General features: G+C 60.2%; 56 protein-coding genes (2 of these 56 only partly in view). 21 read left to right on the top strand and 35 right to left on the bottom strand.

The features are described 5' to 3' along the window. The 5 genes from ACP8IT_RS03405 to ACP8IT_RS03385 all read right to left on the bottom strand — a co-directional run. Positions 1-368 carry the start of an ATP-dependent helicase gene (locus tag ACP8IT_RS03405; protein WP_490290401.1) on the bottom strand. Its footprint begins 2812 nt before the window's first position, so the window shows 368 of its 3180 coding nt (coding positions 1-368); it begins with the start codon at positions 366-368; its stop codon lies off the left edge, out of view. Further along, positions 361-3468: an ATP-dependent helicase gene (locus ACP8IT_RS03400; protein WP_490290587.1), complete on the bottom strand. Its 3108-nt coding sequence runs from the start codon at positions 3466-3468 to the stop codon at positions 361-363. The genes ACP8IT_RS03405 and ACP8IT_RS03400 overlap by 8 nt, the downstream gene beginning before the upstream one ends. 32 nt (positions 3469-3500) lie before the next feature. Then, positions 3501-4289 carry a hypothetical protein gene (locus ACP8IT_RS03395; protein WP_005277551.1) on the bottom strand — a complete coding sequence of 263 codons (789 nt, stop codon included), beginning with the start codon at positions 4287-4289 and terminating at the stop codon, positions 3501-3503. A 10-nt stretch (positions 4290-4299) separates the two neighbouring features. After that, positions 4300-5253, bottom strand: coding sequence for a DUF3152 domain-containing protein (locus tag ACP8IT_RS03390; RefSeq protein ID WP_490290400.1), 954 nt, complete (start codon positions 5251-5253; stop codon positions 4300-4302). A 66-nt stretch (positions 5254-5319) separates the two neighbouring features. Further along, complete coding sequence (locus tag ACP8IT_RS03385; protein ID WP_239269424.1) at positions 5320-5544, bottom strand: DUF3107 domain-containing protein; 225 nt, start codon at positions 5542-5544, stop codon at positions 5320-5322. Positions 5545-5618: 74 nt separating this feature from the next. On the opposite strand from ACP8IT_RS03385, the gene ACP8IT_RS03380 reads away from it, so the two are divergent. Together ACP8IT_RS03380 and ACP8IT_RS03375 are read left to right on the top strand one after the other, a co-directional pair. Next, positions 5619-6983 carry a DEAD/DEAH box helicase gene (locus tag ACP8IT_RS03380; protein WP_490290399.1) on the top strand — a complete coding sequence of 455 codons (1365 nt, stop codon included), beginning with the start codon at positions 5619-5621 and terminating at the stop codon, positions 6981-6983. Further along, positions 6980-8218 carry an Rv3212 family protein gene (locus ACP8IT_RS03375; protein WP_490290398.1) on the top strand — a complete coding sequence of 413 codons (1239 nt, stop codon included), beginning with the start codon at positions 6980-6982 and terminating at the stop codon, positions 8216-8218. Before ACP8IT_RS03380 ends, ACP8IT_RS03375 begins: the two co-directional genes overlap by 4 nt. 50 nt (positions 8219-8268) lie before the next feature. Here the strand turns inward: ACP8IT_RS03375 and ACP8IT_RS03370 are convergent, their stop codons facing one another. Continuing rightward, positions 8269-8748 carry a hypothetical protein gene (locus ACP8IT_RS03370; protein WP_039885480.1) on the bottom strand — a complete coding sequence of 160 codons (480 nt, stop codon included), beginning with the start codon at positions 8746-8748 and terminating at the stop codon, positions 8269-8271. Positions 8749-9265: 517 nt separating this feature from the next. Between ACP8IT_RS03370 and ACP8IT_RS03365 the strand changes: the two genes are divergently transcribed. After that, entirely contained in the window at positions 9266-9526 is a 261-nt protein-coding gene (locus ACP8IT_RS03365) for a WhiB family transcriptional regulator (protein ID WP_005277545.1), read from the top strand. Positions 9527-9630: 104 nt separating this feature from the next. Then, positions 9631-9705 carry a 50S ribosomal protein bL37 gene (locus ACP8IT_RS03360; protein WP_369707509.1) on the top strand — a complete coding sequence of 25 codons (75 nt, stop codon included), beginning with the start codon at positions 9631-9633 and terminating at the stop codon, positions 9703-9705. Positions 9706-9862: 157 nt separating this feature from the next. Here ACP8IT_RS03360 and ACP8IT_RS03355 read toward each other — a convergent pair whose 3' ends face one another. Continuing rightward, positions 9863-10135, bottom strand: coding sequence for an anti-sigma factor (locus tag ACP8IT_RS03355; RefSeq protein ID WP_005281801.1), 273 nt, complete (start codon positions 10133-10135; stop codon positions 9863-9865). Beyond that, entirely contained in the window at positions 10135-10737 is a 603-nt protein-coding gene (locus ACP8IT_RS03350) for a sigma-70 family RNA polymerase sigma factor (protein ID WP_005277540.1), read from the bottom strand. Before ACP8IT_RS03350 ends, ACP8IT_RS03355 begins: the two co-directional genes overlap by 1 nt. A gap of 36 nt (positions 10738-10773) precedes the next feature. On the opposite strand from ACP8IT_RS03350, the gene ybaK reads away from it, so the two are divergent. Beyond that, entirely contained in the window at positions 10774-11280 is a 507-nt protein-coding gene (gene ybaK, locus ACP8IT_RS03345; protein WP_005281799.1) for a Cys-tRNA(Pro) deacylase, read from the top strand. Here the strand turns inward: ybaK and ACP8IT_RS03340 are convergent. Then, a complete protein-coding gene (locus ACP8IT_RS03340; RefSeq protein ID WP_039885477.1) occupies positions 11263-11913 on the bottom strand; it encodes an SOS response-associated peptidase in 651 nt (216 codons plus the stop codon). The two genes, ybaK and ACP8IT_RS03340, sit on opposite strands and share 18 nt — an antisense overlap. Here ACP8IT_RS03340 and aroA point away from each other — a divergent pair. Together aroA and rsgA are read left to right on the top strand one after the other, a co-directional pair. Next, positions 11912-13213: a 3-phosphoshikimate 1-carboxyvinyltransferase gene (gene aroA / locus ACP8IT_RS03335; protein WP_005281795.1), complete on the top strand. Its 1302-nt coding sequence runs from the start codon at positions 11912-11914 to the stop codon at positions 13211-13213. The two genes, ACP8IT_RS03340 and aroA, sit on opposite strands and share 2 nt — an antisense overlap. Then, positions 13206-14240 (top strand): ribosome small subunit-dependent GTPase A, encoded by a 1035-nt coding sequence (rsgA, locus tag ACP8IT_RS03330; protein WP_284631419.1) that lies wholly within the window; start codon positions 13206-13208, stop codon positions 14238-14240. Before aroA ends, rsgA begins: the two co-directional genes overlap by 8 nt. A gap of 6 nt (positions 14241-14246) precedes the next feature. Here the strand turns inward: rsgA and ACP8IT_RS03325 are convergent, their stop codons facing one another. Together ACP8IT_RS03325 and ACP8IT_RS03320 are read right to left on the bottom strand one after the other, a co-directional pair. Then, the gene (locus ACP8IT_RS03325) at positions 14247-14762 is read right to left on the bottom strand and encodes a DUF6912 family protein (protein ID WP_490290397.1); all 516 of its coding nucleotides are present in this window, start codon (positions 14760-14762) and stop codon (positions 14247-14249) included. After that, entirely contained in the window at positions 14762-15172 is a 411-nt protein-coding gene (locus ACP8IT_RS03320) for an HAD-IA family hydrolase (protein WP_284781755.1), read from the bottom strand. The genes ACP8IT_RS03325 and ACP8IT_RS03320 overlap by 1 nt, the downstream gene beginning before the upstream one ends. A gap of 177 nt (positions 15173-15349) precedes the next feature. On the opposite strand from ACP8IT_RS03320, the gene ACP8IT_RS03315 reads away from it, so the two are divergent. Further along, on the top strand, positions 15350-15733 hold the full coding sequence (locus tag ACP8IT_RS03315; RefSeq protein WP_490290396.1) for a hypothetical protein: 384 nt from the start codon (positions 15350-15352) through the stop codon (positions 15731-15733). An 80-nt stretch (positions 15734-15813) separates the two neighbouring features. On the opposite strand, the gene secA is transcribed toward ACP8IT_RS03315, so the two are convergent. The 8 genes from secA to ACP8IT_RS03275 all read right to left on the bottom strand — a co-directional run bounded on the left by secA (position 15814) and on the right by ACP8IT_RS03275 (position 25556). After that, on the bottom strand, positions 15814-18399 hold the full coding sequence (gene secA / locus ACP8IT_RS03310; protein ID WP_490290395.1) for a preprotein translocase subunit SecA: 2586 nt from the start codon (positions 18397-18399) through the stop codon (positions 15814-15816). Positions 18400-18636: 237 nt separating this feature from the next. After that, positions 18637-19281 carry a ribosome hibernation-promoting factor, HPF/YfiA family gene (hpf, locus tag ACP8IT_RS03305; RefSeq protein WP_005277524.1) on the bottom strand — a complete coding sequence of 215 codons (645 nt, stop codon included), beginning with the start codon at positions 19279-19281 and terminating at the stop codon, positions 18637-18639. A gap of 136 nt (positions 19282-19417) precedes the next feature. After that, a complete protein-coding gene (locus tag ACP8IT_RS03300; protein WP_490290394.1) occupies positions 19418-20047 on the bottom strand; it encodes a ComF family protein in 630 nt (209 codons plus the stop codon). A 64-nt stretch (positions 20048-20111) separates the two neighbouring features. After that, a complete protein-coding gene (lpqB, locus tag ACP8IT_RS03295) occupies positions 20112-21857 on the bottom strand; it encodes an MtrAB system accessory lipoprotein LpqB (protein ID WP_284628923.1) in 1746 nt (581 codons plus the stop codon). Next, the gene (gene mtrB / locus ACP8IT_RS03290) at positions 21858-23759 is read right to left on the bottom strand and encodes an MtrAB system histidine kinase MtrB (protein WP_490290586.1); all 1902 of its coding nucleotides are present in this window, start codon (positions 23757-23759) and stop codon (positions 21858-21860) included. 69 nt (positions 23760-23828) lie between these two features. Then, on the bottom strand, positions 23829-24521 hold the full coding sequence (gene mtrA / locus ACP8IT_RS03285; protein WP_005281774.1) for an MtrAB system response regulator MtrA: 693 nt from the start codon (positions 24519-24521) through the stop codon (positions 23829-23831). Between the two features lie 3 nt (positions 24522-24524). Beyond that, entirely contained in the window at positions 24525-25139 is a 615-nt protein-coding gene (locus tag ACP8IT_RS03280) for a dTMP kinase (RefSeq protein WP_490290393.1), read from the bottom strand. Between the two features lie 63 nt (positions 25140-25202). Next, complete coding sequence (locus ACP8IT_RS03275; RefSeq protein WP_005277508.1) at positions 25203-25556, bottom strand: DUF4259 domain-containing protein; 354 nt, start codon at positions 25554-25556, stop codon at positions 25203-25205. A gap of 212 nt (positions 25557-25768) precedes the next feature. On the opposite strand from ACP8IT_RS03275, the gene ACP8IT_RS03270 reads away from it, so the two are divergent. Beyond that, a complete protein-coding gene (locus ACP8IT_RS03270; protein WP_005277506.1) occupies positions 25769-26641 on the top strand; it encodes a hypothetical protein in 873 nt (290 codons plus the stop codon). Between the two features lie 76 nt (positions 26642-26717). On the opposite strand, the gene manA is transcribed toward ACP8IT_RS03270, so the two are convergent. Continuing rightward, positions 26718-27971, bottom strand: a complete 1254-nt coding sequence (gene manA, locus ACP8IT_RS03265; RefSeq protein ID WP_023028435.1) for a mannose-6-phosphate isomerase, class I — start codon at positions 27969-27971, stop codon at positions 26718-26720. 6 nt (positions 27972-27977) lie between these two features. Next, positions 27978-29027, bottom strand: coding sequence for an exopolyphosphatase (locus tag ACP8IT_RS03260; RefSeq protein WP_237791364.1), 1050 nt, complete (start codon positions 29025-29027; stop codon positions 27978-27980). A gap of 41 nt (positions 29028-29068) precedes the next feature. Here ACP8IT_RS03260 and cobA point away from each other — a divergent pair, with 41 nt between their 5' ends. Beyond that, positions 29069-29821, top strand: a complete 753-nt coding sequence (cobA, locus tag ACP8IT_RS03255) for a uroporphyrinogen-III C-methyltransferase (RefSeq protein WP_023016908.1) — start codon at positions 29069-29071, stop codon at positions 29819-29821. Here cobA and ACP8IT_RS03250 read toward each other — a convergent pair. The 4 genes from ACP8IT_RS03250 to ACP8IT_RS03235 are packed head-to-tail and all read right to left on the bottom strand — an operon-like array spanning position 29818 to position 33502. Continuing rightward, positions 29818-30837 carry a sulfite exporter TauE/SafE family protein gene (locus ACP8IT_RS03250; RefSeq protein WP_490290392.1) on the bottom strand — a complete coding sequence of 340 codons (1020 nt, stop codon included), beginning with the start codon at positions 30835-30837 and terminating at the stop codon, positions 29818-29820. The genes cobA and ACP8IT_RS03250 overlap by 4 nt on opposite strands. Beyond that, a complete protein-coding gene (locus ACP8IT_RS03245; RefSeq protein ID WP_490290391.1) occupies positions 30831-31568 on the bottom strand; it encodes a sirohydrochlorin chelatase in 738 nt (245 codons plus the stop codon). The genes ACP8IT_RS03250 and ACP8IT_RS03245 overlap by 7 nt, the downstream gene beginning before the upstream one ends. Positions 31569-31577: 9 nt before the next feature. Next, complete coding sequence (locus tag ACP8IT_RS03240) at positions 31578-31829, bottom strand: hypothetical protein (RefSeq protein ID WP_005277497.1); 252 nt, start codon at positions 31827-31829, stop codon at positions 31578-31580. After that, positions 31826-33502: a nitrite/sulfite reductase gene (locus tag ACP8IT_RS03235; protein WP_490290390.1), complete on the bottom strand. Its 1677-nt coding sequence runs from the start codon at positions 33500-33502 to the stop codon at positions 31826-31828. Before ACP8IT_RS03235 ends, ACP8IT_RS03240 begins: the two co-directional genes overlap by 4 nt. 304 nt (positions 33503-33806) lie before the next feature. Here ACP8IT_RS03235 and ACP8IT_RS03230 point away from each other — a divergent pair, with 304 nt between their 5' ends. After that, the gene (locus tag ACP8IT_RS03230; protein WP_490290389.1) at positions 33807-35159 is read left to right on the top strand and encodes an FAD-dependent oxidoreductase; all 1353 of its coding nucleotides are present in this window, start codon (positions 33807-33809) and stop codon (positions 35157-35159) included. A gap of 17 nt (positions 35160-35176) precedes the next feature. Here the strand turns inward: ACP8IT_RS03230 and ACP8IT_RS03225 are convergent, their stop codons facing one another. Continuing rightward, a complete protein-coding gene (locus tag ACP8IT_RS03225) occupies positions 35177-36544 on the bottom strand; it encodes a phosphomannomutase/phosphoglucomutase (RefSeq protein ID WP_490290388.1) in 1368 nt (455 codons plus the stop codon). A gap of 107 nt (positions 36545-36651) precedes the next feature. Beyond that, a complete protein-coding gene (locus tag ACP8IT_RS03220) occupies positions 36652-37149 on the bottom strand; it encodes a DUF3499 domain-containing protein (RefSeq protein ID WP_284832201.1) in 498 nt (165 codons plus the stop codon). Between the two features lie 88 nt (positions 37150-37237). On the opposite strand from ACP8IT_RS03220, the gene ACP8IT_RS03215 reads away from it, so the two are divergent. Then, positions 37238-37714: a metallopeptidase family protein gene (locus ACP8IT_RS03215; protein ID WP_284831155.1), complete on the top strand. Its 477-nt coding sequence runs from the start codon at positions 37238-37240 to the stop codon at positions 37712-37714. Positions 37715-37801: 87 nt separating this feature from the next. Here the strand turns inward: ACP8IT_RS03215 and ACP8IT_RS03210 are convergent, their stop codons facing one another. The 3 genes from ACP8IT_RS03210 to ACP8IT_RS03200 form a co-directional block, all read right to left on the bottom strand. Continuing rightward, complete coding sequence (locus ACP8IT_RS03210; RefSeq protein WP_005277485.1) at positions 37802-38095, bottom strand: WhiB family transcriptional regulator; 294 nt, start codon at positions 38093-38095, stop codon at positions 37802-37804. Positions 38096-38534: 439 nt separating this feature from the next. Next, positions 38535-39629, bottom strand: coding sequence for a mannose-1-phosphate guanylyltransferase (gene manB / locus ACP8IT_RS03205; protein WP_023025580.1), 1095 nt, complete (start codon positions 39627-39629; stop codon positions 38535-38537). Between the two features lie 93 nt (positions 39630-39722). Further along, entirely contained in the window at positions 39723-40631 is a 909-nt protein-coding gene (locus tag ACP8IT_RS03200) for a glycosyltransferase family 2 protein (protein WP_490290387.1), read from the bottom strand. 133 nt (positions 40632-40764) lie between these two features. On the opposite strand from ACP8IT_RS03200, the gene ACP8IT_RS03195 reads away from it, so the two are divergent. From ACP8IT_RS03195 to ACP8IT_RS03165, 7 genes are all read left to right on the top strand, one after another. Next, positions 40765-42396 (top strand): LCP family protein, encoded by a 1632-nt coding sequence (locus ACP8IT_RS03195; protein ID WP_005277482.1) that lies wholly within the window; start codon positions 40765-40767, stop codon positions 42394-42396. Between the two features lie 25 nt (positions 42397-42421). Continuing rightward, a complete protein-coding gene (locus tag ACP8IT_RS03190; protein WP_490290386.1) occupies positions 42422-43084 on the top strand; it encodes a TIGR03089 family protein in 663 nt (220 codons plus the stop codon). Positions 43085-43112: 28 nt separating this feature from the next. After that, complete coding sequence (locus ACP8IT_RS03185; RefSeq protein ID WP_490290385.1) at positions 43113-43850, top strand: sulfite exporter TauE/SafE family protein; 738 nt, start codon at positions 43113-43115, stop codon at positions 43848-43850. 166 nt (positions 43851-44016) lie between these two features. Continuing rightward, entirely contained in the window at positions 44017-44652 is a 636-nt protein-coding gene (locus ACP8IT_RS03180) for an ABC transporter permease (protein WP_023028424.1), read from the top strand. A gap of 2 nt (positions 44653-44654) precedes the next feature. After that, complete coding sequence (locus ACP8IT_RS03175; RefSeq protein ID WP_490290384.1) at positions 44655-45869, top strand: ATP-binding cassette domain-containing protein; 1215 nt, start codon at positions 44655-44657, stop codon at positions 45867-45869. Next, positions 45856-46608 carry an ABC transporter permease gene (locus tag ACP8IT_RS03170; RefSeq protein ID WP_023016900.1) on the top strand — a complete coding sequence of 251 codons (753 nt, stop codon included), beginning with the start codon at positions 45856-45858 and terminating at the stop codon, positions 46606-46608. Before ACP8IT_RS03175 ends, ACP8IT_RS03170 begins: the two co-directional genes overlap by 14 nt. Then, positions 46605-47561, top strand: a complete 957-nt coding sequence (locus tag ACP8IT_RS03165) for a glycine betaine ABC transporter substrate-binding protein (RefSeq protein WP_490290383.1) — start codon at positions 46605-46607, stop codon at positions 47559-47561. The genes ACP8IT_RS03170 and ACP8IT_RS03165 overlap by 4 nt, the downstream gene beginning before the upstream one ends. Positions 47562-47860: 299 nt before the next feature. Here ACP8IT_RS03165 and ACP8IT_RS03160 read toward each other — a convergent pair whose 3' ends face one another. The 3 genes from ACP8IT_RS03160 to ACP8IT_RS03150 all read right to left on the bottom strand — a co-directional run bounded on the left by ACP8IT_RS03160 (position 47861) and on the right by ACP8IT_RS03150 (position 52190). Next, complete coding sequence (locus ACP8IT_RS03160; protein WP_490290382.1) at positions 47861-49183, bottom strand: MFS transporter; 1323 nt, start codon at positions 49181-49183, stop codon at positions 47861-47863. 491 nt (positions 49184-49674) lie between these two features. Next, positions 49675-50946, bottom strand: coding sequence for a threonine/serine exporter family protein (locus ACP8IT_RS03155; protein ID WP_490290585.1), 1272 nt, complete (start codon positions 50944-50946; stop codon positions 49675-49677). A gap of 335 nt (positions 50947-51281) precedes the next feature. Continuing rightward, on the bottom strand, positions 51282-52190 hold the full coding sequence (locus ACP8IT_RS03150; protein ID WP_490290381.1) for a hypothetical protein: 909 nt from the start codon (positions 52188-52190) through the stop codon (positions 51282-51284). 225 nt (positions 52191-52415) lie between these two features. Between ACP8IT_RS03150 and ACP8IT_RS03145 the strand changes: the two genes are divergently transcribed. Beyond that, entirely contained in the window at positions 52416-53810 is a 1395-nt protein-coding gene (locus tag ACP8IT_RS03145) for a GntP family permease (RefSeq protein WP_490290380.1), read from the top strand. Here ACP8IT_RS03145 and ACP8IT_RS03140 read toward each other — a convergent pair. Together ACP8IT_RS03140 and uriH are read right to left on the bottom strand one after the other, a co-directional pair. Beyond that, the gene (locus ACP8IT_RS03140; protein ID WP_490290379.1) at positions 53807-54316 is read right to left on the bottom strand and encodes a gluconokinase; all 510 of its coding nucleotides are present in this window, start codon (positions 54314-54316) and stop codon (positions 53807-53809) included. The genes ACP8IT_RS03145 and ACP8IT_RS03140 overlap by 4 nt on opposite strands. Positions 54317-54642: 326 nt before the next feature. Beyond that, positions 54643-55584, bottom strand: coding sequence for a uridine-preferring nucleoside hydrolase UriH (gene uriH / locus ACP8IT_RS03135; protein WP_490290378.1), 942 nt, complete (start codon positions 55582-55584; stop codon positions 54643-54645). Between the two features lie 151 nt (positions 55585-55735). On the opposite strand from uriH, the gene ACP8IT_RS03130 reads away from it, so the two are divergent. Beyond that, a protein-coding gene (locus ACP8IT_RS03130) for an amidase (RefSeq protein WP_490290377.1) crosses the window boundary here: on the top strand, positions 55736-56476 show its 5' portion. Its footprint extends 462 nt past the window's final position; the window shows 741 of its 1203 coding nt (coding positions 1-741); the start codon lies at positions 55736-55738; the stop codon falls past the right edge of the window.

The following is a 56476-nucleotide window of genomic DNA, read 5'->3' as shown; positions in this document are numbered from 1 at the left end:
CCGGCATAAGAGTCATAGGTGGCCACGGTAGGTGCGATATTGTTAAGCGCCTCCGCGGCGGGACTACCGGGGACATTAAGCCCGGAATCGCGCAGTTGAATGAGCTGGCGGCGAATGCGCTGTTCTAGTTGCTGCGCCGCCTTGCGCGTAAAGGTCAGCCCCAGCACTTCCTCTGGGCGCACGTAGCCATTGGCTACCAAATAGACCACGCGGGAGGCCATGGTTTCCGTCTTACCGGCACCGGCCCCAGCCACCACGAGCTTGGGGCCAAAAGGACCCTCGATGACGTGGGCTTGTTCCTCAGTAGGTGGGTAATCCTTGCCCAGTGCTTGGGCTATTTCCTCCGGGGAAAAATTCTGCTTAGACATGGATGGTCATCTTTCCTTCCTCCTGCACCGGGCAGATGGTACGAATGGGGCACTTATCGCAATCTTTATTGGTGCGCGCGGTCAGCTGCGGACCGCGCAGTTCCGCCGCCAGGGGTGGCAGTAATGTGGAAAACTCTTCCAGCGCCTCCGCGGTGAGCTGACTCTGAGTGCGGGTGGTAATTTTGCTGGAATCTTTTCCGGGATAGACAAGAACTCCGCCTGCGCGCGGCATCCCTTCGCCATCGCGCACGCGCTGCCCGTCGAAGCTTCCCCGGGACAAGGCCAATTGGTAGGTCATTAGTTGGCGGTTTTCTTCCGCCTCCGCCTGCGTCGCTGCAGATTTACCGGTCTTGAGGTCCACGACCAGGTAATTTCCGTCTCCATCCTGCATCAAGCGGTCCATGAATCCGCCGACCCGAATATCCGGGGCGACCTCGACGTAGACGGGTACTTCCACCCCGGCGAGTTCATTTTTAACCTCGGATTGCTGTGCCCATTGCTGCGTGCGCTCCAGCAGGCGGGAGAATTCTTCCAACTTGCTCTGTAGCTGCCACTGCGGAACATCCAGGATGAGCTCATAGGCTTCCATGACGAGCAGGCGGGCCTTTTCCGCATCCATGCCGCGGCCGATGGCCTCCAAGAAGGCGTGTGCCATGGTGCCGCGCAGGAGGTGCTCGGCGCCGCTGGGATCTTCGGCCAAGTTTCCCACAATCGCCTTGAGCGGGCAGTTGAGCAGGGCTTCGACCCGGGATGGCGATAGGCTCTTGCTACCGCGCAGCTGCGTATGCGATGCCACAGAGCGCGCGGAGAACCACTGGTCTGGGTGGGCGCCTGGGATTCCCGCCTGCGCTAAGCGCGCCAACTGCCGGGCTGCTTGGCTCCGCTCCGCCTCGCCGGAATCTGGGTTCGTGACCACGCGGCGCAATTGCGCCACAAAGGAAGGTACAGACAGCACCGATATATCGAGGGGATCGACCTCGAGCCCATCGCGCAGGGACACCGGTGCTGGCTCGGGAACGTCCAAGCCCAGCTCGCGGGGAAATTGGGTCGCACGCAAGGCGCGGCTGGCTTCCCGGCGCGCCATGGTCCCAGGCACATCAACCCCGCGCCCAGTAAATTCCGCGATGAAGCGGGAAGGCTCTGCAAAGGCATCCTCGTTAGGATTTTCCACCGCAGCGATGAGTAACCGGTTCCGGTGGCGCGTAGTGGCGACGTGGAAGAGCCGGCGCTCTTCGGCCAGACGGGAGGCGATGTGGCTAACAGGGGTGTCAGGCTCAATATCACGGTCCAGGAGATCGATGAGATCTTCTTGGCCAAAAATGGACCCGGTCTCCCCCAGCGAGGGCCACGCGCCTTCTTGGGCTCCGGCGACGATGACGGTATCCCATTCGCGGCCGACGGCACCGTGGGCGGTGATGATCTCCACGGCCTGTGGGATGGCGGTGCGGCGGTCGCGCACGCCGGTGGGCAGTTCTTGTTCGGTGATGTGGGTTAAAAAGGACTGCAGCGAGGAGCCAGGGCGGCGCTCGGAGTAATCACCGGCGGCATCAAAAAGCGCCATCATGGCATCGAGGTCACGATCCGCCTGCGAGCCGGTGGCGCCGCCGCGCAAGGCGGATGCCTGCAGGCGCATATCCAGCTCGGAGGCACTCCATACCTCCCACAGGATTTCTTCCACAGAGGCTTGGGCTTGTATGGCCTGCCGGCCCGCTGCAAGCACCGCGCGCACGCGCTCCAGGATGGAAAACTCGCGCTCCGTGAGCTGTCCGTTGAAGTCCGGTAGCTCGCCGTGCAAGAGTTCGCGCAGGCTGTCCATGCCGCGCGTATCGGGCGCCCACCGGCGCAGGCCACGAATCAGGCGGCGCAGGGTGACGGGATCCGCCCCTCCCACGGGCCCGGTCAGCAATTCCTCAAGCTCTGCATTGCTGAGGTCTTCTTCCAAGGCGCGCAAGGCAAGGAGCATGGCAGATACTAGGCGCTGTTCCGCCAAAATGACGTCGGTAGGGCTGATATGCACGGGCACCCCGGCCGCCAGCAAGGTGCGGCGCATCTGGCCAATATCCGCCGTTGAGCGGACGATGACGGCGATATCGCGCCACTGCACGCCATCGTCCAAATGGCGGCGGCGCACGGTATCGGCCACCACATCGCGCAGGCGGCCCTCAGAATCCACGATGGAAACGCAGGCCGGGGATCCGTTGCGGTGCGGCTGCGAAAGCTCCACGGAGTGTTCCGCGGGAAATTCTTCAAGGAACTGCGAATTAGCACCGCGGAAGGCAAAGACGGATTGGTCCGCATCACCGCCGATGACCAGCAATTGTGCATCGGGTGCTAGGCGGGAGATGAGCTTGCCCGCGGTGGGATCCAATAGCTGGGCGTCATCGACCACGATGGTGTGCCACGGGTGGGAACTCGTAAGTTCTGGGCGCAGCAGGACCTGGTTGACTAACTCGGCCGCGGAATAGGAATGCGCCCCGGATAGGGCTTGGACGCGTTCGTATTCGCGCAGGAACGTACCGGCAGCACTCCACATACCGCGGCCGTACTTGGCCCCGAGGCTCTCCAGATCTGCGGGGCTGAGTCCTCGTTCGATGGAGCGCAAAAGAAAATCGCGCAGTTGGCGGGCAAAGCCTACGTACTCAAGGGCGGGGCGAACTTCCTCCGGCCAGTCGCCGTGACCGGATTCAGCGTGGCCTTCAAGCAATTCGCGGATAACGGCATCTTGTTCCGCGCCGGTGATAAGGCGCAATTCCTCGTCGCTTGCACTGCGCAGTAGGGCAAAGGCCAAGGAGTGAATGGAGCGGACCATAGAGGATTGTGCCGCATAATCTTCAAGGCGCTCTGAAAGCTCGCGGCGCAGGCGGGCGCCGGATTCCTTGGAGGCCGCAACAACGAGGATGCCGGAGGGATCAGCCCCTGTGTCCTGGGCGCGGTCGAGGGCATGAATGACGGTATCGATAAGGAAACTGGATACGCCGGTTCCGGCGGTGCCGGTTACCTTCCAGGCACCGGTTTCCGGCAGCTCAACGGGCCAGGAACGGGCGTGTGCGGACGGGGTGCGGGCGATGAGTCGTACCTCGGGCGACGGCGGTAAGACCACTCCCGCGCGGGCGGTGGAATGGGGATTGTAAGTCACCGCCCCAGTATCGCAGATGCCCTAGACACAAGAAACTGTTCTACCCGCTCAATATTAGAACGCACATTCGAGCGCGACCGCGGATTAAGATCATTGATATGCCGGCGATAAGACACCGCCCGCAGCAAAAGCTCCTGCATGCCCGGCACGTGGCCAAACCGCTGGCAGATATCATCATCTACCACCTGTGCGATCAAACCGTCCACGATCACGAGCGCGGCGCTCCACCCGGCTGGGCGGGCGGATTGGCTCGGCACGAGATCCACGATTCCCGGTGGGTGCGCGCCATAAAAGACCGTGGTGGTCAGCAGGGCGGTATGGGCGGTGACCAAGGGGACATCGGCAAGCGCGGCCTTGTCGTAGGCCTCCCCCGTCTCCGCCCAGGCGGTGCGCTCCGCGCGGGCAAAGGCATCATCGCGGTGCGCACCCGGCGGCGCAGGCGCATTGGCCATGGCATCGTCCAAGCGCAAGGCCGTCTGCGCCGCTTCATCGATGCGCCCGGTGACCTCGCCGGGAAGGAACTGTGTCGCCTTCCACCCGGCGGCGGTGTGGCGCCCGTCGCTCGCGAGAACCGGCCGCGATACCCGCGCGCCCGGCACGCTGAGCCTTTCGCGCACCTTGGCAGACCACGCCGCGAAGGGCCCGGCCTGGGAGTATACAACGTCGCCCACCTTGATGCCGTTATCCCAAACCGGGCCCAGCTGATCGCCTTGGGCCCGGCGCGACCCTGTCGCTCCGGTCTCCGCGTGGAAGGCGCTTAAAACATGCTCTGGGGGAAGCGGCATCCAGTACTCCTTATTGGGGTTGGTGGGGATCCTTGTGCTCCGGATTGGGATATGGCCACGGATTAGGCTCGCAGGTCACATCCTCATCAGGATAGACCTCCTTGGGATTGCGGTCATGCAATTCCTTGTTGTTCAAACTCAGCGTCTGCTGCATCATCACCGGGGCCAATTTGCCCTCGCCGCCGCATTGCTGGTGGGAGGCATAGCCAATGGCGTGGCCCAATTCGTGGTTGATGACGTACTGGCGGTAATTGCCTAAATCGCCTTCAAAGGGCGTGGCCCCGCGCACCCACCGCGCCTCATTAATGATGGTGGTGGATTCGCCAGTGAACTTTGTGTGGCAGGAGGTTTCCGTCTCGATCTTCTCGCCACACCGTTCCGCAGCCGTGCCCAGAGAGGTCAGCTGGATGCGGGTATCGGGATCGTCTGAAGAGGCAACGTGCTCGAATTCGAAGTCACCTTGAGCGGTCCACCCGCGTGGATCCGCAAGGGTTGCCTCCACCATTGCGGCAAAGGCATCATCGCCGCCGTAGGGAGCGGTGTTGAGCCCATCTTCTACCTCGATGGAATAGCGCACCTTCTTCTCGCCGCCTTCACCGGCTACGGCGCCGGGGCGGCCGATTGCGTGGAACGTGCCCTTTCCTTTTTTGGTGAAGTCACTTCCAGGGGGCATCTCACTAATCTCGCGCTCTACCGCCTCCGCATTTGCGGGATCCGGGCCCGTGAGATCTTCGTGGGTAGGAGTGGCGGCGGCGGTAGTTTCCGCACTGGATGCATCGCCATTGTCATCGCCCGAAGAGCCAGACGCGATATCCACAATCACCCAGACGGTAAGCAGCACCATCACGGGGATAGCCACCACACGCCACCAGCCGTAGCGGTGGGCGAACCGGACCACCGGGTTCGGGTGATCCGGAATTCGCCTATGGCCCTGTTGAGCCTTGCGATTCTGCCTACTTTCCATAGGCATTGAGGATACCCGGTTGCTTATTCACACACTGAATTAGCAAACCTTTAGAAAGCCTCAAGCTTAGGCGCCGGCGAAACCGACGGATTGCTTCTTCGCGGCACCAACTTCGACGTACACCACGCGGTCCGTGCGCACGAGGTACTTGCGGCCCTTGTCATCTTCTAGCTCCAACGTGGAGTTTTCCGCCAAGGCGCTATTAATCTTTTGCGTCAGCTCCGCCTGCTCGCCGCTGGTGCTAATGATCAGCTCGCGCGGGGTATCTGCAAAACCAAACTTGATATCCATAAAAATTATCCTCCTCTAACGAGAGTTTTACATGCCAATGGCCCCACTATAACCATCCCGGCTACTATCAAGGTGTGTCTGTCATAAAAACCCAGCCACCGACCTTCGCGGAACTCGGCGTCGCCGCCGAAATTTGCGATGGGCTCGCTGACCGTGGCATCGCGCGAACCTTTGCAATCCAGGAATTAACCCTGCCCATTGCGCTCAATGGCCAAGACCTCATTGGCCAGGCGCGCACCGGCATGGGCAAGACCTTTGGCTTTGGCGTGCCACTGCTCGATCGCGTTTTTGATGACGCGGATATTGCCCCACTGGATGGGACGCCACGGGCTCTCATCGTCGTGCCCACCCGCGAGCTAGCCCAGCAGGTCACCGCTGATCTGCAGGACGCGGCCGCACACCTGCCGGTCCGCCTCGCCTCCATCTACGGCGGGCGCCCCTACGAGGAGCAGATTAAGCTTCTCCAGCGCGGCGTCGACGTGGTCATCGGCACGCCAGGCCGCCTGCTCGATCTGCATGAGCGCGGCGATCTGGTCCTGCGCCACGTCGCCATCGTGGTGCTCGATGAGGCCGACGAGATGCTGGACCTGGGATTTTTGCCTTCCATAGAGGCCATTTTGGAAGCGCTCGATGGCAATGCGCACCAAACAATGCTGTTTTCTGCCACCATGCCGGGCGCCATCTTGAACCTATCGCGCCAGTTCATGAATAAGCCCGTACACATCCGGGCCGAATCGGAGGCGGATGAGGTCACGCACGAAACCACCCGCAAGGTCACCTTTCAGGCACACCGCATGGATAAGGTGCCGGTCATCGCGCATATCCTGCAAGCCCAAGGCCGGGGGCGCAGCATCATCTTTACCCGCACCAAGCGCTCGGCGGCACAATTGGCCGATGACCTTGCTGAGCGCGGCTTCCGCGTCGGCGCAGTGCACGGTGACTTGGGCCAAAAGTCCCGGGAGAAGTCCCTGCAGGCCTTCCGCTCGGGCGAGGTGAACATCCTCGTTGCCACTGATATCGCCGCGCGCGGCATCGACGTCGATGATGTCACCCACGTCATCAACTACCAGGTTCCCGATGATCCCATGACGTTTATTCACCGCATCGGGCGCACCGGCCGCGCTGGGCACACCGGCACCGCCGTCACCCTCGTTGGCTACGATGAGCTGGCCAAATGGCAGGTCATCAACGATGAGCTAGGCCTAGATACGGCCACGCCGCCACAGTGGTTTTCCACCTCGCCGGAGCTTGCCCAGGCGCTGTCCATCCCCGCTGGCGTGCAGGAAAAGGTGGGCCCTGCCACCAGCGTGATTGGCCAGCTTCCGGCGCATAAAAGGTCCGCCGGACAGACCCAATCGCGGTCCCAGTCGCGGTCCCGGTCTCGGTCCCGGTCCGGGGCGCGGCGCGGTAATGGCACGCCCCGAGGAGGGCGCCGATGACTAAGGCCCCCATCTTGCGGGCAACCGCTGCGGATTGGAAGGCCACCGGCATCATCGGCGCTATCTGCGCCATCGCGGTGGGCGGCGCGGTCGCCACCGCCAATATCCACCAGGCGGACCTGCACCAAGAGGCGGTTCCTGGGGAAGGTGATGCCGCTGTGCTTGCCGATGTCCCCTCCTCCCTCACCACTGCCTACAGCCTGCCCAACCAGCCCGTACCCGGCCAATACCGCGCCATTTCCGCCCACGGGTTGAGCATTAGCCACGATGGCGATGTACTCACGGCCACCAATGCCGATGGCTCCACGGCCTGGACCTATACCCGCAGCGATGCCGAACTCTGCTCGCTATCGACTGCCTGGGGCAAGGTGGTTGCCACCTATCGCACGGGCGTGGGTTGCGGGGATACGGTTGCCATCGATGCGGCGACGGGCGAATATGACTCCACCCGCAGCGCTATTAATTCCCCGGATGTTGTACCCGTGCAATCCAATGACCGGGTAGGGACCGTTTCTGCCGGGCGAATCGATCTATGGCGCTCAGATCTCGTGCGCACCGTGGAATACGGCGACGTGGAGGCCAAGCAGGAGGCACAGAAGCAACCGCACGAGGAGTGCACCATTTCTTCGGCGTTGACGCGTACCGAGAATCTCGCGCTGACGGAATCGTGCCCGGAGGAACCTCACACCACCTGGTTAAGGTTTCAAACCACCACCCCGGAGGACTCCCGGGAACCAGAAATGGACGCGGATGTCTCCGTCGATCGCGATGGAGTGCGGCTTATCGCGGTGGGCCAAGACGCCGCCGCGGTCTATATCCCCGGCCCAGAACCCCGCATTGAGTCCTATAACAACGAGGGCGACAAGCTTTCTTCTACCCCAGTAAAGCCTTCCGACGCCATCGATTCCGGCACAAGCCCTTTCGCCCCGGCCGTTGCGGATCTCCCGCACCATATGACGTGGTTTGATGGGCAGCGCCTCTACCTTTTAACGCCCAGTGATTTGCGGATCGATCACGTCATTGACGGCGCCATCGGCACCCCGATTTCAGTAGCTGGGCGCATGCTGATGCCCACCGAACAGGGCATAGCTGTCGTGGACTGGTCTACCGGGGAGGTACTGCGCGAGATAGCCGTCGACCGCGGAGATTACCGTGGTCCCGTCCACCTCACGTTGGCGGGCGAGACCATTGTAGAAACCCGCGGCGATACCGTCGTCGGCCTCAGCAGCGACTAAGCGAGTGCCACTCGCTGCTCCCGTGCGAATGGCCCAAACGCGAGTGGCCCTTAGAAATTCGAGGCGGCCCACTCTGAGGACTCGCGCCTGAACATCAAGAGGTAAAGCACCGCGACCGCGCTTAGCAGGGTGATAGTTCCCAGCACCGGCGATCCACCGCTATACATTTGAAACGCGCTCGCGCCCAGGATGAGCTCTACGAGGACCACGGCACCTCTTCCCCATCGCTTTCCCTTCACCATGGCCCAGGCACCTGCGATGACGAAGCCAAAGACAATGAAGATAAAGATGGCGGTGCCAAGCCCTACAAAGCTTCCCGATCCGGAATCAGAGACCATCGAGTCATTTTCCGCACCCACCGCTTCGCGCACAATGAGGAAAATGCCAAAACAAATAACCGCGATGGATTGCACCGTGGCAATGCCAGCGCCTATCAACACCGACCGCGGGGCACTATCCGGTGGTGCCGCTGGCGCTGCCGCCTTATCTCGCTGCTGTTTATTTACCTGGCGTTTGTTCTGCTTAGACACAAAGCCACAGTCTACTAATCCGGCGCGAATTTTCTCTATGCCACCCACGGCAGGGCCTCGATGTTTCCTGCGCTAGCGCGGGGGCAAGGGGCTGAGCTGGGAGATTTGACGGTCTCTCCCTCACCACACTCACAACATAGCACCTATAGCCGCAGCTCAGGGCGATTCTCACAGGCTTCTTTAAAATTCAATTTTGACATTTATGGCCCCCACACCGCGCCTATTATCGTGATGTTAACCACAATTTAGCCTTTAACCCTAGCGGCGATCGGGTAAACATGTCATGATTCTCTAGTAGCAAAAAGAAAGAGGGCGTAAACCTCTTCTTAACCTGGAGGAAACTTCAGGTAACAACACCGTGAACCATAGGCGGCGGCGACGCTGGCCCGACCTCGAGACCGGGCCCCACTGCTAGCAGACCAGTTCACACACCACCTAAAAATCAAGGTGCTTTCCTACCCCTCATGGATTGCGCTCGTATTTACTGCTGTCAAAAATTTGTTAGGAGATATCAATCATGGATTGGCGCCACGAAGCCGTTTGCCGCGACGAAGACCCAGAGCTGTTCTTCCCAGTAGGTAACTCCGGCCCTGCCCTTACCCAGATCGCCAAGGCCAAGCTGGTCTGCAACCGCTGCCCCGTCGCTTCTTCCTGCCTCAACTGGGCACTCGAGTCCGGCCTCGACGCCGGCGTCTGGGGCGGCCTGTCTGAAGAGGAGCGCCGCGCCCTCAAGCGTCGCCGCAATCGCGGCCGCGGCCGTTCCCGCGTGTCCGCCTAAAAGCGCGGACCCGGGGAACCTAAAACTCACCCCAATTTTCGTTTCGGCGCCCTTAGCCGCTACAGTTGAATAAAGTTCAGAAACCCTCAACGAAGGAGTGCGCAATGAGCAAGCGTGGTCGCAAGCGCAAGGATCGCCGCAAGAAGGCCGCTAATCACGGCAAGCGTCCTGGCGCATAACGTACAGCAAACATAAAGCCCGGCTTAGTTGGCAGTGCATTTCAGCACTACCCAGCCGGGCTTTTGCTATATCTAAGTTAAGATCTAAACAAGAAATTTCTGCACCCCAGGAACCCCAGAAGCCTCCAGAGGTTTTCGTAGCTCTGAAGGGCGCTTCTTACCAGCGGGATTCGATCTCCGTAATTTCTACCGAGATGCGGCGGCGCAGCGATTGCGGTGCCTTAGCTTGGCCGGCACAGCAATTGCGCACGAGGGAGCGGACGAGTTCTTCGCGCTCTAGGCGTTGCTGGCAAAAATCGCATTGGGCGATGTGCTCGCGGATGGCTAAAGCGCGGGCGTAGGTCGTGGATTCATCGAGAAGCTCGCAAAATAGGTTGTGTACCTCAGTGGAGCTGCACGCACCACAGTTCTTTCCGGTTGCGCCTTCCATTACTTGTCCTCCATGTCCGGGTGTTCTAATCCAATTCCTTGTTCACGTGCTACGTCCTTCAACGCCTTGCGGAGCATTTTTCTTCCACGGTGAAGGCGAGACATCACCGTTCCCAATGGAGTATCCATGATTTCGGCGATTTCTTTGTACGCTAAGCCCTCCACATCGGAGTAGTAGACCACCATCCGGTAGTCCTCCGGTAGGTCATTAATGGCCTGCGAAATGGACCTATCTGGCATCTCTTTAAGCGCTGCCACCTCGGCGGATTCCAAGCCGGTGGAATCGTGTCCCGCGGTGGTATAGAGCTGAAAATCACTCAAGTCATCGGCAGAAGACTCGGTAGGGCGCCGCTTCGCCTTGCGATAAGAGTTGATGTAGTTATTGGTCATGATGCGATACAGCCACGCCTTCAAATTCGTTCCCTGTTTGAAGGAATGAAAGGACTTATAGGCCTTGAGATAGGTCTCTTGCACCAAGTCTTCCGCGTCTTGCGGGTTTCGCGTCATGCGCAGCGCGCCGCCATAGAGCTGATCAAGCAGCGGGAGCGCTTCCTTTTCAAAGCGGCGCTGCAGCTCCTTCTCGCTCACTGTTTCTTTAACCACACAATCTATCCTAACGTCTCACGCTAAAATTCCTATATGGCCAAAAAGTCCCCGCATGCCGCTACCCCGGCCCTGAAAGTCATCGAAGATGCCGGAGTCAAACACTCCATATCCACCTTCGAGGCGGGCAAGGATCACTTTGGTGATCACGCCGCGGCGGCCTTAGACGTAGAACCCGAACGCGTGCTGAAAACGCTCATCATTGATCTCACCGCGGGCAAAGGTCCGCGCCGCGAGTTGGCGGTGTGCGTGATTCCCACGACGCACCATTTAAGCCTTAAGAAGGCGGCGGCCGCCCTAGGCGTACCGAAGGCCACCATGGCGCAGGTGCACGATGCCGAGAAATCCTCAGGTTACGTACACGGCGGCATTTCCCCGCTCGGGCAAAAGAACGCGCTGCCCACGGTGATCGAGGAATCCGCGGTGCTTTTCGATACTGTCTTTATCTCCGGCGGCCGCCGCGGCCTAGATATCGAGCTCAACGCAGAAGACCTCGCACACTTGTGCGGGGCTGACTTTGTCGATCTACTGGCGGATGAGTAGCTCCGGATAGTCATTAGAGACAGTCCCCACGGCCTTATCCACCGCGTGGCACTCAAACCCCCGCAGGCCCGTGGGCGCTAGCAGCTCCTTAGTTTCGTCAGCGCTGCCCTCGAGCCAGGTGCGCATCTCCTCCGGCGCCAAAAATCGCGGCAAACGGTGGTGCAGCCACTCCATCTCTTCGGTAGCCGCGGTGGTCACGATGGTGGCGGAGAGCCGATCCAACCCGGTATCCCAGAGCCCCGCGGCCCACAGCAGTCCCTGGTCTGGATGGACGTAATACGGCGTCTTGGTGGAGCCATCCTTGTGCCACTCGTAATAGCCGTTCATGGGGATAAGGCAGCGCTGGGTTTTAAAGGCGGTGCGAAAAGATGGCTTGCTCGCCACCGTTTCTGCCCGGGCATTAAAAAGCGGCGGGCCATCTAGGTCTTTCTTCCACTGCGGCAAGAGCGCCCACCGCGCGGGATCGACTTCCGCTAGCTCCTCGCGCACGCGCACGATGGGAATGGGCTGGGTCGGGGCAATATTATATCGGGGCCCGGGCGTACCCTGTGGGGCGTGGACTTCCTGGACACCTGGGAGGTTTCCCACCTCATCGAGGAGGGACTCGGTAAAAAGAACGAATCTTCCGCACATGGCCTCTATTATGGACACTATGTCTCAACCTTGGACCGCCCCGCTGGCTACCAGCCCCGTTACGGGGGAACACCAGGTGCCAGGATCGAAATCGATTACCAATCGCGCCTTCATCCTGGCCGCGCTGGCTGATTCCCCGTCTATCCTGCACGCCCCGCTGGTTTCGCGCGATACGCAGCTGATGGAGGATGCGCTCAGCGCCATGGGGGTTCGCTTCACCCATGAGGGGGCCGATATCCACGTCCAGCCGGGAAAGCTGCACGGTGCCACGGTGGATTGCGGGCTGGCCGGCACCGTGATGCGCTTTGTGCCACCGGTCGCGGCGCTGGCGGATGGCCCGGTGCGCGTCGATGGCGATAAGCAGGCCTATAACCGCCCCATGTCCACGACGCTGGATGCGCTGCGCAGCCTCGGCGTTGATGTAAAAGGCGATAGCCTGCCCTTTACGGTGTCCGCCAACGGCGTACCAGAAGGCGGGAAGGTCACCATCGATGCTTCTGGTTCTTCCCAGTTCGTCTCCGGCCTGCTGCTGAGCGGGGCACGTTTTTCCCAGGGCATCCAGCTCACCCACGAGGGCGGCCAACTGCCGTCCATGCCGCACGTGGAAATGACGGTGGGCATGCTACGCCAGGCGGGCGTGCGCGTGGATTCGGATGGCACGACGTGGACGGTGCATCCCGGCCCCATTGCCGGGCGCGAATGGTTCATTGAGCCGGATCTCTCCAATGCCACGCCGTTCCTCGCCGCAGCGGCGGTCACCGGCGGGCGCCTGACCATCAAGAATTGGCCGGCGAATACCACCCAGCCGGGCGATGCCATCCGCCATATCCTGCTGGATATGGGCGTGATGGTAACCCAGGAGCACAATAGCGTCACAGCAGAGGGCAACCCGGCGGGAAGGCTGCAGGGCATCGAGCGCAATATGGGCGATATCGGGGAGCTTACCCCCACAGTTGCGGCCCTGTGCGCGCTCGCGGAAACGCCGTCCCGACTCACGGGCATTGCCCACCTGCGCGGCCACGAGACCGACCGTTTGCAGGCACTCGCGGCGAATATCAATGCGCTGGGCGGCAGGGTCACCGAGCTTGACGATGGCCTGGTGATCGAACCCGCCGAGCTCCACGGCGGCGATTGGCCCTGCTATGCCGATCACCGCATGGCCACCGCCGGCGCCATTGTGGGCTTAAAGGTCCCTGGTATCCAGATTGAGGATATTTCCACCACTTCCAAGACCTTGCCCGGCTTCGCCCGCATGTGGGAGACGATGTTGCACCCCGACCAACAGGATTTACATGGCTAGACGTTTCGGTTCCTTTGATGAATCTGATGTGCGCGTGCGCCCCGGCAAGGGCTCGCGCCCGCGCACCAAGGATCGGCCCAAGCACAAAAATGCCAAATACGGCATGGTAATTACCAAGGACCGCGGTCGGTGGGGCGTCGCGCTTGACGATGGCCCCACCGTCACCGCCATGCGCGCCCGCGAGCTGGGCCGCACCGCCATCGAAGTCGGTGACCGCGTCGGCGTGGTTGGTGATACCTCTGGTGCGAAGGACACGCTGGCGCGCATCGTCAAGCTGGCGGATCGCACCTCCGTGCTGCGCCGCACGGCCGATGACACGGATCCGTATGAGCGCATCGTCGTAGCCAATGCCGATCAATTGCTGATCGTGTCCGCCGTGGCCGACCCTCCCCCGCGGTCCGGCTTTGTCGAGCGCGCCTTGATTGCCGCGTTCGTGGGCAACCTCCACCCCATCTTGTGCCTTACCAAGACGGATCTCGCGGACCCGACGCCGTTTGCAGAAGAGTTCGCCGACCTAGATGTCACGGTGGTCGAGGCCGGGGTCGAGGATGGCTTGGAAGCCGTGCGCGCGCAGGTAGATGGCCATATTACCGCGCTCATCGGGCATTCCGGGGTGGGCAAATCTACGCTGGTCAATCGGCTGGTCCCAGATGCGGAAAGGGAAACGGGGGAAGTATCGGGCATCGGCAAGGGCCGGCATACCTCGACGCAATCGGTGGCCCTCCCCTTGCCCACCGACGCTCCTAGCACCGACTCCCAGGGCGGCTGGATTATCGATACGCCGGGCATTCGCTCCTTTGGGCTGGCGCACGTGGACGCGGATACCGTCCTTGGCGTCTTCGAGGACCTCGCCGCGGCCATTGAGGAATGCCCGCGCGGTTGTACGCACGCGGGTCCACCAGCGGATCCCGAATGCGGGCTCGATGATCCAGAAATCATTCCCGAGGGCACCGCTACCGCCCGCCGCCGCGATGCGGTACGCGGGCTGCTGCAAGCCCTGCGCACCAACGTGGAGTGGGAAAACTAGCGCGGCCTAGAGCAATTCCACAAGGAAGGGCAGCTCCGTGGGGTGGTAGAAGGCCATGAAGTTATCCAGGGCATCGCCCACCGCAAGCTCCGCATCCTCATCGCCGAGGTCCGCGGTATCGATGGCCTCGATGGCCTTGGCCGTTGCCTCTTCGGATTCTTCAATATCCACGTGAATGGCGGCGAGGTTATCGGTGCCAAATTGCGCTGGCTGGAGCTCTACCACCGGCTCACCCATATCTGGGCGCGGGGTGACTGCCGTGTCAGCAACGTCGATGGAAATGACCACGCGACGGTGCGGGAACTTCTCCTCATCCCCAATGGTCAACAGGCGCAGCGAAGCCATGGAGGCCTCGAGGAAGGCGGAGTAGGCGATCTCTTCTTCATCGCCTGCGGTATAAAAATCCCGCAGGGCTGGGGTCACCATGAATCCCCACCCGGAACGCGCCGCGAGCGTTCCGGTCTCTGCGAGCTCCGCCAGCATGGCATAGGTCGCCGGAATATAGACGCGGGCTTCAGCCACTAAAATTCCCCTTCAATATCGAATACGGCTTGAATTTCTACAGAAACGCGGTCGAAGCTGGTGTACAAGAAACCGATCATTCCGGCATCGACGGCGGCGCGCACGTTAAGGATCGAATCATCGACCATGACGCAATCGCTCAAGGGCAGCTCGAGGGCATCGGCAGCCGCTTGGAAGGCCGCAACCTCCGGCTTTTCCGCCCCGATTTCTCCAGACAACACCACGGCATCAACGTTGCCGCGATATTCCCACTCGCGAATGTGCTCGGCTCCGGAACCACCCGGGTCATTAGACAGAATAGCGGTTGCGGCACCATTTGCCTTCGCCGCAGACAGCAGAGCCTTCCAGCGGCGATTGTCCTCTTCAGCGCCATCGAGGACGCCGACATAGTCAATGATGAGACCACGCATAATTTTTAATCCTTCAGTACACGAATACTTTGTAACTCCCGAAAGTATAGCGAACTGCGCTTATATTCTCGCCCGCCTCATACAGGAAACTGCCAGAAATAGCGCGCGCAGCGCCCCCATGAGATAATTATCACGCGTTCGCCTCCCTGCCCTTTTTGCAGGAGCACTCATTTCACCATGTATGAGCCCATTCCCGGCTACTCTCATCTCAAGCGATACATCGCCCCGCACCGCATCCATTACGGCCGTCTGCCCACGACGGCAGAGGTAGCCGCCCAGCACCATATCCAAGCCTGGGTCGTCTTTATCCTTGAGGTCGCCGCCGGCTACCGCCCGCTGGCACACCTTAATTCTCCGCGCTTTTCGGATTCCATCCGCCTGCATATCGGCTCTTGGGTACACCGGCGAAAAAGCCCCTACGACACCGATACCCTGCGCCTTACCAGCCTGCACGCGCGGCCTAATGGCGAATACTTCGGTTCCGCGGTCATCGGCACGCACCGTCACGCCTTTACCGGCTCCGCCACGGACCAAGGGCTACGCTCGTTTCGGCTGCTCTAAAACTAACAGCGCCCCTCCCGCTTTCCCCACCGCGCGAGGGCGGGGAGGAAGAGGAAGGGGTGCAAAAGAGCGCGGAGATTTTATGCCTCTACGGTTTCTTGGCCTGCAGGACCAGAGCCCGAGTCACCGCCGGATTCTTGGTTTTCTTCCTGCTGCTTGAACTGCTTGCGCAGCATGAACAACTGGCGCACGGTTTCTTCCTTCACGCCTTCATTCATGGCAGTGAACATATCGCCACCCTCCTTCTGGTATTCCACCAGCGGGTCGCGCTGCGCCATCGCGCGCAGGCCGATGCCCTCCTTGAGGTAGTCCATCTCATAGAGGTGCTCGCGCCACTTCTGGTCAATAATCGGCAGGATGACCATGCGCTCGGTATTGCGCATCTGCTTGTCTCCGCCGATGGCAGACACGGCTTCCTCCAGCTTGTCGTACTCCCGGTTCGCGTCGGTGACGAGGGCATCGCGCAGCTGCTCCGCGGTGAGCTCGCCTGGGGAACCGTACTCGGAGCCTTCCACCAATTCTTCTGGGGACATCGTGGGGCCGTAGAGCGCCTCAAGAGCGTTCCAGAGTTCCTCGAGGTTCCAGTCCTCGACATAACCGGTGGCGGTAGCGCCCGCGACGTAGGCAGAGACCGTGTCATCGATCATGGTGCGGATATCGTCCTTGATGTCATCGGCATCGAGGATGGAATAGCGCGTGGAGTAGACCACCTTGCGCTGCTCATTGAGCACCTCATCGTACTTCAGGACGTTCTTGCGCATCTCAAAGTTCTGGTTCTCCACCTGCGCCTGGGCGCCCTTAATGGAGTTCGAGACCATCTTGGCCTCGATGGGGACATCATCAGGCACGTTGAGGCGGTTCATCATGTGCTCCATAGACTGGCCCACGAACCGCACCATCAATTCATCGCGCATGGACAGGTAGAAGCGGGTCTCGCCCGGGTCACCCTGACGGCCGGTACGACCGCGCAGCTGGTTATCAATGCGGCGGGACTCGTGGCGCTCGGTACCCAAGACATAGAGCCCGCCCGATTCTCGCACTTCATCGCCCAAGCGCTTCGAGCGCTCTTTCTCGCCGTCGATCTCGGCTTCCCAGGCCTCCTGGTACTTTTCCTCATCCTCGAAGGGGTCAAGGCCGCGTTCGCGCAGCTTCTCATCGAGGATAACTTCCGGGTTACCGCCGAGCACGATATCGGTACCACGGCCGGCCATGTTGGTTGCCACGGTCACGGTGCCAGGGCGGCCCGCACGGGCAATGATCTGGCCCTCTTCTTCGTGGTGCTTGGCGTTGAGCACGTTGTGCTGCACGCCGCGCTTGCTAAGCAACTGCGACAAGTATTCGGAGCGCTCCACAGAAGTGGTACCGACCAAGACCGGCTGGCCATGCTCGACGTGTTCTGCAATATCATCAACCACCGCAGCGAACTTTGCCTCTTGGGTCTTGTAAATGCGGTCCGAGTGGTCGGTGCGCTGGTTCGGCTTATTGGTAGGAATAGGAACCACATCCAGCCCATAGATGGAATGCAGCTCCGCGGCTTCCGTTTCCGCGGTACCGGTCATGCCGGAGATCTTTTCATAGAGGCGGAAGAAGTTCTGCAGGGTAACCGTCGCCAGCGTCTGGTTCTCGTTTTTGATCTCCACCTGCTCCTTGGCCTCAATGGCCTGGTGCATGCCCTCGTTGTAGCGGCGTCCCGCCAAAACGCGGCCGGTAAAGCCATCCACGATCATCACTTCGCCGTTGCGAACGATGTAGTCCTTATCGCGGGTAAAGAGCTCCTTGGCCTTCAAAGCGTTATTGAGGTAGGAGACCAACTGGGAGTGCTCCGGCGCGTAGAGGTTATCAATGCCGAGTTGATCTTCGACGTATTCCACGCCTTCCTCCAAGACACCAATGGTGCGCTTTTTGTGGTCCACTTCGTAGTGGATTCCCTCGCGCATGCGCGGGGCGAGTTGGGCAAAGACGCCATAGAACTGGGAGGAGCCATCAACCGGGCCGGAAATGATGAGTGGGGTACGGGCTTCATCGATAAGAATCGAGTCCACCTCATCCACGATGCAGAAATTGTGTCCGCGCTGAACTACATCATTGAGGGTGCGCACCATGTTATCGCGCAGGTAATCAAAGCCCAGCTCGTTATTGGTGCCGTAGGTGATATCGCAGTCGTAGGCTACCTTGCGCTCTTGCGGGCGCATTTCAGACAAGATAACGCCCACGGACAGACCCAACCAGCGGTGCACACGGCCCATCATCTCGGCGTCGCGCTTGGCCAAGTAGTCATTGACCGTGACGATGTGTACGCCCTGCCCCTCCAAAGCGTTGAGGTAAGCGGGCAGCAAGGAGGTCAGGGTCTTACCCTCACCGGTGCGCATCTCCGCCACGTTGCCAAAGTGCAGGGCGGCACCACCCATGATCTGCACGGGGTAGTGCTTTTGTCCCAGGACGCGCCAAGCGGCCTCGCGGACGGTAGCAAAAGCATCGAGCAAGATGTCGTTCTTTTCTTCGCCATCCTTTAGGCGAGTTTTGAACTCGTCAGTCTTGGCCTTTAGCTCTTCGTCCGAAAGCTCCGCGTACTGATCCTCGAGTGCAATTACATCGTCTGCAATTTTGCCCAGGCGCTTGACCGTACGGCCCTCGCCCGCGCGCAGCAGCTTGGAAAGTCCAAACACTATTCGTTAGTCCTTCTTGTCGCGACACATTAGTTAACTTCCCGCAATTGTACTCACGCCACTGCCCTTGTCGCGTTCCACCCGCCCTTAAACGATAGTGATTTCACACTAAACGCACTAAGAAAATGGATAGCTCACAGCATGACAAATCCCCCTTCCAAACCTCATCGAGTTCTAACGTGATGGGTAGGAAGGGGGGATAAAGAGGCTTAACTCTTTAGCCAGGCGCGGGAGATTTTAGCCCTCTGCATCCTCGGACAAGGAGATGATGCCGTAGTCGAAAGCGTGGCGACGGTAAACCACGGATGGCTTGTTGTTTTCCTCATTAACGAAGAGGAAGAAATCGTGGCCAACCAGCTCCATCTCGCTCAAAGCATCGTCCACGCTCATCGGGGTGGCCGGGTGCTCCTTGGTGCGCACGATCTGGCCGGGGCGAACGTCCTCGACGGTCTCAGCATAAGGATCGACCAAACGCTCTTCCTTAGCGCGCTGTGCTTCTGCCTCCGCAACCATCTCAGCGGCGATTTCGCCGGTGCCCTTCTGTGCGCGGTGGCCGCCCTTGACGTATTCACGGCGCACCTTCACCTTGCGCAGGGAACGTTCCATCTTCCCCATCGCGGTTTCCAGCGCTGCGTAGAAGGAGTCTTCCTTAGCCTCTGCGCGGGCGATGTGGCCCTTGCCGGTTGCGGTGATCTGGATGCGGTCGGACTCTGCTTCGCGGCGCGGGTTTGGCTCGTGCTGCAACTCCACGTGGAAGAAGGTCAGTGTGGGATCAAGGCGTTCAATCTTTGCCAGCTTGTCGTTGACGCGCTCTTGGAAGTGTTCCGGTACATCAACGTTACGGCCCGTAATCGTTACCTGAGCTTTGTTTGGCTGGGACATTGAGATGCCTCCCTTTGGTTGTGGGGACTAGAAACAATCACAGTAACTGTTCCTCTGTGACACCTCTAATAATACCAGTGGTTATGACCTGATGGCATTAGGGGGTAACACCGTGCACCCCACCCTGTGATGTTCCTTAAGCATCGGCAAAAGCCAACGCCCCATAGACCGTGGCGCCGGCGGCGCGCAGGGCCGCCATACTGGCCGCAAGGGTGGCGCCGGTGGTTATAACGTCATCGACAAGCAGCGCCTGCTCACCGCCCACCGGGGCGCTAATCCCCACGCGCCCCTGCAGGTTCGCCCACCTATCCTGCGCATTGAGCTCGGATTGATCCGCCGTATCCGCGCCCATGACAAGCGCCTCGCGCACCCGCAGCCCTTGCTGCCGGCGCGCCGCAGCCTGGCACATGGCCATCACGGGATCGCCGCCGCGCATGCGCGCCGAGCGGCGCCGCGTAGGGGCCGGCACCAGGCACAGCTCGCGGGGAATCTCGCCACGGGCGGCCAAGTGCGCCACGCCCGCAGCCACCACCGCACCGATATAATCGCGCACTTCCCTATTGCCCTGTTCCTTCATGCTGATGATGATATTGCGGCGAATATCGGAATAGGATCCTAGGGCAAATACCGGTGCCCCGAGCAACCGCGGCCGGCTTACCAGGTAAGGCGGCTGGCGCAGGTGCTCCCGGCACTGCGGGCACAAGACGTGGCCGGGCGCGCGGCACCCAGCGCACGCACGCGGAAAAATCAGCTCTCGCACGCTCACGGCGCGACACCACCCCATCCCCCGAAAGGTCCTCTGCGGCAGCGTCGCCCAGCGCCGCCGCCTTCTAACTGGACACGATAGGCGAAGAGCGGCGCCCCTGCAGGCCGGGCACCTCGCGCCAGTTCACCTCATCGACCACCGTGGCGGGAAGCTCCAGCATGGCATGGGAATCCGTAATATAAAGCTTCGATGGCGAGGTAGCCACCGCAACTACCGGGGCGGTGATATTACCCGTCGGCATGGTAGAAGCCGAGGAACCATCCTGCTCGATGCGCCATACCGGCGACTGCCCAGAAGACGTGCCCACGATGAGCGAGCCATCATTATTCCAATCCAGCGATAATGCCGAGCCGGAAACTTCAGGGCCCACCTCGCGGGCATTGACGATGCGCTTATCGCCGCTGCTGGATTGGGCCACCGCGGCGATGTAGACGTGGCCATCGATGATCATCGCCGCGCGTGCGCCGCTATGGGATAGGCGGATAACGGAGATTTCGCCCTCGATATCGTCAATGCTGCGGGCATCGACCTCGGATTCTGAAATCCGCCCAGTGGTCTTGGAACGCACGACGCGCACGATGCGGTCACCATCGACCACCGTCCATACGGCCTGACCGTTATATTCAAAGGTGGGCCGCGCCAGCGTCTTACCATCGACCGAATCCTGCAGCGCGGCACCAATTTCGCCCATCTGCAGCTTGAAGTCGCCGCTAGGCTTCCGGCTAACCGCCGCAATCATGCCGGACTCGGTGACATCGACCGATTGCACATTGCCGCTCGAGCCCAAAGAGCCCTTAACCGGCTCGGCCACCCCGCTATCGACCTCCAGCACGTTGCCCTCGTTCAGGGCGTACAGCGTGGACAGGGAATTACTGTTTACCTTGGGGTTATAGTCAGCAAAATCATCCACGCTGACGGTGTCCATGCCTTCTACCAGATTGCTGCCATCGGCCTTGACCTTGAAGGGGCCGATATGCCCGGCATCAGAAAGCGTCCAGACCAATTGCGCCGCAAAGCGGGTGCGGTCATTTTCATCCAGGTCCGACAGGCCCTCGAACTGGTAGCCGTTTTCGTTGTCATAGCCGGCGAAGGTGACCTTTTCATCCGCCGCCCGGCGGGTGGCCGGAGCGATGCTGCTAGATGGGCCTTCCATCAAGAGGGTAATCAGCGTGGACTCGGATTCCTCGCTGCCTTTATAAAGCCACCGGCGGTCCGGGGCGAGGACGTCATCGGTTTGTTTATAAAAGTAGAGCGATTGCGGGGTGTAATGATTGCGCAGCTCATTGCGCTCGATAACCAACCCGGCCGGCAGACTATCAACGAGCCACTGGTCATCTACCATTTTCATGTCGATGGTAGCTTCGTAGCTCTCATTTTCCGGCACATAGGCCCCGCCGGATTTGAGGCGTCCAATGATGGTGCCGCGCACATTGAAGGAGCGCGCATCCGCCGCCGTATTCTGCTTCTTATCGGGCGCGGTCACGATATCCAGGCTATCGACCACCATGACATCGCCCGAGGCATCCCAGGCCCCGCGGGCGTTATTCGTGAGGAACCCGCGAGCGGCATCGTGGTCATTGGTTGGAACGGCCGCGGCGCGATAAAAATCGCGCAGGGTAAGGTCCGGGTCCGCCCCCACCTCTGGGGCAATGACCTCTTCCGGGCCATCGGCCTGTTTGTGGTAGGTACCCACGACCTGGGGGCTAGTATCGTGCGGCAAGGTTGAGCAGCCGGTGACAAAACACAGCGCCACCACCGCGCCCACGGCGGTGTGCCGCCGCCATATTCCCTTCATAATGACCGAATTCATTTATTTATCCCCCTTAAAATCCGGCGCCTTATAAGAGCGCCTCTCGGGCGAGGCGGCCCCACGGTTGCGTTCAGAAGGCCACAGGATTCCGTCACCATCCGCCTCGGCCGCCTCCACCGAGTCATCGTCGATGCCAATTCCGCGGCCTACCACCGAGCTGCTGCTTGGCGATGCCCCACCGGCGCCACCCTCGCCCTCATCTTCTGCTGCACCAGCATCCGCTTCCCCAGCGTCCGCTTCCCTAGCATCTGCAGCATCAGGCTCATGAGCTGCATCGGCCGCGAAGTCAGTAGCGATGCCGTTTTCTGCGGGGTCAGCGGTAGCGGGGCTGGCGGTAGCGGGATCAGCGATAGCGGGGGCATCGGCAAGCGCATCGTGCCCGTCGTGCGCGGCGTCTGAACCGGTGCCCGGGGCGCCTGGAATCTCGCGGGAGATGGGTGATTCACCAATCTCGGTATTCGGCTCGCGCGGGATGATGAGGCGGAAGCGGGAACCGTAGCCGAAGACGCCAAAGGCATCGAGCGTGCCGCCGTGCAAGACCGCGTCCTCGCGGGCAATGGCAAGGCCCAGCCCGGTGCCGCCAGAGTGGCGCTTACGGGAGGAATCCGCGCGCCAGAAACGGTTGAATACCAGCTCTTCTTGCCCGGGTTTCAGGCCCACGCCGTGGTCCGTGACCGCCACGCCCACGGCCTTCTCCGTGGTGGCGATATCGATGACCACGGGTTTTCCCTCAGAGTGGTCGATGGCATTGGCCAAGAGGTTGCGCAAAATGCGCTCGATGCGCCGGGAATCGGCCTGGATGGTGATCCGCTCGTCTGGCATATTGCGGACCACCTCCACGTCGAGCTTTTGGGCTAGGTGCTCAACCTGGCGGTAGGCGGCGTCCACGCAGGAACGCAGGTCAATGGCCGTGGTAGATAGGTCCGCTACGCCGGCATCGTGTCGGGAAATCTCGAGCAGATCCGCGAGCAGCTCCTCGAAGCGGTCCAGCTCCCTGGACATGAGCTTGGAGGCGCGCTGCGCGCCCGCGGGCAAGCTATCGGCCTCGGATTCGATGAGGTCTGCGGCCATGCGCACGGTGGTAATGGGGGTGCGCAGCTCATGCGAGACATCGGAAGTAAATTGCCTCTGCAAATCGCCGTATTCCTCCAGCTGCGCAATCTGGGAGGACAATTTATCCGCCATATTATTAAAGGAGGCGGCAAGCCGGCCCATCTCATCGTCCCGGTCCACGGCCATGCGCTCCTTGAGGTGACCCGCGGCCAGGCGCTGGGCAATGCGGGACGCGGACTTAATCGGGGTAATGACCTGCTGGGTTGCCAACCAGGCAATGCCCACCAGCAAGACCACGACCACCACGCCGGCGGCAGAGAGCAGGCCGCGCATCAGCGCCATCGTGGACTCTTCCGATTCCATGGACAGGGCCAGGTAGACCTGCAGATTCGGAATCTCTGCATCGGTGGGCGTGCCCACCATGAGCGCGTTATAGTAATCGCCATTGCCGCGCGGGACCGGGTAATACTGCTGCGCAATCTGGTCCTGGCCCACCATCTGCCGCATTTGTTCCGGCACCGGGAAATCCTCCGGCGAGGTGGTGATGGATCCATCTTGGTTTTCCACCACGATGACGGGTTCATATACGGCCTGCGCATCGCCTTGTTGCGCAGAGAGTTGATCCAAAGAAGCGCGGGCGGAGTTGATGCGCACCTGCACCGAGTTGGCCGAGCTGGTGGCATCGATTTGCTGTTCCACCGCCGTGCGGGCGCGTTCGAGTTCCTGCAGCGCCACGTCTTCTTTTTGGGATACCAACCGCTGGGTCAGCACGGAGACCAAGGCGTAGGCCAAGATGATCATGACCACCGAGGAGGCGACCACAATCATGCCGATAACGCGCGCCTGCAATGAGGTGCGCAGCGTATCTACTATGGCGTCACGAATGCGCCGCACGCGGTCCAGAATTCTGATGTTTCCTTACTCCCCGGCACCGGCCTTGCCGGTCTTATACCCCACGCCGCGCACCGTCAGCACGATCTGCGGATCTTCCGGATCGTGCTCGATCTTGGCGCGCAGGCGCTGCACGTGCACGTTCACCAAACGAGTATCGGAGGCATTGCGGTAGCCCCAGACGGACTCCAGGAGTGACTCGCGAGTATGCACCTGGCCTGGGTGGCGCGCCATTTCCAGTAGGAGATCGAACTCCAGCGGGGTCAGGTTCAATTCGGTGCCATCGGTACGGCGCACCGTATGTTCCGGCACGTCGATGATCAGGTCGGCGACCTCAAGGGTTTCCGGTTCCGCGGAATCGGTGCGGCGCAGGCGCGCCCGAATGCGGGCGATGAGCTCCTTCGGCTTAAAGGGCTTGGTGATGTAATCATCCGCGCCGGATTCAAGGCCCAAGACCACGTCCACGGTATCGGTCTTGGCGGTCAGCATGACGATGGGCACCGCGGATTCGCGCCGGATGGTGCGGCAAATATCCACACCGTTCATGCCCGGCAGCATAAGATCCAAAAGGATGAGATCCGGTTCGTGCTCGCGGAAGGCAGGAACGGCATCGTTGCCATCCATGACGGGGACGGGGTTTAGTCCCTCAGATTCAAGGACAATGGTCAGCATTTCCGAGATCGCTGGATCATCATCCACGACCAAAATCGTTGGCGCCACGTTTTAATCTCCTACAAGGTCATTAATTGCTGCCGTAATAGTATCCGCATCGGCGGTGGCGATCCAGCGCCCACCCCAACCGGATTCGACCAAGCACCGGTAGGCGGCGGCGGTGCGCTCCTGTAATCCCCCATCGCGTTCATAGTGGTCGCGCTCGCGGGTGGAATCGGTGGCGGCCCGGGACTGCGCTCTTGCCGATGCCACCTCCACCGCCGTATCCACATACACCTGCAGGTCCGCTTTCGGCAGGCCCAAGGTACCAAATTCTAGGTCGTAGACCCACTGGAAGAGGCTATCGTCGCGCAACCGGGCCGCGGAATAGGCAGCATTGGAGGCCACATAGCGATCCAAGATGACTATCTCGCGGGTTTCCTTCGCCGCCCGCAATTCCTCTTTTATCCCAAAGCGGTCGAGGGCGAAGAGCGTGGCCATACCGTAGGCCGAATCCGTGAGATCGCCCATCTTTCCGTACAGCGCCTCGCGCGCGAGCTGCGCGTGGATGGAGGTCTCATAGCGCGGAAAGGCTATGGTACTTACTGGGACTTCGAGGGCGCTTCGCACTGCGGTCGCAAGCGTATTTTTTCCGGCGCCGTCAATGCCTTCAATGCTTATGAGCATGGTGAGATACGCAGAATCCTTTCTGCTCTGTGGCGGCGCCTTTGGCACCGAAGGACATGGTTTTTAAGAAAGTGCCTCGATAAAAGGTTCCACGTCGTAGTCTTCTTCGACGGTGTCCAAGATCTCGAGGGCATTTTCGGTCAAGGTATCGTCAACGGTTCCCACCAAGTCCCTAATATAGGGGTAGTCCTCAACGGTTTCGCTGGCACTGAACGGCGCACCCGCCCAAATGGCGGCGATCGTGGCCGCGGCGTGGGCGTTGAGTTGTTCCTCTTCGGTTATATCGTCCTTGCTGCGGGCCACCTCGCAGGCATCCTGTACTGCGCGGATTACCCCTTCTTCATCGAGGTTTGCCAATTCATCTAGAAAATCCACGTTGAGATCGGTGCTAAAAATCTCTTCGTCCCAGCTGCTCATCTCTCACTCCTTCGACGGGTTTAGCGCCATTTATACACGCTTTTCCGGCGGAGAAAAATCGGGCATGAAAAGGATTGCATAAGCACTGCCATTTCTCATCTCCACGTTGTTTACATATCACGGAATCCGCAGCCTGTCGCGGAAATTCCAATACATGATACTCTCGTTATCAACTTGTTACCCACCCTATGCAACCAAGAAAGGAGGGCACGATGAAACCAGATTCACGTCGCGTGTACGTCTTCATCGTGCTCGGCCTTATCGCCGCCGTCGTCGTGGGAGTGGGCGTGTGGCGCATGAGCACGCCGAGCGCCCGTTACTCCAACGCCGCGAATGAGTCCCCTACCTCTACCGTGGCACCAAAAAATACTTCCGCTGAAGAATCGACGACATCGTCGACGCATAAGAAGCCTTCGACGGAAAACTCTGCCCCCGCAGAGGCCAATTCTGGCGCCGGTGAATCAGACCACCAGCACCCTGAATCAACGGACCCATACTTGGCGCCGAATGCCGTCACGCATCCCCACGCGGCCACCCGCCCTACCAAGGTGTACCGCCCCGAAAATGTGTACTCGCCAGGAACTTCCGTTAATAATGCCCCGTCTAACCAGGGCGGGCAGGTGCCGCAAAATGGTAACGGCACAGGCACCGGCACCATGCAGGCGGTCCCAGATAACCCCAGCAAGCCGGATAACCTAGCACCGTCGTCCCAGGCACCGAGCTCACCGGCTCCATCCCCTGCCCCGGGCGAAGAGAAGCCTGATCAAGGTGGCGAGCCCGGCAAGCCTGGTAAGCCGGAGGAGCCCGCCGAATCCGGTATCCCGGCGCCGCCAGCGACGCAGGCTCCGCACAAGCCTCGTCCCGAGTCGAGCACGCAGCGCACCCCGTCGGCTCCCGATGCCACTACAGAGGGACACGGTGCGGGAGCGGGCGCGCCTTCTGGTACACAGCAGACGAAAAATAAGTCCCACGCCGAGCCGCAGGCAACCGAGAAGCTTGTTCCTACGCAGCAGCCAGGAAACCAAGAACCCACGGATCTCCCGGCAACGGGAAGCTCAGCCGCCAGTTCTTCTGCTGCGCGCTAACTTTTCACCGCGGCTAGCGCCTAAAAATGCCCCCTTGCTGGGATTTTCCAGCAAGGGGGCATAGTTGTGAGGCCGCTTAGACTCGGGCGACGAATAATTGCGCCGTGCTGCCCTCAGGATTTTCCTTTTCTACAGCGTGAGCCTGGGCGGTAACCATGCCGTCGGAGGCCGGCAGCCATGCGGCCTGGCCCGGGGAAAGGATCAATTCCTCGCCCGCAGCATTGCGCAGGTTGAGGGACCCACCGGTGCACAAGGCGATGGTGGGGCCGTCATAGTCGAGGTCGACGGAAGAATCCGGCCCGAGCTCGGCGCGGTCGAGCAGGAATTCATCGATGGGCACTGGATAGGACCACGCCTCGGCGCCGTGGACATTGTCCTGGTTTTGCTTATCCTTTTGCTGCACCCGCGGCTCATTGGCGGCCGCATAGGTCAGGACCTTGACCAGCTCCGGCACATCCACGAATTTCGGGGTCAACCCGCCGCGCAAAACGTTATCGGAATTGGCCATGATTTCTACGCCCAGCCCGGAGACATACGCGTGGAGTTGCCCGGCATCGAGGTAGACGGCCTCACCCGGGGCAAGCTCGATGTGGTTGAGCAAGAGCGCACCAAGCACACCGATATCGCCAGGATAGCGGTCATTAAGGTCCACCACCGTAGCCATGACCCGCGCCTTCCAATCCTTGGGATCGACGGCAATCAGGCGCTCGCCGGCGGCAACGATGGCCTTAATGAGCTCCTTGCGCTTGGCCGAAGGGATCGTAATCCACGTGGTGAAAAGCACCCGGAGGTTGGCGGACTCGGAGGATTCCGCGGGGTCATCGTCAAGCATGGCCAGGTAGCGCTCAAGCTCCGGGCATTCCAAGGCGGCAAAGAGCTCGCGGGTTTGTGCCAGGGGACGGAAACCCGCCATGGCGTAGAAATCCGACAGCGCCACGATAAGTTCCGGCTTGTGGTTATCGTCCTTGTAATTGCGGTTTGCAGCCTGCAGGGCAATGCCCGCCTCGTTTTCGCGGGCGAAACCCTCCTCGGCCTGCTCCTTAGACGGGTGGGCCTGCAAAGACAGCGGATCTTCGGCGGCGAGGATCTTCAACAGGAACGGCAGGTTCTCGCCGTATTCTTTATAGACTCGAGCGCCCAACTGGCCTTCTGGATCCGCCGCAATAACCTCATTGAGAAGCTGGCCATCCACCGTGGAGGGATCGCCTGGGTGGGCGCCAAACCAGAGTTCAGCCACCGGCTTTTCTGCGGCTTCTTCGCCCCGCAGCTCAGGGATGAGGGTGCGCGAACCCCACGAGTAGTTGCGGGTAGCGCCTTCCAGTAATTGCATTTATTTCTATCCTTTAGAAATCTCGTAGGCGGTCGCGGCAAAACTCCGCGTAATAAGCTGCAGTGAGCGGGCAAGATGCCCAAGGCCCGGTTCCGGGTCGGTGCTGCGGACTGCAAGCGAGTTGGGCAGGTTCGCCTCTTCCTGCCCCCAGAAAATCACTTTCAAGGGTATCAAAGGTGCATCCGTCCCAGCACCGTCGATGAAGGGGTCGTAGAAAAGGTCATCGGCAGGCGCGGGCGCCGTACTAGATTCAGCACCCCGATCGAGTGCGCCGCGCAGGTCAGCGGGCTCGACGAAAGTGCCGGGCAACCCGTGCACAGCCCAGATGGTTGCTGCCATGCGGGCGACCAAGGTATCGATGTGTACGCGCTCGCGGCGCTCGGCATATGCATAGGGATCGATGACGCAGGAGTGAATAATCCGCGCGCCCTCGGCGTATTCGCGCAGCTGCCGGCCGGGATTGATGGCATCATCGCGCTCTGGCGAAAGCTGCTCGATCTCGCGGTCCACGGCGGCGGCAAGGTCCTCTAATTCTTCGCACACCGCGCGCGGGGAGGTATGAACGATGCTGCACAGCGCGTACAGGGCCGTGATAAATCGCGCCGGCGAGCAGCCCTCTGCGGTGGGAAGCGACGGGGCAATCAGGGTGTCTTCCGGGCAATCCTCTACCAAGGGGCCGCTTGCCGGGCCCACCAGGATGGTGGTGGCGCCGCGCTGGCTCGCCGCAATGAGCGCGCGGGAGGCCCAATCGCATTCTGCGGGCTCGCCCACCGCCACGACGATATCGAGCGCGCCCACGTATTGCGGCAGCGATTCCGTCACCACCAGCGGGATGCGCAGCGGTTCGGCCAAGCCGACGCCGAGGTGCGCTGCCTCGCGGGCGATGGCATCGGTGGGCAAGATGACCAGGGAGCGCGGATTGAGCCCGTTGAGGATCTCACCCCAGCGCTCCATTTGCCCGGCGAGCAGACGAATCTGCGCGCCCTCGTGGGCGACATCAAAAAATCGCACCGTTTCGGTGTCATAGGCGGAACCCTCAGTGAAACCGTTATCCATATCGCTCAAGCATAGTCTGGCTCCCACTATGATGGTGCGGCATGACGTCCGCACAGATTCACCCCGTATCCCTTATCGGTGGCGGCCCCGGCGCGTGGGACCTGATTACGGTTCGCGGCATGCGCGCCCTACAGGAGGCCGAGGTCATCTTGACCGATCACCTGGGCCCTGCCCCGCAGTTGGATAAGCTCTGCGATATTTCAGCCAAGGAGCTTATCGATGTCTCCAAGCTGCCCTACAAGAAGTCCATTACCCAGGACAAGATCAACGAGCTGCTCATCGAGCACGCCCAAGCCGGGCGGAAGGTAGCGCGGCTAAAGGGCGGCGATCCTTTCGTGTTCGGCCGCGGCTTTGAAGAGGTACAGGCCCTAGCCAAGGCATCTATCCCCACCACCGTCATTCCAGGGGTGACCTCCGCGGTTTCCGTGCCCGCGGGCATTGGCATCCCCGTCACCCAGCGCGGAATGGTTCACGGCTTTACCGTCGTATCAGGGCATCTGCCGCCTGGCCACGAGAAGTCCCTGGTGGATTGGCACGCCCTGGCCCAGTCCGGCGCGACCTTGTCCATCATCATGGGCGTGAAAAATGCCCCGGCGATTGCCAGGGCATTGCAGGAAGGCGGGCTTGCTGGGTCGACACCGTGCGCGATTATCCAGGAGGGCACCCTGGATACGCAGCGGGAATTTCGCTGCGATTTAGAACGCCTTGCGCAGACAATGAAGGACAATAACGTCTCCTCCCCCGCCGTCTATGTCATTGGCGAGGTTGCCGGCCTCGACCCAGCCGGGGATTAGGCCTTATCCGCCTGCGGTGCGGACTCCTCCACGATGCTCGCGTCCTTAGAGGCACCGGCCGCGCTGTGTGCAAAGCCTGCGGCATGAAATTCCGCGTGCGCCTTGGCCTCGGCGTTTTCGGCTTCCAATTCCCTTGCGCGGGCTGCCCGGGTAGCGCGCGCACCGTGGATGGTGGCGGAAATGCCCACGACGAGGACTAGGACCATGAGCAGCGGGGAGACAAAGCCCGGTACCGTCAGCCCAAAGTAGGTTTCTAGCCCACCTAAGACCTTGCCGATATTGAGAGCCACGATGGCCGTACCCACGAGTCCACCGAGGACGACCGGCTCAATCCGGGAAATCACCCAGGCCGCAATCGGGGCGGCAATGGAACCACCGATGAGCAGGGCCAGCACGGCGGAGAGGTTGGCGACGATATCCTGCCACAATCCAACGACGAAGCCGAGGGTGGCACCCAGGGTGACCAGGAATTCGGCGGTATTTACCGTGCCGACAATGCGGCGGGGCTGCTCGCGGCCAATGGCCATGAGCGTGGAGGTGGATACCGGACCCCAGCCGCCGCCACCGGTGGAGTCAACGAAGCCGCCAACAGAACCGAGCCCGATCAAAAATGGGGTGGAATGGCTGCGCTTTTGCACGAACTTCGTCCGGCGCGGGCGGGAAAAGCGCCAGATGAGGTTGCTGCCGATGGCCACCAAGATGAGCGCGGTAATCGGGGCTGCCGCATCGGTGGAGATATTGGAGAGCACGGTGGCGCCGATAAACGCCGCGATGGCACCCGGCACACCCAGCCGGAAGACGGTTTTCCAATCCACATTCCCAAAGCGGGCGTGGCTCAGGCCCGACATTGCGGTGGTCCCCAGCTCAGCGGTGTGGACGACGGCGGAGGCTTGGGCGGGCCCAAGGCCCGCGAGGAGAAGGATGGTGGTTGAGGTGACGCCGAAGCCCATGCCGATGCCGCCATCGACAAGCTGGGCGGCCGCACCGGCCACGGCGATTAAAATAAGGGTTAGCATGGGACACCGACCTCCTGGGCGATGTGATAGTGGGCAGCAACGATGCCAGCGAGATCGGTACCAAGAACGGGATCGACGGTGACATTGCTGGGGGTAGATGACAGTGGTTTAAGGAGCAATCCTGCGGTGACAAAGAGCGGGATAACCCGCATTCGCGCAGTGCTCCTCGCCAATGCATGGATGTCATTGCTGCCACCCCGGGTGGCGAACGCGGCCGTGGCGGGGACGCCAGTGAGTTGAGAAACCCGAGCGGTAAGCCTGCGGATGGAGTCATTGGCCGCAGCATCAGAGGAACCGACGGAGTAGATGACGTGGTGGGTATCTTCCGGCCTTGCGCGTGCCGCGAGCACCGCCGCCAGGTCCGCTTCTGCGGCTTCCCGCCTGCCCACATCTCGTACACCATGCTCTGCGGCGCGCCCTCCGCCCAAGCACTCGCCTTGTACCAAGCGCACGCCTGAAGCTTCTTCAGCCGCAGCGATAACGCGGGGAACGTCAACGCGCTGGTGGTAGCCCTGCGTAAAGAGCAATGGAATGACTACGGCCGTATCCTCCCCACAACGGGCGAGGTCGACCGCAGCTGCGGTGAGATCGGGAGTATTGAACTCCAGGTGCGCCGCACGATAAGCAGGCCGGTCTGGAATCGCGGCGGCAGCGGCCTGGGTGAGCCGTTCAATGCCAGCGGCGGCGCCCGGGTGGCGCGAGCCGTGGGACAAGGTAATCAGTGCGGTCATGGTGCATCCTTAATCCACTGGAGCCGTGGAGTGACCGCGGCGAGCTAGGGAGCGCTGCAGGGCCTCGGTGGACGAAACGGCCGGGGCCGGTGCCACGGGGGCATCGTCTTGGCCGTGGAAGCGGACCGAAAATACGCGCAGGCATTCCTGGCAATTCCAGGCAAAGTCGTCTTCTTCATCCGGGAACAGATCGGTGCCGGCGCAGTAAGGGCAAAAGGTGGGGTGATTGCGATTGGGATTAGGTTTACGGCGGAAATTCACTGCAGATCTTCCTCCTCGGCGCGCAGTACCCAGTGGCGAAACTGCTCGCCTTCTTCGCGTTGTTCCTTATATTTATTGACCAGCCGTATGACGTAGTCCGGTACCTCATCGGCTACGACCTTGTGTCCGCGGAGCTTGCGGCCCCAGTCGGGAGAAAGGCCGAGGGCACCGCCTAGGTGGACTTGGAATCCTTCGACGCGGTTGCCATCGGCATCGGTGACAATCTGACCTTTAAGTCCGATATCGGATACCTGGGAGCGCGCGCACGCATTGGGGCAGCCATTGAGTGCGATGGAAATGGGCACATCCAAATCCCCCAGGGTGTCTTCGAGGATGTCCACCAATTCGATGGCACGGGCCTTCGTGGTCACGTGCGCCAACTTGCAAAATTCCAGCCCAGTGCAGGAAATGACGCCGCGGCGAAACTCCGTGGGCTGGGAATACAGACCCGTTTCATCCAGCGCGCGCGAAAGCGCCGGAATATCGTCTTCTTCCACATCGAGGAAGAGCAATTCCTTCATCGGGGTGGTACGGATGCGCGAAATGCCGAATTTTTCCGCGACATCGGCAATGGCAATGAGCTGCTCGCCCGTTGCATGGCCCACGGTGGGTTTCACACCGACGTAGAACTTGCCGTCCTTTTGCCGGTGCACGCCCAGGTGATCGCGGCTGCCGGGGTTGACCTCGAGCGGGATGCCATCGGCAAGCGGCTTCTCCAGGTACTCTTCCTCGAGGACCTGGCGGAACTTGTCGATGCCCCATTTAGCCACCAAAAACTTCAGCCGCGCGCGGTTGCGGTTGCGGCGGAAGCCATAGTCGCGGAAGATGCTGACGACGCCCGCCCATACTTCCGGCACGCGCTCGAGTGGCACCCACGCGCCCAAGGATTGCGAGAGCATCGGGTTGGTGGATAGTCCCCCGCCCACGAAGCAATCGAAACCGGGTCCGTATTCGGGGTGGTTGACGCCGACGAAGGCAACGTCTTGGATTTCATGCGTAACGTCTTGGCGCGCATTGCCGGAGATGGCGGTTTTGAACTTGCGGGGAAGGTTGTGGAACTCCTCGCGCGGTAAATAATTATTCTTAATCTCCTCGATGGCTGGGGTGGCATCGATGATTTCATCCTCGGCCACTCCCGCGACCGGCGAACCCAAGATGACGCGCGGCACATCGCCGCAGCCCATCAAGGTGCCCAGGCCCACAGATTCGAGCTTGTCCCAGATGGTGGGCACGTCTTCGATCTGAATCCAGTGCAACTGAATATTCTGGCGGTCCGTAAAGTCCGCGGTGGAGCGGGCATAATCGCGCGAGATTTCTCCCACCGCGCGCAGCTTGGCTGGATCGGCGCGGCCGCCATCGAAGCGCACGCGTATCATGAAGTATTCATCTTGCAATTCCGCGTTAGATAATTTGGCGGTCATCTCCCCGCCCAGGTTCTGGTTGCGCTGGGTATATAGCCCCAACCATTTAAAGCGCGGTGCTAAATCCTCCGGCGGGATGGAGGAAAATCCCTGCTTGGAGTAGATGTCTATCACGCGCTGCTTGGCTGAAAGGCCACCATCGTCCTGTTTGATGGCCTCATCGTTGTTCAACGGTTCCTTACCGTCAATTTTCCACTGGCCCTCGGGCTTATTGGCACGTGGCTTGCTTTTGGTCGTTGTTGCGGTAGCCATAATGTGGTGTAGACCTCCCTTTCAAAGCGTTGAAGGAAAACCTACCCGTCTATAGATTGCAGACAAAGCGGTCTGTTTTATTTTCACTTTTCCCAAAGCTATGACCTGCACTTTGAGAAGGTTTAATAAAGAATCTAATTCTTCCGCTTGTCTGTATACAGACCATACGGTTCACTCTCTTAAGAGAAATCCCGCGCTCACTCACGACAAATAGACTATGTGGTCTATTTACGCATATTTATCGAGGGTCCGTTCCCTTCACCCCACCGCGGGAGAATACGCAGACAAGAAAGGCAAAATTACCGTGTCAGAAAAACCCTTAAACGTAGCCGTCATCGGTGCCGGCCCCGCTGGCATTTACGCCTCCGATATCTTGGTGAAAAAGACCGGTGGCAATGTACACATCGATCTCATTGAGCAGATGCCCGCTCCCTTCGGCCTCATTCGCTACGGCGTGGCCCCTGACCACCCGCGCATTAAAGGAATCATTAAATCCCTGCACCGCGTATTGGACACGGAGCAGATTCGCTTGCTTACCAACGTGCACATCGGCCGCGATATCACCGTGGACGAGCTGCAGCAGCACTACGATGCCGTCGTCTTCGCCACCGGTGCAGTAGGCGATCGCCACCGCGATATCCCTGGCGCGCAGCTGCAGGGCGTGTACGGCGCCGGTGAGTTCGTAGGCTTCTATGACGGCAATCCGCGCTTTGAGCGCGAATGGGACCTCTCCGCCAGCGAGGTCGCTGTCATCGGCGTGGGCAATGTGGGCCTGGACGTCTCGCGTATCTTGGCCAAGACTGGCGATGAACTTAAGGTGACCGAGATCGCCGATAATGTCTACGATTCGCTGGCACAAAATAAGGCAGAGACCGTACGCGTCTTCGGGCGCCGCGGGCCCGCCCAAGCCAAGTTCACCCCGCAAGAGCTCAAAGAGCTCGACCACTCGGATAACATCAATGTGGTCGTCTCCCCCGAAGATATTGATTACGATGAAGCCTCGCTAGAGGCGCGCGCTTCCAGCAAGTCCACGGATTTGGTCTGCCAGGTCCTTGAGCAATATGCCATTCGCGATCCCAAACAAGCTCCGCATACGCTGCAGATCCACCTCTTTGAGCAGCCGGTGGAGATCCTCGGTGAGAACGGCCGGGTGAGCGGGATTAAAACGGAGCGCACCGAGCTGACCGGCGATGGCAGCGTGCGCGGGACGGGTAAATTCACCACGTGGCCGGTGCAAGCGGTCTACTTTGCCACGGGCTACCGCTCGGACGCAGTGGATGGCGTGCCATTTAATAGCGAGAAAAACGTCATCAACAATGACGGCGGCCACGTCATCGACGAAGAGGGTGCCATCGTGTCTGGTCTCTATACCACCGGCTGGGTAAAACGCGGGCCCGTCGGCCTGATTGGCAATACCAAGTCCGATGCCAGCGAAACCATTGGCATGCTGCTTGATGATGCCGCCGCGGGCGCCCTACCGTCCCCCACCGCCGGCGATATCACCGAGGCCTTCGCAGAAAAGGGCATCGACTACCTCACCTGGCAGGATTGGCAGCGCCTCGATGCCGCCGAGCGCGCTTTGGGCGAGCGCGAAGGCCGCGAGCGAAAGAAGTACGTGGAGTGGGAAGACATGGTCGCCCACTCCCGCGCGCAGTAATTCAGTAACTCCAGTAATTAGCGCCTGATGATGGCGAGGACCTCGTCCACAATCTGCTGGACCTCCTCGGAGGTCTTCGCCTCAACGTTGAGCCGTAGCAGCGGCTCGGTATTGGAAGCGCGCACATTGAACCACGCGTCCGTGCCCTTGAGCTCGACCGTGACACCGTCGAGCTCATCGACGGATTCAATCTTATCCGCCAGCTCATCGAGTACCGCCTGGGTGGCGGCCTTTTGATCCGCCACGGTGGAGTTGATCTCCCCGGATGCCTCGTAGCGGGAGTATTCCGCCATGAGCTCGCTGAGCGGCTTATCCGTCTGCCCCAGCGCGGCCAATACGTGCATGGCGGCCAGCATGCCGGAATCGGCATTCCAGAATTCCTGGAAGTAGTAGTGTGCGGAGTGCTCGCCCCCAAAGGCCGCCTTGTGCTCGGCCATTTGGGCCTTAATAAAGGAGTGACCCACGCGCGTGCGCACGGCGGTACCGCCCTTTTCCGCGATGAGCTCCGGCACCGTCTTGGAGGTAATCAGGTTGTGGATGATGGTCGCGCCCGGGAACTTATCCAAGTAGCGGCTGGCCACCAGCGCGCAGATGGCAGACGGCGATACCGGCTGGCCCTTTTCATCCACCACGAAGCAACGGTCGGCGTCGCCGTCGAAGGCAAGGCCGATATCGGCGTTTTGCTCTACGGTGAATTTCTGCAGATCCTCCAAGTTCTTGGGATCCAGCGGGTTCGCCTCGTGGTTGGGGAAGGTGCCATCGAGCTCAAAGTAGAGATCGCGGACATCAAAGGGAAGGCCATCGAAAACGGCGGGGACGGTGTGCCCGCCCATGCCATTGGCGGCATCGACAGCCACGACCAGCGGCTTGGAATCTTCCAGCGGCACGAGGTGGCGCAGAAAGTCGGCGTAGCCGGTCAGGATTTCTTGCTCGGCGATGGCACCATTAGGGCCGTCGTAGCTTGGGGTGCCATCGATAAGCATCTGCTTGATTTCTTCCAACCCAGTCTGTTGCCCCACGGGGACGGCACCGGCGCGGCAGAGCTTGATGCCGTTGTACTTCGCCGGGTTGTGGGAGGCGGTAAACATCGCGCCCGCGCACTCCATAGAACCCGCGGCATAGTAGAGCTCATCGGTAGAGGTAAGCCCCAGAAGCGTCACGTGGAGGCCCTGACTCACCACGCCTTCAGCAAAGGCTTGCGCCAACGCGGGTGAAGACGGACGCATATCGTGGCCGACTGCCACGGTATTTTCACCTTCTTCGCGCAGGATTGCGGCGAAGGCGGCGCCAGTATCGCGCACGAAGTCTTCATCGATATCTTCGCCCACCACGCCACGGACGTCATAGGCCTTAATCACTGCATCAAGATGCTCACGAGTTCGCATACCTCGCAATATTACTCCCCGGCTGCGGGCAACTAGCGCAGTGCTCCTTCCGTGTCTGCGGCTAGCTAGCGCGAGCTTTCTCAGGCGCTGTGCTCAGCGCCCTTGGTTTAATCAGATTCGGTGTCCGTGTCCTGCTTCTCGGCAGGATTATCTTCGCTCTGCGTATCAGGAACGACGGACAGGTGGGCGCGGCGGGCCTTTTTGGCATAGGCCACGCGGCGGGTGCGAAATACTGGGTGATTGGAATTGGCGGGATCAGCGCCATCGAAGGTGGCGGCGTAATCGATGGGATCTGCCCCGGAGCCGGCGCTGCGGTCATCGACAAGCCCAGTGGTCACCCTGCCATCTTCCTTGACCGCCTGGGCCAGGGCCATAAGGTCGTCATCCTCGTCGAGCTCGATGCGGTCTACGCGCACCAGCTCCCAGCCCACCGGCGCGGAGATGCGGTCGCGGTGGGTGCTGCAGAGATCCCAGCTGTGCGGGTTATCCTCTTCTGCCAGCGGGCCAACCACGGCGGTTTGATCCGCGTATGCATAGGTCAACGTCGCCACGGCGGGTCGGCCGCAGCCTGGGCGGGAGCAATGGCGAGATTCAGTCACGCGCATTAGTCTAAACCCTTGGTTGAGATTTAGATAGTACTTCCCCGGCGTGGCTGCACTTATTGCGCAACCTTAGAGCTTTAGAATCAACGCCATGACCGCCGCTCGCCCCCGCCCGCATATTCGCCCCGCCCGTGACCGCCACGGGCGCGGCCTGCACGGGCCCCTGCTGCCACAGCAAACCCCGCGCTACCGCAGCGCCCGCGAGCTTTTCGATGCCGCCGTCCTCGAGGCCTACGCCCCCATTCAGCATGCCTTCGCCCCGCAATTGCGCGGGCTCGACCTTGCCGTAGATACCATCCCGCGCATGCGCCTTTCGGCGGATATGACGGTGCTGCCGGATGAAATCATTGCCGATGGCCCCGTGCCGCTCGGCCGCATCGTACCCGCCGGTGTCGATTCCGCTGGCAGCCCTACCCGCGCCCGCCTCGTTATCTTCCGCATGCCCATTGAGCAGCGTGCCGTCACCTCCGCCGAGCGCGCGGAGCTCCTCGGCACGGTCATTACCGCCCTGGTGGCCAATTACTTAAACCTCGCCCCAGAGGAGGTAGACCCGCGCTATAGCTGGTAGGGCTACTTTTCGCACCACAGAGAAAACTCTAGCCCTTGGCCACACCACTCAGGGGCGCAGCCAAGGGCTAGAGCACACACAACTTAATTAACCAATCTCGCGCTTGAGGCGGCGGCGTTCGCGGTCCGAAAGCCCGCCCCAAATTCCGAAGCGTTCATCGTGCTCCAGCGCGTATTCCAGGCACTCATCGCGCACCGCGCAGGCTTGGCAGATGCGCTTTGCCTCACGGGTGGAACCTCCCTTTTCGGGGAAGAATGCCTCTGGATCCGTCTGCGCGCACAACGCTTGATCCTGCCACTCCTGCTCGACGGCACCGAAGAGTTCATCGAGCGATACCTCTGCAGCAGCACCGCCACGGAGAATGGCGTTGTTATTAGCCATTTTGTCCACGCCTTTTCCTTTCTCCGAGGTTGGGTAATCCTAATCAGTGCAACCGACTGTACACGAGGCTGAAGTACGACTGAATCGCCGTCAATCCGCGAGCCAATCCGTAAAAACGGGTGTGTCGGTCGCCGTTTCTTGCACTGATGTAATTTCACACCGGATCACTAAATATCGTCAACCTGAATTAGCGCCTTTTCCGCGCTTTATCGCAAAAACGCTGCACACGATCCCCATCCGTCACATTAGTAACACCCGGTGCCATCCGGGGGTGTACGTAGGGGGTACTAGATATAGTGGTGCCCGGTTTTTCTGTCAACAATTTTCAGGAAGTGTCGGCGTGTCTCCCAAAATCTCAGCCGGGCAAGGATCACAAAGCCCTCCGCACCGCGCAGCGTTACCGAGCTGCAGGAGGTGCGGAGGGTAGGTGGCGGGTGTTTTAGGCGTCGGAGCTAAAGCGGATGCCGGCATCGGGGATGGTCACACCGGGAAAGACTCGCATGCCGTCCACGAGCTCACAGCGGGCGCCAACGTGGGCGCCTTCGCCGATGACGCAGTTTTCGATGACCGCATTGGCGCCAATATGCGCGCCGGAGGCGATGATGGAGTTGTGGATGATGGCCCCTGGTTCGATGCGCACGCCATCAAAGACCACGGTTCCTTCAAGGCGGGAGCCCGCGCCCACCTCAGATCCGCGGCCCACCGCGGTGCCAGATAGCAGCAGCACGCCGCCGGCAATGCCCGCAGAGGATTCCACAAGGGATTCACCGGTGCGGCCTTCTAAGAGCGGCGATGGCGCGATGCCGCGCACCAAGTCGGAGGAGCCGCGGGTGAAGTCATCGGGGCGGCCCATATCGCGCCAGTAGGAGTTATCGACGTGGCCGACGACCAGGCGGGCATCGGCAAGCAAGCCCGGGAAGGTCTCGCGCTCGACCGAAACTACGCGGCCTGCCGGGATGGACTCGATGACGGAGCGGTCAAAGACGTAGCAACCGGCGTTGATCTGGTTGGTTGGTGGATCCTCAGTCTTTTCCAAAAAGGCCGTGACCCGGCCCTCAGAATCCGTGGGCACGCAGCCAAAGGCGCGCGGATCCGCCACGTTGAGCAGGTGCATGGTGACATCGGCACCCTTGTTGTGGTGCGTGGTCAAGATGCCCTCTAGATCCATGCCGGAAAGAACATCGCCGTTGAATACCATGACGGTGTCATTGCGCAGCTTGTCATAGACGTTGCGGATGCCGCCGCCGGTGCCCAGCGCGGTTTCTTCCACCACGTATTCAATGTCCAGGCCAAGCTCGGAGCCATCGCCAAAGTATTCCTCGAAAACCTCTGCCTTGTACGAGGTGGACATCACCACGTGCTCAATGCCCGCGGCCTTGATGCGGGCGAGCAGGTGCTGCAGGAACGGGTAGTTTGCCGTCGGCAGCATGGGCTTGGGCGTACCAATGGTCAGTGGGCGCAGGCGGGTACCACGCCCGCCCACCAAAATCACTGCATCGGTGGTGGCACCGTGGGTGGTGGCTGCTTCAGTCATAGTCATCCTTTGTATGCAGACAATCTTATTCTGAGGTTTTTCGAAGGTCAGTGTATGCGGCCGCGGCCAGAAACCAGGTCAACGGCACGCGCTTCAGGCTTCCGAATCTTTGGCGGTACTGGCGCGAGCGGCCGTTACCGCGCCCCGCACCCGCAAGCCCAGCCACAGCGCGGCGCGCAACGGGGCCTGCCACCACGCCGGGTGGCGGTCCGCCTGGAAGCGGTACGCGGAGCTGTGGTGCGCGCGCAGCATCGCCCCGGCGTGCGCCTGGGTGGAATGCCCCTTGGCGTGGCTAATGACGGCTTCCGGGCAGAAAATGTTTTGATACCCGGCGCGCGCGAAGCGATCGCCCAAGTCCACGTCTTCTAAGTACATGAAGTAGCGCTCATCAAAACCGCCGATGGCATCGAAGGCCTCCCAGCGCACCAAGAGGCAGGATCCGGATAACCACCCGGCGGGGCGTTGGACGGACATATCGGCATCATTGCGGTACGTGCGCGTCCACGGATTAGAGGGCCACAGGTTAGAAAACAGCGCGTGACCAATGCCGGTGGATATATTCGGCACCGACCGGGCGGACGGATAATTGCTGCCGTCTGGTTCCACGATGCGCGGGCCTACCGCCGCGGCATCCGGCCAGCGGCGCGCGCACGCGATCATCTGGTCAATCGCGCCTTCGCTGAAGGTGACATCCGGGTTAGAGATAAGGAAGAACTCATCATCTACGCGCCGGTTCTCGCGCACCCACCGCGCACCGGCGTTCATACCGGCACCGTAGCCAATATTGCCGCCGGTATCGAGGAAGTCCACCCCTTCCCTTTCCGCCGCGGCGGCTTCGGGGATGCCATCGGTCGAGCCATTATCCGCCAGCACCACCTGTGCGCCTTGGGCGCTGGCGTCCGGCAGGGAGCCTATAAAGCGCGCCAAGTACTCACCGGGGTTATAGGTCACGGTGATAATGGCGAGCGGAGCTGTAGTTTCAGTAGTCACAATGGGCCCCAAGCTTAGTCACGCCAGAGGCTGTGTCCGGAGACAGACACTGTTCAATTGCGCGAAACTGGTCACGGATCCCTAATTTTGGCGAGATCTCCCCTAAACTGTCTCCAGATCCCCGGAAAGTAGAAAGCCTTCACTTGTGACTTCTGAGAACACTCGCCGGGCGCGCAATATCCAACCCGCGCCCTCTGCCGCTAGCGCGGTTAAGCAAAAGGGTTCCACGGCCACCAAAACCATCGTGGCTGTTATTTCTGCCCTCATCCTAGCTGTCTCCGGCGTGGGCTACGCCACGGTGGGGCGCCTGGATACGGGCATGTCCTCCGCCTCAGACTTATCTTTGGGCGAGGATGGTCTATCCGATCCTTCCTTGGACGGCGCCGCCGATATCTTGCTCGTGGGCAAGGATTCGCGTACCGATGCCCAGGGCAACCCGCTCTCTGAAAAGGAGCTGGCGGATCTCCACGCCGGCGTTGCCGAGGGCGAGGAAAACACCGACACCATCATGCTCGTGCGCATTCCGGAAGACGGCTCGCGCGCTACCGCGGTATCCATTCCGCGCGATACCTATGTCAACGATCCGGACTACGGCAATATGAAGATCAATGCCGTCTACGCCTCGCACAAAAACGACAAGGTCCAAGAGCTCCAGCAGGAAAACGCCCAGGCGGAGGCGCAGGGCGAAAAGGCACCGTATACGGATAAGGACATCGAAAAGCGCGGCGTAGAAGCCGGCCGCGAAGGCCTGCTGAAGATGGTGCACTCCCTGACCGGCGTATCCATTGACCACTACGCCGAGGTGGGCCTGCTGGGCTTTACGCTGCTTACTGATGCCGTCGGTGGCGTCGAGGTCTGCCTCAACGAGGATGTTGAGGACGAGATGTCCGGCGCCAACTTCCACAAGGGCACCCAAACCCTCGACGGTGCGCAGGCGCTGACCTTCGTGCGCCAGCGCTATAACCTGCCGCGCGGTGACCTCGACCGCATCGTGCGCCAGCAGGCGTATATGGCCTCGCTGGTCAATAAGGTGCTCGATAATGACACTCTGACCAGCCCATCCAAGCTCTCCAAGATTGCCAAGGCCGTGGAGCGCTCCGTGGTCATCGATGACGGCTGGGACATCATGGGCTTTGTCACCCAGCTAGCAGGCCTGGCCGGCGGCAATGTCACCTTCACCACCATTCCGGTGACCTCCATCGATGGCCGCGGCGATTACGGTGAATCCATCGTCACCATCGATACCAATGAGGTCCACCGCTTCATGGAGGATCTGGCCATGTCGCACGAGGAAGCCGAAGAAGACGCGGCCCACAAGGAGGAAAACGCCGAAAACGCAGCGGAGCACGATGCCGATATCAACTCCGATAACGAGGTCCACGTCCTCAATGCCGGCAATATCGATGGCTTGGCCGCAGGCATCGGCACCTGGCTGGAAAACACCGGCTATACCGTCGAGCGCTCCGCCAATGCCCAGCCCGGCATCTACTCAGAGTCCCAAGTTGTTGCCGCAGACCCCGAGAGCGAAGATGCCAAGAAGCTGGCGGAAAAGCTCGGTGGCCTGCCAGTGGTAGAAAACCCGCAGCTCGATGCCAATACCTTGCTCGTCGTGGCCACCGATGATTACCAGGGCCCCTCCGATGAGGAAGCCAGCGCCGAGGAATCCGCAGCCGAAGAAGATACCGACCTGGTAGGAACCCCAGGCAATGACTTCGGTGCCAACAAGGTCGCCCCTGAAATCGATGCTGGCGGCGACGGTCCGCGCTGCGTGAACTAAGCAGGCTGGCCTACGATGGGCGGGTATGGAACTACTCGCCCATCTTTTAAACGCCGATGCCGCCACCCCGCGGCTGACTGTTTATAACGAATCCACCGGCGCGCGCATGGATTTTTCCGCCCAGACACTCGATAACTGGGTGGCCAAGATCGCCAATATGTTGGAAGAAGAGCTCGACTTAGAGCCGGATTCCACCATCGCCATCGACGTGCCCACCTCGTGGCAGGCCGCCGTCATTGCCTTAGGTGCCCTCGCCGCCGGGCCCAGCTTTGATTTCGGTGAATCGGCCGCGCTTGCCGATGTCGTCTTTACCTCCCCCTCCCGCTACCTCGCCGCCCAAGAGCGCCAGCCGCAGGCCGATATCGTGCTCATCAGCGACGACCCCTTTGGCCGCGGTATCGTTGAATCCGGCGGGGATCTGCCCACCGGTACCATCGACTTCGGCCCCACCGTCCGTTTTTATGGCGATCAATACTTTGGTGAAACCCAACCCCTGCCGGAATTGGTGGCCCCGCCCGGCGGCGCAGAGCGGCTGCTATCTACCGGGTGGAGCGATAAATCTTCCTTCACCCGCGCCGTCCTCGAGCCCTTAGCGGCCGGCGGCTCCGCCGTCATCGTCGCAGGACTTTGCCCCGCGTCCCGCCTGGATGAAATTGCAGCGAATGAGAAAGTAACCGCCCGGCTCTAGGCCAAGTGCCCTATACTTGCCTTCCATCATGTTCTTGGGAATCTCTTCAGACGCGTGGGTCTACATCTTTATTGGTGTGCTCATTTTGGTCGGCACTATCACTCAGGGCTCGATCGGCTTTGGGCTCGGCACCATCGCTACCCCCATCATCGCGCTCCTGCGCCCAGATTTAGTCCCCACGCTCATCTTGCTCCTCGCGCTGTGCATTTCCATCTACACGCTGGCGCGAACCTACCGCGAAACCTCATGGCGCTTGGTCGGCATATCCGTCATCGCCCGCATTCCGGGCTCGTTCGCCGGCGCGTGGGCAATCGCATCCCTCTCACACGATGGCCTTTCCATCTTCATCGGCTGCGCCGTGCTCTTGGCGATGTCCCTCTCCAGCCTCGGCTGGAGCCCCGAGCCCACCAGGCGCAATACCGTTCTTGCCGGGCTTACCTCCGGATTCCTGGGAACCTCTACCTCCATCGGCGGCCCACCGATGGCGCTGATTATGAAGCGCTTCGACCCACAGCGCACGCGCGGCAGTCTCGCCGGCACCTTTGTGATCGGTACCGTCATGTCCCTTATCATTCTGGGCTTTAACGGCCAGGTGACCCAGCCGCAGGTCTATGCCGCCGCGGCCTATAGCCCCTTAGTGGTCATCGGCCTATTTATTGCCAACTACCTCAACCACTTCATCGATACCAAGCGCCTTAACCGCATTGTCACGGTGGTAGCTATTACCGCTGCCCTTGCCCTTATTGGCCAAGTGGTGTTTTTCTAGTTTCCTGATAAGACCGGTATTACCGTGAGCCCACATCCCCACCATTGTTTCCCGCTGGAAAAAGCTTGTACGCTAGAAGCACATCATCAGCGCAGAGGAAGGACCAGAGAGTCTGTGCCCCTAATAGTTTTCCCTGCGCCCTATTCTCTTTCTTTTAGGTGATGAAATGAACGAATTTATCGCTGCGCGCTGGCAGGATATCCTTTTCCGCAGTTACCAACACGCAAGCCTTGTCATCCAATCAGTCGCCGTGGCCCTGGTCATCGCGTTGGTTATTGCCATCTTTGTGGCCCAGCGCCCGCACGGTGCGGCTATCGCTAATGCCTTAACCTCCATTGGCCTGACCTTGCCATCGCTGGCGCTGCTTGGTCTTGCCATCCCGCTGTTTGGCATCGGCACCATACCGTCGGTTGCCCTCGTAGTCTTTTATGCCGTCCTTCCCATCCTGCGCAATGCCATCGTCGGCTTGCACAATGTCAGCGACGATGTCATCGAATCCGCCCGCGGGCAGGGCATGAGCTCGACGGCCATCCTCTTCCGCATCCGGCTGCCGCTGGCCTGGCCGGTGATTATGACCGGCATTCGCGTTTCCACCCAGATGTCTATGGGTGTTGCCGCCATCGCCGCCTATGCGCTCGGCCCAGGACTGGGTGGATATATCTACTCAGGACTCAGCCAAATCGGCGGCACCAACGCACTTAATTTCACGCTGGTGGGCACCATCGGCGTCGTCATTATTGCGCTCATCGTGGATGCGATTCTCGCCGGAATCCAAAAATTGACCACCCCGAAAGGTATCTAAGAATGTCTGATTCAACGCACGCTTCATCCACGCACGCCGCGGACGCGAGCAATAGCGGTGCCAGCATCGTCTTCGATCACGTCACCAAGGCCTATTCGGGCCAAGACTCCCCCGCCGTGGAGGACCTTTCCTTCGAAATTCCGGCAGGCGAGCTGGTCGCATTCGTCGGCCCTTCCGGTTGCGGTAAAACCACCTCGCTGAAGATGATTAACCGCTTGGTGGAGCCAACCAGCGGCACCATTTATATCGATGGCGAGGACGCCACCAAGAAAAACCCCACGCAGCTGCGCCGCGATATTGGCTATGTCATCCAAGGCGGCGGGCTCATCCCGCACATGTCCGTCGCGGATAATATTGCGCTTGTGCCCAAGCTGAAGAAGTGGAAGGCCGATAAGATTTCTCAGCGCACCGACGAGCTTTTGGATATGGTCGGGCTCGATCCTGCCACCTACCGCGATCGCTTCCCCAGCGAGCTTTCCGGTGGCCAGCAACAGCGCGTCGGCGTCGCCCGTGGCCTAGCGGCGGATCCGCCGGTGGTCTTGATGGACGAGCCTTTCGGCGCGGTCGACCCCATCACCCGCACCCGCCTGCAGGATGAATTGGTCAATATCCAATCCGAGCTGAAAAAGACCATCATCTGCGTCACGCACGATATCGATGAGGCCATCAAGCTGGGCCACCGCATCCTCATCTTTGAGCCGGGCGGAAAGATCAGCCAGTACGATACGCCCGAAAACATCCTCGCCGCGCCCGCGAATGACTTCGTGGCCGACTTCATTGGTTCCGGCTCTGCCCTAAAGCAGCTCAACCTGCGCCGCGCGGACGAGCTGGAGCTTGCGGATCAGGCCACCGCGCGCATCGGCGAATCCACTACCGAGGCGCTAGCGCGCTTGCGCGAGGCCGGCGAAGAAATGGTGGTCATCGTCGATGACAAGGGCCATCCCCGCGACTGGATCTTCGCCCGCCAGCTCGAGCGCTACGAGACCATCCCGGAGCCGCAGTTCGAGCTCAACTCCGTTGTGGATGCGCGCTCTACGCTAAGCGATGCCATGTCTGCCATGCTTGCTTCCTCCCACAGCGGCGCGCTTGTTACCCGCCGCGGTGAATTCGTGGGCGTTTTGTACTACGAAACGGTCACGGATTATATCCAGCAGATGAACGCCGCGGCTCAAGAGGCTTTAGATGAAAAGGAGGTGGATTCCGGTGGAGAAATTTAAGCGCCTGACCGGTGAAGACCGCCTCCTTATCATCGGCATCCCCATCCTGGTGGTGCTCACGGTGGGCGGCTGGCTCATCTGGCACGCCACGGCCGAGCTGGATGATATTGAAGAGCGCACCCTGCAGATTAGTTCTGTGCTCACCATGACCCGCGAGCACTTGGTCCTCGTGGTTATCTCCGCACTGCTGGTCATCGCCACGGCCGTGCCGCTGGGCATCGTGCTAACGCGCAAGTCCACCAAGTTCATGGCGCCGATCATCACCAGCATCGCGAATATTGGCCAGGCCGCGCCCGTCGTCGGCGTCATCGTCTTATTGGCCATCTGGCTGGGCTTTGGCGAGCCAGTGGCAATCCTCGGCCTCTGGTTCTATGCCTTCTTGCCCGTGCTCGCCAACGTGATTGCGGGCTTGCGGGGCGTGGATAAGCAGCTTGTCGAGGCCGCCTATGGCCTCAGCATGTCACCAATCCAGGTGCTCACCAAGGTTGAGCTGCCCATGGCCCTGCCGGTCATCATGACCGGCATCCGCACCTCCTTGGTGCTTTTGGTCGGCGCTGGTGCGTTTGCCACCTTTATCGATGCCGGCGGCCTCGGCGGGCTGATTACCACCGGTATTACCCTCTACCGCAACCCTATTCTCATCTCTGGCGCGGTCCTCATCGCCGCCTTAGCCTTAGCGGTCGAATGGGTGGGCCGCGTTCTTGAGGTTGTCTTCGCCCCGAAGGGAATGATCAAATGAAACGCCTCCTCGCAACACTTGCCGCCGCAAGCACCTTCTTCCTCGCTGGATGTGGCCTCGGCACCGCCGGTGGCCTCATCCCGAGCGGACAGTTAAAGGGCGACCTAGCCGATATCGACTTGGACGGCGCCAATATTTCCATCGGTTCCAAAAACTTCACCGAGCAGGTCATCCTGGGCAAGATTGGTGCCATCCTCTTGGAATCCGCAGGTGCCAACGTAAAGGACCTAACCAATATCCCCGGCTCTACCTCGGCGCGCCAAGCGCTGGAGGTCGGCGATATGGACTCCATGTTTGAATACACCGGCACCGCCTGGATTACCTACCTGGGCAACGCCGATCCGGTCCCCGGCTCGCAGGAGCAATACGAGGCAGTGAAGGAGGCCGATAAGGACCATGGACTTACCTGGCTGCCCCCAGCGCCGATGAATAATACGTACGCGCTGGCCATTAGCGAGCAGTCCCACGCACAGTACGGCCTCGAATCGCTGGCCGATATCAAGGGAGTTCCCGCCAACGAGCAGACCTTTTGCACCGATAGCGAGTTCTTAGCCCGCAATGACGGCCTGCTTACCATGTTGGATAGCTATGGCATTGAACAACCACCGCGCGACCGCATCAGGATTATGGATTCCGGCGCCGTCTATGCCGCCTTGAATAAGGGCGAGTGCACCCTCGGTTCCATCTTTGCCACCGATGGCCGCATTAAGTCCTTAAACCTCACCGTGCTGGAGGACCCTGAGCTCTTCTTCCCCAAGTACAACCTCGCCCCGGTTGTGCGCACCGAGGTCTCGGAAGAATACCCAGAGATCAAGGATCTCTTCGCTCCCCTCGCGAAACTCCTGACGGATGAGAAGATGCAGGAGCTCAATGCCCGCGTGGACGTCGACGGTGAGGACTACACCGCCGTGGCACAGGATTTCCTCATCGATGAAGGGCTGCTAGAAGGATAATCTTTGAGGGCCGCTTACCAGCGCAAATCGATTTACAGGAAACTTTCAGTATTTTTCAGCGACCTATCAGATAGATTCCATTGCTGTTCCAGCCGCGTGCCCCATACTTAAATCATGCGTTTGAGAGAGCGCATACGAGAGAGATAGAGAGAACCCCTCAGTTTCCAGAGGGCGGTGCACACCGATACATGGAAACACCCTTGTAGAGAGAGACGCCAACGGCACTCGGAACCGAAAGGAACCGGGTGCCGCTGGCGTTTTACTAGTTCTACAGGCATAACCCGCACGGGTTACGCGGGTTATGCCACCAGCTTGTTCTTGCGCGGCGCGAAGAGCACGGCAGTACCCGTCACGATCGCCGCGGCAACAAGGTAAAAGGCCGGGGCTAGTTTATTTCCGGTGGTATCAATCAGCCACGTCGCGATCATCGGGGCGGTACCGCCGAAGATGGCATTGGCAGTATTAAACGTCAGCGCGAAACCAGACAGGCGCACATGCGTGGGGAACTGCTCGGAAAGGAAGGAGGGCAAGACGCCATCGTTAAGCGCCAGCACCCCACCCAGGCACACCTGAATGATGATGACGAGCAGAATGCCTGCGCCATCGAGAAGCGTGAATGCCGGAATAATGGCAAGGCCCATAAAGAGCGCGGCGCACAGCATGGTGGTGCGCCGTCCCAGGCGATCAGAGAGCAGGCCGGTAAGTAGCGCAAAGCCCACGTAGAACGCGGAGGCCACCGAAGACGCGATAAACGCCGGGGTTTCTGCCATGCCCAGCTCCTCCGAAAGATAGGTGGGCAGGTAGGTCAAAATGACGTAGAAACCAATCGCGTTGAGCACCGCGCCGGCAAAGGCAATGGCCAGGGCCTTGGGGTATTTCAGCACCTGGCGCAGCGGCGAAAGCTCGGTGTCCGCGTGCTCTTCAAAGCGGTTGGATTCCTCCGTGTGGCGGCGGATCCACAGGCCGTACAGGCCCAGCGGCAGCGCCACCAGGAAGGGCACGCGCCAGCCCCAGGAATGCAGGGCATCATCATCAAGCACGCCAGTAAGAAATGCCGCGATGAGCGAGCCCAAGAGCAGCCCGGATGCGGTGGCCGAGGGCACCACCGCAGCATAAATCCCGCGTTTCCCAGGTGGGGCAATCTCAGCCAGGTGGGTGGCGGCGCCGGCATATTCACCGGCGGCGGAAAAGCCTTGCACCATGCGGCATATAAGAAGCAAGAGCGTCGCGGCAAAGCCGATGGTGGCATACCCAGGCAATAGGCCGATGCAGGCGGTCGCTAGCGACATCAACACGATGGAATAGGTCAACGTGTGGATGCGGCCGTGCTTATCACCAATATGTCCCCAGACGATTCCCCCGATGGGGCGCACCAAGAATGACAGCGCGAAGAGCGCGAAGGTCAAAATCAGCGCGCGGCGGCCTTCCATTTCTGGGAAGAAGACGCGCGAGATAATCGCGGACATATAGATATAGGCCGCATAATCGAACCACTCAATAAACGTGCCGATGAATGCGGCCTTGATGGCGGAAACGCGCTGTTCATGTGAAGTGCCAGGAACGTCCACGTCCGTTCGCGCAGATTCATCGCTCGCTGGCGGTGGGGCTATCAGAGGAGCCATGCTCCTCACCTCGTTTCTGTTGAGCTTCTTTCGCAAAAATGGCGCAGCATAGTCTGCCCCCGTAGCGACGAGCCTACAGAATTTATTATGGTTTAGGTCACTTTTATGTGCCTTTATAGCCTCGCCGACACGCCTCGCTTGCCGATGCCTCCCTTCCCCACCTAACTCACAGCACTTTGCAGCAACCTTTCAGGCAGATTCCATGGCGAGCCCAGCCGCGTGCCCCATACTTAAATCATGCGTTTGAGAGAGCGCATACGAGAGAGATAGAGAGAACCCCTCAGTTTCCAGAGGGCGGTGAAAACCGATACATGGAAACACCCTTGTAGAGAGAGACGCCAGCGGCACTCGGAACCGAAAGGAACCGGGTGCCGCTGGCGTTTTACTATTCGTGTTATTGGCTGCCGCTTTGCCTGTTGCCTCTGGCCGCCGTCTCTGGCCGCCGCCGCTGGCTATCGCCTCGGCCCCGCTGCAAGGCCGAACCACCCGCGCTAGGCGGGCTTCTTTCGCGGGATCTCTTTATCGAAATCAATAAGGCGTCCCAGCGCCCAATCGCGGTCCGTCAGCAGCCGGGCAAATACCATCCCTGCACCGATGGCACCTACGACCATCAGGCCGGTGGCCACATTCGCCACCGCCTGATCCATCTGGCCATCGTTGAGGTAATAGACCGCGCGGAACATCGTCACTCCAGGAATCATGATGACGGCGGCCGGCACGGTGGTGGTGATGCGCGGCAACCGCGCCTTTTGGGAGGCCACCGCGCCCAAGAGCCCGATAATGAGCCCGCCGATAAACGCTGCAAAGTAAATGGTCGTGCCCAGCTCAAGGAGGCCAAGGCGCACCGCGTTGGCCACTGTCCCCACGCTTGCGGCCACTAGGACCATACGGCGCGAGGAATTAAAGAGGAAGGCAAAGCCAGCAATACCAAAGAAACTGGCGACAAAAGCCAGCAGGTACCACCGCGTATCCGGTGCGGGAACCGGCGGATCCGGGCTGAGATCCGTTAGCCAACTGACCATGGAGACGGTAAACGTAGCGGTAAAGATGACCGTGAACGCATAGCCCAGCCTGGCGATGCCCGCATCAAAGTCAAAGCGCGCAATATCGATCAGGGCCGAAAAGAGTGGGAACCCCGGAATCAAAAAGAGCACCGCCGCGACATAACCCGAGGACAGCGAGCTCGGCTCTACTACCCCAGCAAATCCGAGGAGCTCGATGAGGATAAAGAAGGTGATGCTGGCTGCCGCGCCACCGGCAATGATCCCGCCAATTTGGTGCACGTGCTGGTGAAGCACTTCATAGCGCACAAACTGCCCCACGAATGCCGCCAGCGCCACGAGCCCTACCGCTTGCACTGGGAAGAAATTCAGGTACGCAAACGCCGCGCACGCGACCGCTGCCGCCGTGGATAGGACCCACACGCTCCAGCGCTTTTTCACGTCACTTTCTATGGAGTCGAGCATCCCCGAAAGCTCTTCCGCGGTAATGCCGGAATACAGGTGGTTATGGGTGAGATCCTCCAATGCCTCAATGCGGGAGGCATCAACGGCCGGCGAGTGCGTGCGCGCAATCACGGTGCGAAAGGAATCGCCCCGGTGGAAGGTGCAGGTAATCTGCGTCAGGCCCACATTGGCGTCCAGATGATCAAACCCCAACGCCCGGGCGCTGCGCTTCATGCCGCGCAGCACGCGATAGCCCGAGGTGCCCGCCCCCATCAGCATCATTCCGACGCGCAAGACGACGTCAGCTTCCACGCCCATCTGCCGGTGAAAATTCGGATCATACTGCGACGACAAGTCTTCCACCTCTACCTCGTGCAAAAACTGCGATCCAGGCCACTTCCCGGCGGCCATTGCCCCAGCTTCCACGCACATTTTGGCTATTTCTTCTACCTCCCAGACTAGCGCACCGCGTGCCTACCCCGTGATCTTCTTAGCCTGCACTAACTTTCAGGAAAATTTCAGCTTTTTTCAATGCCTATAACAGGGTCTAGCGCCATACTTTCCTTAGCGTTTGAGAGAACGCAAGAGAGATAGAGAGAACCAGCTCCAGCGCCCTGCGGCCCTTCACTGAGGCCCGGGCGCTGGAGTTGTTTTTACTGCGCCATCTGGCTTGCGCACTGTTGCGTCCACCCAGTCGTCCCATCCGTGAAATAGGTGGTCCCTGGTTGCTGATTGGATGGGTCGCCACAGGAAGCAACCGTTTTATCGAGAGGGTGAGGATTCTCCACGCCAGGGGCTTGGGTAATTCCTACGACAGGCGCATCGCCAGCATTCTGGGGAGCATCGCCGCCTTGGTTGTTCGGGTTTACCTGCTGTTGTCCCCCACTATCTGTTCCCGATTTCGGCTGTGGGGCGGGCTGCTCAGCTTCGCCTGCGCGCTCTTGGGCAGGGTCATTCTTGGGGCTTGCTTCATTGGTGGGCTCCTGTGAAGAAGGCTCCGCTTCACCGCCACTTTCCACCTTAATCTTGTAGCTCACCTCATTCGTGGCCTTAAAGTGCAGCATATTGGTGTCTTTAGAAACATCGAGGAAAGCCGTACCGTCGGCGCTGTAGCCTGGGAATTCATCCATGAGGTTGAGGTAGCTGCCATCATCGCAGCTGACTTCTGCCCGTGCATTATTAATTTTGTTGTCAGCGGTGCTTGCTCGCCACGGCATAGACCTAAAAGGCGAGGTGAATCCGTCATCCGCGCCCTCAGGCATGGACGCGGAAATTTCTACCGCGACAAACTTCCCCTTCTTCGACTCGGTACTTGCGCAGTGCGCATCATCGACAATGTCGTTGATTTTCACGGTCATGCACGTGGTGTCATCATTGCCGCTGCACGGTACATCGAAGCTATCGCCCTTGCCTAAGGCTTGCGCAGCCTCTGAGGTAGAGGACGTCGCTTCCGATTGTGCACTGGTCGATGGTTCTGCAGCATCATCGCCGCCGGAAGAACACGCCCCGAGTGCCACCGCACCTGCCAATATCAATGCCGAAAAGCCGAGCTTGCGCTTCATAAAGAGTCCTTTCCAAAGGTGAGAGAGATAATTCCAATGTAGCCTTGTCTACTCATCCCAGGAAACCCGCGGCGGTTCACCTCCATCGGGTGTCGCGTCAGCCTCATTTTCCACGTTTGCGCGCAGAACGCGTTCTCGGGCGAATTCAATGCTGCTACCGTGACGGATTGATAAGGCTAATACGCCCTATTAAATTTCAAACGGACGCAAAGGATCCTCTAGCTTATGGATACTTGGGAGCCAACACTTTCTACTGGCCCACTCCTCGGCATCGCCATCGCTGCGATTGCATTAATCCTCGTGCTTGTCATCTATTTCAAGCTGCATGCATTTTTAACGTTGCTGGTGGTCTCCGTCCTGACGGCACTTGCGGCCGGCATACCGCTCGAGGGCATTGTCCCTACGATGATGGAAAGCTTTAGCTCTACCCTCGGCTCGGTGGCGCTTCTGGTGGGCCTCGGCGCCATGATCGGCCGGCTCGTGGAGGCTTCCGGCGGTGCTCAGTCGCTTGCCGATGCCATGGTGCGCCGCTTCGGCGAGAATAAAGCGCCGCTTGCACTCGGCATCGCCTCACTGATTATGGGCTTTCCAATCTTCTTCGACGCTGGGCTTATCGTGATGCTCCCGGTTATCTTTGCCGTCGCCCGCCGCTTGGACGGTCCAGTCCTTGTCTTTGGCCTGCCGGCCGCCGGCGCCTTTTCTGTCATGCATGTCTACCTGCCGCCACACCCTGGTCCTGTTGCCGCTAGCGAATTCTACGGCGCCGACCTCGGATTGGTGCTGCTCGTCGGCCTGCTGCTGGCCCTTCCTACCTGGTATATCTCTGGCTACCGCTTCGGACTTTTTGCCGGAAAGAAGTTCCCATTCAAGGTCACTGACGCCATCGCCGGGCCTGTCCTTGAAAAGGAAGAACAACCCTTAAAACCTGCCTCTGCCGCCACGGTGATTTCCATCCTGCTCATCCCGATGGTGCTTATCTTCTTCAATACCGGACTCAATGCCCTAGCTTCCTACGGCACCATCGATGCTGATGCCACGTGGGTCAGGTTCTTCGTCATGCTCGGCCAAACTCCAATCGCACTGCTGATTACGGTGCTTATCGCGCTGGTAGTCCTCGGCCTGCGCCGCAGCGTGGAAAAGACGGCGCTGGAACAGCTCGTTGACTCCTCGCTTGGCCCTATCTGTTCCGTCGTGCTCATCACCGGCGCGGGCGGCATGTTCGGCGGCGTGCTCCGCACTTCCGGCATTGGCGATGCGCTTGCCGATTCCCTCTCCGGCCTCGGCATCCCCGTCATTCTGGCCTGTTATCTCATCGCCGTAGCCCTCCGCCTGGCACAAGGTTCAGCCACCGTCGCACTCACCACCGCCGCCGCCCTGATGGTCCCCGCCGTGGAAGCTGGCGGTTTCACCGAGCTCCAACTCGCACTCATCGTTGTGGCCACAGCCGCCGGTTCAGTCTTCGGCTCCCACGTCAACGATTCCGGCTTCTGGCTCGTCGGCCGCCTGATGGGCATGGATACCATGACAACCCTGAAGACGTGGACCGTCAATCAGATGCTCATCTCCGTCATCGGCTTCGCACTCGTCCTCGTCCTCTACGGCGCGGCTGCAGTCTTTTAGGCGCCGGCCTCTATCCAAGCAGCAGCGTCTTCTGCAATCTCTCTCGCTGGCCGCGTCACATCGAAGACGCGACCAGTTTCATCCTCTTCCAATGGCTCCAAGGTGTCGAATTGTGACTGCAACAGCGACGCCGGCATGAAATGCCCCGGTCGGTGTTGCATCCGCTCATACAACACATCAAAGTCACCGTGTACATGCACAAACGCCACACCTTGGCAATACTCCCGAATCAGGTCCCGGTATTTTCGCTTCAGCGCGCTGCACCCCACCATCGCGCCTTCCGGTCTTTCCGCTAGCCACTGACCGATCTGCCTCAGCCACGGCTCCCGGTCCTCATCATTCAGCGGCGTTCCCGCAGCCATCTTGTCGATATTCGCCTGCGGGTGCATATCATCGCCATCGCGGTACTCTAGCCCGACCAGCGGCGACAGGGCCTCCCCCACCGTCGTCTTACCCGAGCCAGAGACTCCCATGACGACGACGTGACGGAATTTGTTCTGGTTCATGGTGGCTCCTCGAGTTGGGTTTTCCTGTTCAGTTTATCCGCATCGAGTTACCAGCCCCGAACTGTGAATTTGCGGATGTGGATATTGACGAGGAGCAGCCTCATTCCCAAAAATTGCGAGGACTTCTCAATTCTGAAGAAGTCTACAAAGATCCTTGACCCCACAACCGGCTTTTTAAAGTGAGAAGTAGTACTCCTTCATTTTCTTCGCCATCAAACGCCGCCGCTCTATATCAGTATTTATAAAGCAATGCCGCCCTTCTCAATCGGGACTCGGTTCGCTTAACTGCAATGAAGCAGTCTACGTTGGTCAAAGCACACAAAGAGCTAGGCCAGGTTTTTGAGGGCGTCAGTAACCAACCGCCAGAAGCCCGCATGGTCCAGCTTGGTAGCGACCTGGGTATGGCAAGTGTCATCGGCGGGTTCACGTAGGTCAGTCACGGTCATGCCGGTGGTAAGTGCTCCGGCGAGCTCAACGTGAACGGGTGCCTTGCGGGTTTGCACGATGCTCGGATCGATGAGGTAGGCGATGGTGCACGGGTCGTGGACCGGAGGATCCGTAAAGCCTTGGTTTTGCTGATACGCCTCGCGGAAGAAACCGAAGAGACCGACAACAAAGTCTGCGACGGGCGTATTCAAGGCCTTGATTTCAGCTTCGACTTCGGCGGTGGCTAGTGCCTGGTGGGTAAGGTCGAGCCCGACCATGGTGACTGGCCACGACTCTTCGAAGACAATATGTGCTGCCTCAGGATCGATCTTGATATTGAATTCGGCAACGGGGGACCAATTGCCTTCGTGGTAGCCGCCACCCATGAGCACGACCTCTTTGACGCGCTCTACGATGCGCGGTTCTTTGCGCACCGCCATAGCGATATTGGTCAACGGACCCGTTGGGACCAAGGTAATGGTGCCGGGTTCGTGGGACATGATGGTGTCGATAATGAAGTCGATGGCGTGGGCATCGGCAAGCGCGGTGCTTGGGTCCGGAAGATCGACGCCGTTGACGTCCATGCCGGTGGAGCCGTGGATGGCCTCGGCAACTTCTACGGGGCGCACGAGCGGGCGATCGCAGCCGGCGTAGACCGGAATCTCTGGGTGTCCGGCAATCTCCTTGACCACCAGGGCATTGCGGGCGACCTTGTCCAAGGTCTGGTTGCCGCCGACGGTGGTAATGCCCAGCAGATCGATGTTCGGGTTTCCCATGGCCAGAAGCAGGGCTACCGCATCATCGTGGCCGGGGTCGCAATCCAGAATAATTTTTCGCGTCATGTCTCGAGCCTACTTTTGGTCGGTGAAGACCGCCACGGTTTCAGCGTGTGGCATAGCTTCAATTCCTCCGTGCTCACCAGCTGTACCCTGGAAAGCAGCAAGTCACCCTGTAAACGGTATAAACCGTCGTGGAAAGGAATTCGCCTTCACCATGTCCACAATTTCTGACCGTCTGACCTACGCACAGCAAGAATTCAACGCGGTGATTTCCACCATTTCTTTTAATGAAGACGCGGTGGATTCCGCGCCTACGCTGCGCGGATTGCCTATTGCCTTTAAAGACATCGTGGATATCGCCGGGGTGCCAACGACCTGTGGCACCAACGTTGATACGGGACCAGTTCCGACCAAGAACGCCACGGTGGCGCAGCGGCTAATGGATGTCGGCGCGATTCCCGTGGCCAAGGCCAACCTCCAGGAATTTTCCTATGGCATCTTGGGTGATGCCTCCGCGTATGGCCGCGTCATCAATCCTCGCGATCCGCAGGTCTGCGGCGGCGGTTCAAGCTCTGGGTCGGCGGCGCTGGTTGCGTGCGGGGCGCTCGATCTCACGGTGGGTTCCGATAGCGCCGGTTCCGTGCGCGTCCCAGCCGCCAGCCAGGGTGTCCTGGGATTTAAGCCCACCACCGGCACGATCCCGCTCGATGGCGTCTTCCCTTTCGCGCCGAGCTTCGATTCCATCGGTTTCTTCGCCAGCTCCATCGAGCTCATTGAGCAGGCCCTGCTAGCCACGGTGGATAAGACACCGGAGCCGGCCGAGCATGTATCCACCATCGATGTCTCTGCGCTGAAAACCCAAGATGAGCGCTTTTCTGGCTTGCTATCTACGCTACAGGATTCCACGTTGACCGCCGTAGAAGACCTCGATTACTCCCACCTCGAATCCACCATC

The sequence above is a fragment of the Corynebacterium sp. LaCa_23 genome (assembly GCF_058182375.1).
The sequence above is the reverse complement of the archived record's forward strand: the minus strand, read 5'-3'. Positions and strand labels throughout refer to the sequence as shown.

What these genes read in the sequence shown, in the direction of transcription:
- ybaK (WP_005281799.1), top strand. Translation starts at nt 10,774, where the DNA reads ATGGCCAAAAAGTCCCCGCATGCCGCTACCCCGGCCCTGAAAGTCATC.
- ACP8IT_RS03140 (WP_490290379.1), bottom strand. Translation starts at nt 54,316, where the DNA reads ATGAACCAGAACAAATTCCGTCACGTCGTCGTCATGGGAGTCTCTGGC.
- ACP8IT_RS03145 (WP_490290380.1), top strand. Translation starts at nt 52,416, where the DNA reads ATGGATACTTGGGAGCCAACACTTTCTACTGGCCCACTCCTCGGCATC.
- ACP8IT_RS03250 (WP_490290392.1), bottom strand. Translation starts at nt 30,837, where the DNA reads ATGCTAACCCTTATTTTAATCGCCGTGGCCGGTGCGGCCGCCCAGCTT.
- ACP8IT_RS03315 (WP_490290396.1), top strand. Translation starts at nt 15,350, where the DNA reads ATGTATGAGCCCATTCCCGGCTACTCTCATCTCAAGCGATACATCGCC.
- ACP8IT_RS03225 (WP_490290388.1), bottom strand. Translation starts at nt 36,544, where the DNA reads ATGCGAACTCGTGAGCATCTTGATGCAGTGATTAAGGCCTATGACGTC.
- hpf (WP_005277524.1), bottom strand. Translation starts at nt 19,281, where the DNA reads ATGTCCCAGCCAAACAAAGCTCAGGTAACGATTACGGGCCGTAACGTT.
- ACP8IT_RS03180 (WP_023028424.1), top strand. Translation starts at nt 44,017, where the DNA reads ATGAACGAATTTATCGCTGCGCGCTGGCAGGATATCCTTTTCCGCAGT.
- ACP8IT_RS03280 (WP_490290393.1), bottom strand. Translation starts at nt 25,139, where the DNA reads ATGCTCATAAGCATTGAAGGCATTGACGGCGCCGGAAAAAATACGCTT.
- ACP8IT_RS03275 (WP_005277508.1), bottom strand. Translation starts at nt 25,556, where the DNA reads ATGAGCAGCTGGGACGAAGAGATTTTTAGCACCGATCTCAACGTGGAT.
- ACP8IT_RS03210 (WP_005277485.1), bottom strand. Translation starts at nt 38,095, where the DNA reads ATGGCTAATAACAACGCCATTCTCCGTGGCGGTGCTGCTGCAGAGGTA.
- rsgA (WP_284631419.1), top strand. Translation starts at nt 13,206, where the DNA reads ATGGCTAGACGTTTCGGTTCCTTTGATGAATCTGATGTGCGCGTGCGC.
- ACP8IT_RS03155 (WP_490290585.1), bottom strand. Translation starts at nt 50,946, where the DNA reads ATGGGCGTGGAAGCTGACGTCGTCTTGCGCGTCGGAATGATGCTGATG.
- ACP8IT_RS03320 (WP_284781755.1), bottom strand. Translation starts at nt 15,172, where the DNA reads ATGCGTGGTCTCATCATTGACTATGTCGGCGTCCTCGATGGCGCTGAA.
- ACP8IT_RS03185 (WP_490290385.1), top strand. Translation starts at nt 43,113, where the DNA reads ATGTTCTTGGGAATCTCTTCAGACGCGTGGGTCTACATCTTTATTGGT.
- ACP8IT_RS03385 (WP_239269424.1), bottom strand. Translation starts at nt 5,544, where the DNA reads ATGGATATCAAGTTTGGTTTTGCAGATACCCCGCGCGAGCTGATCATT.
- ACP8IT_RS03165 (WP_490290383.1), top strand. Translation starts at nt 46,605, where the DNA reads ATGAAACGCCTCCTCGCAACACTTGCCGCCGCAAGCACCTTCTTCCTC.
- ACP8IT_RS03365 (WP_005277545.1), top strand. Translation starts at nt 9,266, where the DNA reads ATGGATTGGCGCCACGAAGCCGTTTGCCGCGACGAAGACCCAGAGCTG.
- ACP8IT_RS03395 (WP_005277551.1), bottom strand. Translation starts at nt 4,289, where the DNA reads ATGCCGCTTCCCCCAGAGCATGTTTTAAGCGCCTTCCACGCGGAGACC.
- ACP8IT_RS03375 (WP_490290398.1), top strand. Translation starts at nt 6,980, where the DNA reads ATGACTAAGGCCCCCATCTTGCGGGCAACCGCTGCGGATTGGAAGGCC.
- ACP8IT_RS03150 (WP_490290381.1), bottom strand. Translation starts at nt 52,190, where the DNA reads ATGAAGCGCAAGCTCGGCTTTTCGGCATTGATATTGGCAGGTGCGGTG.
- ACP8IT_RS03235 (WP_490290390.1), bottom strand. Translation starts at nt 33,502, where the DNA reads ATGGCTACCGCAACAACGACCAAAAGCAAGCCACGTGCCAATAAGCCC.
- ACP8IT_RS03175 (WP_490290384.1), top strand. Translation starts at nt 44,655, where the DNA reads ATGTCTGATTCAACGCACGCTTCATCCACGCACGCCGCGGACGCGAGC.
- lpqB (WP_284628923.1), bottom strand. Translation starts at nt 21,857, where the DNA reads ATGAATTCGGTCATTATGAAGGGAATATGGCGGCGGCACACCGCCGTG.
- ACP8IT_RS03190 (WP_490290386.1), top strand. Translation starts at nt 42,422, where the DNA reads ATGGAACTACTCGCCCATCTTTTAAACGCCGATGCCGCCACCCCGCGG.
- ACP8IT_RS03340 (WP_039885477.1), bottom strand. Translation starts at nt 11,913, where the DNA reads ATGTGCGGAAGATTCGTTCTTTTTACCGAGTCCCTCCTCGATGAGGTG.
- manB (WP_023025580.1), bottom strand. Translation starts at nt 39,629, where the DNA reads ATGACTGAAGCAGCCACCACCCACGGTGCCACCACCGATGCAGTGATT.
- ACP8IT_RS03215 (WP_284831155.1), top strand. Translation starts at nt 37,238, where the DNA reads ATGACCGCCGCTCGCCCCCGCCCGCATATTCGCCCCGCCCGTGACCGC.
- ACP8IT_RS03260 (WP_237791364.1), bottom strand. Translation starts at nt 29,027, where the DNA reads ATGGATAACGGTTTCACTGAGGGTTCCGCCTATGACACCGAAACGGTG.
- manA (WP_023028435.1), bottom strand. Translation starts at nt 27,971, where the DNA reads ATGCAATTACTGGAAGGCGCTACCCGCAACTACTCGTGGGGTTCGCGC.
- ACP8IT_RS03245 (WP_490290391.1), bottom strand. Translation starts at nt 31,568, where the DNA reads ATGACCGCACTGATTACCTTGTCCCACGGCTCGCGCCACCCGGGCGCC.
- uriH (WP_490290378.1), bottom strand. Translation starts at nt 55,584, where the DNA reads ATGACGCGAAAAATTATTCTGGATTGCGACCCCGGCCACGATGATGCG.
- ACP8IT_RS03390 (WP_490290400.1), bottom strand. Translation starts at nt 5,253, where the DNA reads ATGGAAAGTAGGCAGAATCGCAAGGCTCAACAGGGCCATAGGCGAATT.
- ACP8IT_RS03270 (WP_005277506.1), top strand. Translation starts at nt 25,769, where the DNA reads ATGAAACCAGATTCACGTCGCGTGTACGTCTTCATCGTGCTCGGCCTT.
- ACP8IT_RS03355 (WP_005281801.1), bottom strand. Translation starts at nt 10,135, where the DNA reads ATGGAAGGCGCAACCGGAAAGAACTGTGGTGCGTGCAGCTCCACTGAG.
- cobA (WP_023016908.1), top strand. Translation starts at nt 29,069, where the DNA reads ATGACGTCCGCACAGATTCACCCCGTATCCCTTATCGGTGGCGGCCCC.
- ACP8IT_RS03220 (WP_284832201.1), bottom strand. Translation starts at nt 37,149, where the DNA reads ATGCGCGTGACTGAATCTCGCCATTGCTCCCGCCCAGGCTGCGGCCGA.
- aroA (WP_005281795.1), top strand. Translation starts at nt 11,912, where the DNA reads ATGGCCTCTATTATGGACACTATGTCTCAACCTTGGACCGCCCCGCTG.
- ACP8IT_RS03160 (WP_490290382.1), bottom strand. Translation starts at nt 49,183, where the DNA reads ATGGCTCCTCTGATAGCCCCACCGCCAGCGAGCGATGAATCTGCGCGA.